The organism is Variovorax monticola (assembly GCF_051216855.1).
Taxonomy (GTDB): Bacteria; Pseudomonadota; Gammaproteobacteria; order Burkholderiales; family Burkholderiaceae_C; genus Variovorax.
On sequence record NZ_JBPJZP010000003.1, the window covers coordinates 387,318 to 444,988 of the forward strand.

Annotated in this window: 32 protein-coding genes (1 of these 32 only partly in view); 13 read left to right on the forward strand and 19 right to left on the reverse strand. The window is 70.2% G+C overall.

The features are described 5' to 3' along the window. A protein-coding gene (locus ACSFA5_RS13055; RefSeq protein ID WP_435444463.1) for a TetR/AcrR family transcriptional regulator crosses the window boundary here: on the forward strand, positions 1-352 show its 3' portion. The gene continues 284 nt to the left of window position 1, outside the view; only the last 352 of its 636 coding nucleotides appear in the window; its start codon lies off the left edge, out of view; the stop codon is at positions 350-352. A gap of 128 nt (positions 353-480) precedes the next feature. After that, positions 481-1,185, forward strand: coding sequence for a glutathione S-transferase N-terminal domain-containing protein (locus ACSFA5_RS13060; protein ID WP_435444464.1), 705 nt, complete (start codon positions 481-483; stop codon positions 1,183-1,185). A 35-nt stretch (positions 1,186-1,220) separates the two neighbouring features. Here the strand turns inward: ACSFA5_RS13060 and ACSFA5_RS13065 are convergent, their stop codons facing one another. Beyond that, on the reverse strand, positions 1,221-2,504 hold the full coding sequence (locus ACSFA5_RS13065; protein WP_435444465.1) for a glutamate carboxypeptidase: 1,284 nt from the start codon (positions 2,502-2,504) through the stop codon (positions 1,221-1,223). Between the two features lie 275 nt (positions 2,505-2,779). Between ACSFA5_RS13065 and ACSFA5_RS13070 the strand changes: the two genes are divergently transcribed. Next, positions 2,780-3,400 (forward strand): RNA polymerase sigma factor, encoded by a 621-nt coding sequence (locus ACSFA5_RS13070; RefSeq protein WP_435444466.1) that lies wholly within the window; start codon positions 2,780-2,782, stop codon positions 3,398-3,400. Between the two features lie 5 nt (positions 3,401-3,405). Further along, positions 3,406-4,452 (forward strand): FecR family protein, encoded by a 1,047-nt coding sequence (locus tag ACSFA5_RS13075; RefSeq protein ID WP_435444757.1) that lies wholly within the window; start codon positions 3,406-3,408, stop codon positions 4,450-4,452. A gap of 21 nt (positions 4,453-4,473) precedes the next feature. On the opposite strand, the gene ACSFA5_RS13080 is transcribed toward ACSFA5_RS13075, so the two are convergent. The 7 genes from ACSFA5_RS13080 to ACSFA5_RS13110 all read right to left on the reverse strand — a co-directional run bounded on the left by ACSFA5_RS13080 (position 4,474) and on the right by ACSFA5_RS13110 (position 11,981). Next, positions 4,474-4,749 (reverse strand): hypothetical protein, encoded by a 276-nt coding sequence (locus tag ACSFA5_RS13080; protein ID WP_435444467.1) that lies wholly within the window; start codon positions 4,747-4,749, stop codon positions 4,474-4,476. After that, complete coding sequence (locus ACSFA5_RS13085) at positions 4,746-4,925, reverse strand: hypothetical protein (protein WP_435444468.1); 180 nt, start codon at positions 4,923-4,925, stop codon at positions 4,746-4,748. The genes ACSFA5_RS13080 and ACSFA5_RS13085 overlap by 4 nt, the downstream gene beginning before the upstream one ends. 171 nt (positions 4,926-5,096) lie before the next feature. Continuing rightward, positions 5,097-6,512 (reverse strand): efflux transporter outer membrane subunit, encoded by a 1,416-nt coding sequence (locus tag ACSFA5_RS13090; RefSeq protein WP_435444469.1) that lies wholly within the window; start codon positions 6,510-6,512, stop codon positions 5,097-5,099. 23 nt (positions 6,513-6,535) lie between these two features. Continuing rightward, positions 6,536-8,524: an ABC transporter permease gene (locus ACSFA5_RS13095; protein WP_435444470.1), complete on the reverse strand. Its 1,989-nt coding sequence runs from the start codon at positions 8,522-8,524 to the stop codon at positions 6,536-6,538. Beyond that, positions 8,521-9,696: an efflux RND transporter periplasmic adaptor subunit gene (locus tag ACSFA5_RS13100; RefSeq protein WP_435444471.1), complete on the reverse strand. Its 1,176-nt coding sequence runs from the start codon at positions 9,694-9,696 to the stop codon at positions 8,521-8,523. The genes ACSFA5_RS13095 and ACSFA5_RS13100 overlap by 4 nt, the downstream gene beginning before the upstream one ends. A gap of 12 nt (positions 9,697-9,708) precedes the next feature. Beyond that, positions 9,709-10,293: a Fur family transcriptional regulator gene (locus ACSFA5_RS13105; RefSeq protein WP_435444472.1), complete on the reverse strand. Its 585-nt coding sequence runs from the start codon at positions 10,291-10,293 to the stop codon at positions 9,709-9,711. Continuing rightward, positions 10,290-11,981 (reverse strand): cyclic peptide export ABC transporter, encoded by a 1,692-nt coding sequence (locus ACSFA5_RS13110; RefSeq protein WP_435444473.1) that lies wholly within the window; start codon positions 11,979-11,981, stop codon positions 10,290-10,292. Before ACSFA5_RS13110 ends, ACSFA5_RS13105 begins: the two co-directional genes overlap by 4 nt. A 241-nt stretch (positions 11,982-12,222) precedes the next feature. On the opposite strand from ACSFA5_RS13110, the gene fhuF reads away from it, so the two are divergent. From fhuF to ACSFA5_RS13130, 4 genes are all read left to right on the forward strand, one after another. Beyond that, positions 12,223-13,005, forward strand: coding sequence for a siderophore-iron reductase FhuF (fhuF, locus tag ACSFA5_RS13115; protein ID WP_435444474.1), 783 nt, complete (start codon positions 12,223-12,225; stop codon positions 13,003-13,005). Positions 13,006-13,055: 50 nt separating this feature from the next. After that, positions 13,056-13,901 carry a N(5)-hydroxyornithine transformylase PvdF gene (locus tag ACSFA5_RS13120; RefSeq protein ID WP_435444475.1) on the forward strand — a complete coding sequence of 282 codons (846 nt, stop codon included), beginning with the start codon at positions 13,056-13,058 and terminating at the stop codon, positions 13,899-13,901. A 91-nt stretch (positions 13,902-13,992) separates the two neighbouring features. Then, positions 13,993-15,294, forward strand: coding sequence for a lysine N(6)-hydroxylase/L-ornithine N(5)-oxygenase family protein (locus tag ACSFA5_RS13125; protein WP_435444476.1), 1,302 nt, complete (start codon positions 13,993-13,995; stop codon positions 15,292-15,294). 177 nt (positions 15,295-15,471) lie between these two features. Continuing rightward, positions 15,472-17,853, forward strand: coding sequence for a TonB-dependent siderophore receptor (locus ACSFA5_RS13130; protein ID WP_435444477.1), 2,382 nt, complete (start codon positions 15,472-15,474; stop codon positions 17,851-17,853). 91 nt (positions 17,854-17,944) lie between these two features. On the opposite strand, the gene ACSFA5_RS13135 is transcribed toward ACSFA5_RS13130, so the two are convergent. The 10 genes from ACSFA5_RS13135 to ACSFA5_RS13180 all read right to left on the reverse strand — a co-directional run bounded on the left by ACSFA5_RS13135 (position 17,945) and on the right by ACSFA5_RS13180 (position 53,457). Then, entirely contained in the window at positions 17,945-22,075 is a 4,131-nt protein-coding gene (locus tag ACSFA5_RS13135; protein WP_435444478.1) for an amino acid adenylation domain-containing protein, read from the reverse strand. An 81-nt stretch (positions 22,076-22,156) separates the two neighbouring features. Beyond that, positions 22,157-25,474 carry a non-ribosomal peptide synthetase gene (locus tag ACSFA5_RS13140; protein ID WP_435444479.1) on the reverse strand — a complete coding sequence of 1,106 codons (3,318 nt, stop codon included), beginning with the start codon at positions 25,472-25,474 and terminating at the stop codon, positions 22,157-22,159. Positions 25,475-25,478: 4 nt separating this feature from the next. Beyond that, the gene (locus ACSFA5_RS13145; RefSeq protein ID WP_435444480.1) at positions 25,479-34,526 is read right to left on the reverse strand and encodes a non-ribosomal peptide synthetase; all 9,048 of its coding nucleotides are present in this window, start codon (positions 34,524-34,526) and stop codon (positions 25,479-25,481) included. Continuing rightward, positions 34,526-41,047 carry an amino acid adenylation domain-containing protein gene (locus ACSFA5_RS13150; RefSeq protein WP_435444481.1) on the reverse strand — a complete coding sequence of 2,174 codons (6,522 nt, stop codon included), beginning with the start codon at positions 41,045-41,047 and terminating at the stop codon, positions 34,526-34,528. Before ACSFA5_RS13150 ends, ACSFA5_RS13145 begins: the two co-directional genes overlap by 1 nt. A gap of 11 nt (positions 41,048-41,058) precedes the next feature. Then, positions 41,059-45,726 (reverse strand): type I polyketide synthase, encoded by a 4,668-nt coding sequence (locus ACSFA5_RS13155; protein WP_435444482.1) that lies wholly within the window; start codon positions 45,724-45,726, stop codon positions 41,059-41,061. Further along, entirely contained in the window at positions 45,726-51,011 is a 5,286-nt protein-coding gene (locus ACSFA5_RS13160) for an amino acid adenylation domain-containing protein (RefSeq protein ID WP_435444483.1), read from the reverse strand. The genes ACSFA5_RS13155 and ACSFA5_RS13160 overlap by 1 nt, the downstream gene beginning before the upstream one ends. A gap of 58 nt (positions 51,012-51,069) precedes the next feature. Then, a complete protein-coding gene (locus ACSFA5_RS13165) occupies positions 51,070-51,756 on the reverse strand; it encodes a 4'-phosphopantetheinyl transferase family protein (protein ID WP_435444484.1) in 687 nt (228 codons plus the stop codon). Continuing rightward, positions 51,734-52,483, reverse strand: coding sequence for a thioesterase II family protein (locus ACSFA5_RS13170; protein WP_435444758.1), 750 nt, complete (start codon positions 52,481-52,483; stop codon positions 51,734-51,736). Before ACSFA5_RS13170 ends, ACSFA5_RS13165 begins: the two co-directional genes overlap by 23 nt. Positions 52,484-52,485: 2 nt before the next feature. Further along, the gene (locus ACSFA5_RS13175) at positions 52,486-52,764 is read right to left on the reverse strand and encodes an MbtH family protein (protein ID WP_435444485.1); all 279 of its coding nucleotides are present in this window, start codon (positions 52,762-52,764) and stop codon (positions 52,486-52,488) included. Between the two features lie 171 nt (positions 52,765-52,935). After that, the gene (locus ACSFA5_RS13180; protein WP_435444486.1) at positions 52,936-53,457 is read right to left on the reverse strand and encodes a sigma-70 family RNA polymerase sigma factor; all 522 of its coding nucleotides are present in this window, start codon (positions 53,455-53,457) and stop codon (positions 52,936-52,938) included. Positions 53,458-53,700: 243 nt separating this feature from the next. On the opposite strand from ACSFA5_RS13180, the gene ACSFA5_RS13185 reads away from it, so the two are divergent. Next, a complete protein-coding gene (locus tag ACSFA5_RS13185) occupies positions 53,701-54,531 on the forward strand; it encodes a plasmid replication/partition related protein (protein WP_435444487.1) in 831 nt (276 codons plus the stop codon). Positions 54,532-54,573: 42 nt separating this feature from the next. On the opposite strand, the gene ACSFA5_RS13190 is transcribed toward ACSFA5_RS13185, so the two are convergent. Beyond that, positions 54,574-55,158, reverse strand: a complete 585-nt coding sequence (locus ACSFA5_RS13190) for a BPSL1445 family SYLF domain-containing lipoprotein (protein WP_435444488.1) — start codon at positions 55,156-55,158, stop codon at positions 54,574-54,576. Between the two features lie 327 nt (positions 55,159-55,485). On the opposite strand from ACSFA5_RS13190, the gene ACSFA5_RS13195 reads away from it, so the two are divergent. The 4 genes from ACSFA5_RS13195 to ACSFA5_RS13210 all read left to right on the forward strand — a co-directional run bounded on the left by ACSFA5_RS13195 (position 55,486) and on the right by ACSFA5_RS13210 (position 57,663). Continuing rightward, positions 55,486-56,283: a hypothetical protein gene (locus ACSFA5_RS13195; protein WP_435444489.1), complete on the forward strand. Its 798-nt coding sequence runs from the start codon at positions 55,486-55,488 to the stop codon at positions 56,281-56,283. Continuing rightward, positions 56,280-56,804 carry a GTP-binding protein gene (locus tag ACSFA5_RS13200; protein ID WP_435444490.1) on the forward strand — a complete coding sequence of 175 codons (525 nt, stop codon included), beginning with the start codon at positions 56,280-56,282 and terminating at the stop codon, positions 56,802-56,804. Before ACSFA5_RS13195 ends, ACSFA5_RS13200 begins: the two co-directional genes overlap by 4 nt. Positions 56,805-56,831: 27 nt before the next feature. Continuing rightward, positions 56,832-57,215, forward strand: coding sequence for a roadblock/LC7 domain-containing protein (locus tag ACSFA5_RS13205; protein ID WP_435444491.1), 384 nt, complete (start codon positions 56,832-56,834; stop codon positions 57,213-57,215). 88 nt (positions 57,216-57,303) lie between these two features. After that, positions 57,304-57,663 (forward strand): hypothetical protein, encoded by a 360-nt coding sequence (locus tag ACSFA5_RS13210; RefSeq protein WP_435444492.1) that lies wholly within the window; start codon positions 57,304-57,306, stop codon positions 57,661-57,663. The last annotated feature ends 8 nt before the right edge of the window (positions 57,664-57,671 follow it).

Here is a 57,671-nt window from a genome sequence, read left to right on the forward strand (position 1 = left end):
GGGCGACACGTTGCAGGGCGAAGGCCACGTGCACCGCCTCTGGTACGACCTGCGTTCGCAGGCGCTGTTCGAAGAGGCCTTCCGCGCCGACGTGGTGCAGATCGACAAGAGCCTGGAAGACATGATCTGGCGCATCGTGAGCCGCTTCGCCGAACTCTCCGGCGCACCGTGCGGCTTGCCGCCGTCGGCCGCCTATGCGCTGTTCGACGGGCTGTTCCAGCAGGCGCTGCTGAAGCACCTGTCGGGCGATGCGAAGGCCATCGACCTCATGCAGGCCGATGTGCGCCAAGCCATCACCCACCTGTTCTCCGTTCCCGCAAAAGCCGCCCCCGCTGCCCGCAAGCGCGCCTGACGCGCAACGCCGAGGGCGCCGGGCCTGATGACGCCCGCCTCGCACGGCGACGCTTTCGCGCACGCCGGCAGGCTGGGCCGGGCAGAATCCGGCGCTTGGCAAAACCCGAGCTTCATCAAGGACGACACATGACCGATCTCTCGAGCTTCCCCATCACCAGGAAGTGGCCCGCGCAGCATCCCGAGCGGCTGCAGCTCTACTCGCTGCCCACGCCCAACGGCGTGAAGGTGTCGATCATGCTGGAGGAAACCGGCCTGCCCTACGAAGTGCATCTGGTGAGCTTCGAGACGCAGGACCAGATGTCGCCCGAGTTCCTGTCGCTGAACCCGAACAACAAGATCCCGGCCATCCTCGACCCGAACGGGCCCGACGGCAAGCCGCTGCCGTTGTTCGAGTCGGGCGCCATCCTGGTGTACCTGGCTTCGAAGACCGGCAAGTTCATCCCGCAGGACACCGCCGGGCGCTACGAAGCGCTGCAGTGGCTGATGTTCCAGATGGGCGGCATCGGACCGATGTTCGGCCAGCTCGGCTTCTTCAACAAGTTCGCCGGCAAGGACTACGAAGACAAGCGCCCGCGCGACCGCTACGTGGCCGAATCGAAGCGCCTGCTGGGCGTGCTAGACAAGCACCTGGCCGGCCGCCAATGGATCCTGGGCGACGACTACAGCATTGCCGACATCGCCACCTTCCCGTGGATCCGCAACCTGGTCGGCTTCTACGAAGCGGGCGACCTGGTGGGCTTCAAGGACTTCAGGAACGTGGCGCGCGTGCTCGAGGCCTTCGTGGCGCGCCCCGCGGTGGCCAAGGGGCTGAACATTCCGAAGCGCGGCTGACACGTTCAGGGGCACCGCGAAGCCTGGGCGCGTGCCTAGTTCGCCGACAGGTCCATCAGCATGCGCGAGAGCAGGTACAGGCGCGGCACCACGCTCTCGACCTCCGCGTATTCCTCCGGCGTGTGGATGCCGCCGCCCACGATGCCGAAGCCGTCGAGCACCGGAATGCCGACCCCCGCCACCAGGCTAGCATCGGCCGCGCCGCCGCTGCTCTCGATGGTGAGCTTCCTGCCGATCTCCGCGTAGATGCCCTCGGCCATCTTCACCAGCTTGTCCGACGAAGGCAGGCGCGGCATGGGCGGCAGGCCGCGGCTCAGGCGCACGCGCACCTCGGTCTCGGGAATGAGCTTGTTCTGCGCGATGCGCACCATGTCTTTTTCGACGCGGTCGAACTCGTCGGGCGTGGCCACCCGCACGTCGGCCTTGGCGCTGGCGGCGGCTGGAATCACGTTGGTCGGCCCGTTGGCCGTGAGCACGGTGAAGTTGACGGTGGTCTTCTTCGCGGCGTCGGCCGTCTTGGACAGCTGCAGCACCTGGTGCGCCAGTTCCATGGCGGCGTTGCGCCCGGCCTCCGGCGCCACACCCGCATGCGCGGCAACGCCCTTCACTTCGAGCAGCGCGGTGGCCGAGCCCTTGCGTTCGACCACCAGGCCGTCGGCCGGGCGGCCCGGCTCCAGGTTGAGCGCCACGTCGTGCTGCTTCGCGACGCGCTCGATCAGCGCGCTGGTGCCGACCGAACCCACCTCCTCGTTGGTGTCGAGCAGGAAGGTGATCTGCCCGTAGTCCTTGAAACCGATCTGCTGCAGGATCTTCAGCGCGTACAGGCCGGCCACCACGCCGCCCTTGTCGTCCATCACGCCGGGGCCGTAGGCGCGGCCGTCCTTGATGTAGAAGGGCTTGGCCGCGGCCGTGCCTTCCTTGAACACGGTGTCCATGTGCGCCAGGATCAGGATCTTCTTCTTGCCCTGGCCGGTCAGCGTGGCAACCACGTTGGTGCCCGGGTGCGGGTCGGCCGGAAAGGTCTCGATGCGCGCGCCCAGCCTGCGCAGCTCTTCCACCGCCATCTCGCGCACCTTGTCCAGGCCTTCGGTGCTGGCCGAGCCCGAGTCGATGTTGACCATGCGCTCGAGCAGCTTCAGCGCCTCGTCCTTGCTTTGCGTGGCCGCGTCCAGCGCGCCCTGGTGCGGCTTCTGGGCCATCGCATGGCCGGCCAGCAGTGCGCAGGCCAGCACCGCGCCATGGCAGGCGGTGCGCGCCCAGCGGCGGACGTGAGCTTGAGTGGTGAATGCAGGGCCGCTGCGGCGCGTGTAAATCTTCATGGTTGTTAATTCTTTCTGGGCTGCCGGAAGGGCCGCGGCAGGCTATCACCCGCGCTTCGAGCGGGTCAAGCCGCCGGCCTCTGGGAGCGCCGCGGCCTGCGCTGCCGGGACGTCTCCGACGCAACACGGACATGCATTTCGCTAACAATTCGGTGATACACTCTAATAAGAATAGTTCTTATTCACTCCTCTCAAGGCCATGGAGAACCGGCGCGCACCGTGCCCGGACGAAAGACCTTGGGGTCCATCGTCGATGCTTGCGAGAAGGCGGCCGGATGCGCGACCTCGTTCAGGAACTGGTAGCTCACTATGCGGACCTGCGCAGGCAGCTGACCCGCGACCTGCGAGACCCGCACTACGCGGCCGACATCGCGCAGTCCAGCTTCGAGCGGGTCTACACCGCGGCGCTCAAGGCACGCGGCGGCGCGCGCGGCGATGCCCTGCCCGAGGGCCACGAGGCCGCCGGCGGCGCCATCGAATCGCCGCGCGCCCTGCTGTTTCGCGTGGCGCGCAACCTCTGCATCGACGACGCACGGCGGCGCAAGGTGGCCCAGGAATGGGCCGGCGCGCACGACGGCGTCGGCACCCACCAGACCGCGCAGTCCAGCGAATACATCGTCGCCCAGCAGCGCGTGCTGGCGCGCGTGGTCGAGACCATGGAAAAGCTGCCGCCGCGCCGGCGCGAGGTGTTCCTGCTGTTCCGCGCCTACGGCCACACGCGCGCCGAGATCGCGCAGCGGCTCGGCATCACCGAGATGGCCGTGGCCAAGCACCTGCTGCGCGCCACCATCGACTGCTCCCGCGTGTTCGCGCAACTGCGAGCCGAACTGATCGAGCCGCAGGTCCTGCTGAACCGCCCCGGCTTCGACGCTGCACTGGCCGAAGACTTCTCGTGAACGGCATGGCCATGGGCGCGCCGCGCGAACGGCTGGTCGAACGCGCGCTGGCGCTGATCGTCGCAGGCGAGATGGCGCCCGGCGACGCCGCGCGCCAGGCCCGCACGGTGCTCGACCAGTGGCGCGGGAAGTCGGCCGAGCACGCGGCGGCCGTGCAGGAAGCGCGACAGCGCTGGGACGCCCTGGGCGGCATGGCGAACGACCTGCGTGCGCACTTCGACGAGCCCGAGGGCGCGCTCATGGCCCAGGCGGCGGCCGCATCCGCGTCGTCGGCGCACCGGCAACAGCGCCGAAAGATGCTGTTCTCCGTCGCGGCCCTGCTGGGCACCGGACTGGTCGCGGGCCGCGGGGTGCAGTGGTATTGGCAGCAGCCGGTGTTCCGCTCGGCCTACGAAACCCGCACCGCCCAGATGCTGAAGGTGAGGCTGACCGACGGCCTCGGCGGCGAGGCGGGCAGCCAGCTCGACCTGGCCCCGCTCAGCGCGATCGACGTGACGCTGTACCGCCAGCGCCGCTTCGTGGACATGGCGCGCGGCGAAGTGCGCTTCGAGGTGGCACCCGACGCACAGCGCCCCTTCGAGGTTCGCACGCGCGGCGCCACCATCGAAGTGGTGGGCACCGCGTTCACCGTGCGCGACCGCGGCGGCCCGATCACCGTGGGCGTCGAGCACGGGCATGTGCGTGTGCGGGTGGCACCGCGCCTGCGGTCGCTGAGCACCGAGGCGGAAGTGATCGACTTGCGCAAGGGCGACCTGCTCGAAATCCGGGACGGCCATGCCGCACCCGTGCGCCGGACCGACACCGCCGCGCTGTCCGCATGGCGCAGCGGCTGGCTGGTGTTCGAGAACACGCCGCTGGGCGACGCGCTGGCGGCCGTCAACAGCTACCGCGCGCAGCCGATCCTCACCACCAACACGCGCATCGACGCCATGCGGCTGTCGGGGCGTTTTCGCACCAACGATTCCGAAGGCCTCGTGGCTGCGCTGCCGACGATCCTGCCGCTGACAGCGGTGCACCGCCCGGACGGCAGCGTGACATTGCTGACGCGCTGACGGCGCAAGCCGAAGCGCGGCTCAGGCGCCGACCGACCCGCCTCGTGCACGGTCCGTCTGGGCCACATCACCCGCTTTGCCCGCATCGCCCGCAGGGTGCCCCGATTGCATCAGCCCCCATTCGGTCAGCGCGATGTCGAGCGCCCGCACATGCACCGGGCCCTCGCCCAGCCACTGCGCAAGCCGTTCGGCGTTTTCCGTGGTCGGTGCCGCGTGCATCCGCGCGAACAGCGAAGCGGCCGCTCGAACGCGCGCATCGGATGCCAAGGCATGGCCGGCAGCGGCGATGCGCCTCATTCGAGGCCACCGCTGGGCGGATGGAAATTCCTGCGGCGGCTGACGACCAGCGCGGCGCCGGCCAGCGCCCACAGGCGCAGTGCGCGCTCGAACGCGCGCGAGTGCGCCGGCTCTTCGCGCAGCCAGTGCGTCAGCTTCAACGCCACCGTGCGGCACGGGTTCTCTCTGAGTTCCATGTAGAGACGCCATGCGGTCTCCTCGGCGGACGGCACCTCCGTGCGGTTCTGCGGGGCCACTGCTGCTCCAGGCGCTGTGTTGATTCGGGTGGATGCCCTTGGGGCGCCAGGCGCCAGCGGTTGCGCGTGCGCGGCGCCTCATGGAAAGAGACGATCCACCGCACGGAATGTTCAGCCGGGTGCGCGCTCGCCTTGCGCCATCGCAGAGGCACCGGCGCCCTGGTGCCAACCGCCGCCCATGGCACGGTAGAGCGCGACCCTGGCCTGCAGGCGTGCCATGCGCAACTGGACCGACAGGTCTTGCGCCCCGTACAGCGTGCGCTGCGCGTCGAGCAAGGTCAGCAGCGTCTCCGCGCCCGCGCGGTAACGCGCTTCGGACAGCTGCGCCGCCCGGCGCGCCTCGGCCAGCTCGCTGGCCTGCGCCTCCGCCTGCGCGTCGATGGCCGAGACACCGCCGAGCGCGGTCCGGGCATCGCCGAAGGCCGCGACGATCGCACCCCGGTAGTCCGCGAGCAGTTCCTCCCGCCGGGCCTCGGCCAGCTCTTGCGCGCCCGCCAGCCGGCCACCGTCGAAGATCGGCGCGGCCAGCCCCGCCGCCAGGCTGTAGATGGGGTTGTCGAAGATCTGGCTGTAGCGGCCCTGTCCGGTGCCCAGCGTCGCGCTCAGCGTGACGGCGGGCAGCAACGCCGCGCGCGCCGCCAGAACGTCGGCATCGGCGGCGGCCAGTTGCGCCTCGGCACGGGCGATGTCGGGGCGCCGCGCCAGCAAATCGGAAGGCGCGCTTGCGGCATCGATGGGAGGAACCTGAAGCGCATCGAGCCGCAGCCCGCGCGACTCTCCTGAAAGCATCGACGTGCCCAGCAGCACCGCCAACGCGGTTTCGGCGTCCGCAGCCTGCTGGCGCAACGCAGCGAGCGATCGCTGCTGCTGCGCCACCAGGCCGCGTTGCTGTGCCAGGTCCAGCGGAGATACCGCACCGGCACGGCTGCGGGACGCCACCAGCAGGAGCACACGGCGGGCATTTTCAAAGTTGCGCTCGGCGATCGAGGCGCGCTCATGCAGCGCCAGCGCCAGCAGCCATGTGGACGCCGCCCGCGCGGTGAGGCCGAGCCGCACCGTGTCGCGGTCGAACGCGCTGGCACGCACGCCCTGCACGGCCTGCTCGCGCAATGCGGCGGCGCGGCCCCACACGTCGAGTTCGTAGCGGGCGACGAAACCCGCGGCATAGGTGCTGCCGTCGACTTCGGCGTGGCCCCCCAGCCGCCCTTCCCGGCCGACGTCGATCGCGCCGGACCCTTGCACACGCTGCGCCGCGCCCGCGATGACGGCCTGCGCGTCGGCCTGCCGCACCCTGGCCCCGGCGGCGGCCAGGTCGAGGCTCTGCGCCTGCGCACGCGCGACCAGGGCGTCGAGCTCCGCGCTGCCGAAGCCGCGCCACCACTGCGCGTCGACTGTTCCGGCGCCGGCCGGTGGCGCGGCAGCCTCGTGCCATGCCGACGGCACCTGCACCGCGCGGTCGGCGCGGTCGTGCGGCACGGCACAGGCGCACAGCAGCGCCATGCAAGACAGGAAAAAGGCCGGGCGCATGCCAAGGCGAAGAAGCTGCACGCTCACTCCCCCGCCAGCGCCACGACGGGATCGAGCCGGGCGGCATTGCGCGCCGGCATGAACCCGAACACAAGGCCCGTCAGCACCGCGCAGCCGAACGCGCCGACACTCGCCGGCAGCGAGAACCGCACGGGCACGCCGCCCAGCATCAGCGCCACCACGATGCCCAGCCCCGCGGCCACGCCGACCGTGCCGCCGACAGAGGTCACGAGCATTGCTTCCGTCATGAACTGGCGCAGGATGTCGCGCTGGCGAGCGCCCGTCGCCATGCGAATGCCGATTTCGCGTGTTCGCTCGCGCACCGTCATCAGCATCACGTTCATCACGCCGATGCCGCCCACCACCAGCGACACGACCGCAATCAGGCCCAGCATCATCGTCATCGCCCGCGCGGTCTCGGTCTGCACCCGCAGCGCCTCGACGCGGTTCCATATCAGCACGCTGCGCCCCGCCTGTTGCCGCTGGAGCTGCGCCTCGATGGCAGCCGCCGTCTCCTGCGCCTTGTCGATGTCGCGCACCTGCACCGCGATCCATGTCGGGTTGGGATGGCCATAGACGCGCGTGGCGGCCGAGGACAGCGGCACCACCACCCGGTCGTCCTGGTCCTCGCCGTTGGTGGCGCCCTTGGAAGCCAGCACGCCGACGACCTGGAACGGCACCTTGTCCACCAGGATGTCCTGGCCGAGCGGGTCCTGCCCGTCGGGAAACAGGCGCTTGCGCACCGTCTCGCCGATGACCGCGACCTTGGCGATGCGCCGCTCGTCCTCGGCGTCGAACATCACGCCCCGGCTCACGCCCCAGCCGAGCACGCTCGAGAAATCGACCGTGGCGCCGCCACCCTCGGTGAGGTGGTCGATGTTGCCGCGGCGCACGACCACCTTGTCCTCGATGTAGGGCGCAACGCCTTCGACATTGGGCAACGCCCGGATGGCCAGCGCGTCGTCCAGCGTGAGCGGTGCCATCGGGTTGCGCAGGCTGGCGACCTGCGTGGCGACGAACATGGTGCGGGTGCCGAAGGTCTCGAACTGCGCCAGCACCTTCTGCTGCGAGCCACCGCCGACCGCCAGCATCACGATGACCGAGGCCACGCCGATCACGATGCCCAGCAGCGTGAGCCCGGTGCGAAACCGGTTGCTCCACATCACGCGCCAGGCGGCCCGTGTCGCCTCGCGAACCTCGGCTGGCAACGATGCGCCGGCGGTGGCGCTCGGGCGAGCGAAGACCGGCGCGGGCGCGGCGGCAGCCCCCGCGCCCGCGCCGGTGTGCTCGCCCGAGTCCGCCACGATGCGCCCGTCGCGGATCTCGACGACGCGCCGTGCCTGCGCGGCCACCGCGCGGTCGTGCGTGATGAGGATGATGGTGTGGCCCGCGTCCGCCAGTTCGTGCAGCAGCGCCATCACTTCGGCGCCGCTCCTGGAGTCGAGTGCGCCGGTGGGCTCGTCGGCCAGGATGATGCGCCCGCCGTTCATCAGCGCCCGCGCGATCGCCACGCGCTGCTGCTGCCCGCCCGACAGCTGGTGCGGGCGGTGGTCGAGCCGCGCGCCCATGTCCAGCCGCTCGAGCAGCGCGGTGGCGCGCGCGCGCCGTTCGGCCTCGGGCATGCCCGCGTAGAGCGCCGGAATTTCGGTGTTCTCGCGTGCCGACTCGCTGGGCACCAGGTGGTAGCCCTGGAACACGAAGCCGAAGGCCTCTCGGCGCAGCCAGGCGAGGGCATCGGCATCGAAGCCGGCCACGTCCTGGCCATCGAACAGGTAGCGCCCGGCGCTCGGCCGGTCGAGGCAACCCAGGATGTGCATCAGCGTCGACTTGCCCGAGCCCGAGGCACCGACGATGGCCACGAACTCGCCCGCGTACAGGCGCAACGAGATGCCATGCAGCACGGTCGTGGCCGGGCTGCCTGCCTGGGCCTCCTTGCCGCCAAGGTCCCGGCGCCCGCCGTACGACTTGCGAATGTCCTGCAGCTCGATCAGCGGCCGCGGCGCGCCCGTCATGGCTTCGCGGCCCTGGCCCTGGCGATGACGATGCGCTCGCCTGCCTGCGCGCCTTCCAGCACCTGCGCGTACAGCCGGTTGCGCACGCCGATGCGCAGTTGCCGTGCCTCGACCTTGCCGTCGGGGCGCAGCACGCGCGCGGTGAAAAGGTCGGTGCTGCCGGCTACCGGCACCAGCGCGGCGAGCGGCACCGAAAGCACGTCCTGCGCAGCGTGTTCCACGAAGGCCACCTTGGCCGTCATCTGCGGCATGAGCTCGCCGTCGGCGTTGTCGACGTCGAACAGCGCCGTGTAGACCACCACCTTGCTCGCCGCACCGGAGGGCCTGGCGCCGCTGTCGCCGCCCGTCTTGTTCTCGGGCACCGGCGGCGCGGGCAGCAGCTGCCGCACACGGCCCTGCCAGCGGCGCTGGCTCTCGCCGAGCGTGGTGAAGTACACCGGCATGCCGGTCCCGATGCGCCGCACGTCGGCCTCGGACACTTCAGACCACACCGTCATCGACGAGAGGTCCGCCACGCGCAGCACGTTCGGCGTCTGGTAGGTCGCGTTCAGCGTCTGGCCCTCGCGCGCCTCCACCGACACCACGGTACCTGCCATCGGCGCATAGATGCGCGTGTAGCCGAGGCGGGCTTCGTCGGCCTTCAGCGTGGCCTGCGTCTGCGCAATCTGCGCCTCGACGTGTCGCACGCGCGCGCCGGCCGACGCCAGCGCGGCTTGCGCCGCCTGAACGTCCTCGTCGCGCGTGGCGCCGTCCGCCGCCATCTGGCGCTGCCTCGCATGCTGTTGCTGCGCCAGCAGGTGCTGGGCCTGCAGGTCGTCGCGCTGCGCGCGCAGCCCCGCGAGCGAAGCGCGGCCCGCATCGACCGTAGCCTGCTGCACGCTGGGGTCGATTTCCACCAGCAGCTGTCCCCGCTTGACGACGTCGCCCGGCTGCACGTGCAACCGAAGAATCTGTCCCGAAACCTGCGCACCCACATCCACATAGTGGCGCGGCTGCAGCACGCCCAGTGCCGTGACGCTCGACTCGATGCTGCCCCGCGACACCGGCACGGAATCGACGTCCGCGGGCTCGCCACGCCCCCAGAGCAGCCCCGCGCCGGCCGCTGCGCAAAGGCACGCCAGGAGCACCGCAACCACCGGGCGGCGCCAGCCGCCTCGACGCACATCACTCATGCCTGCTCCTCCTCAAGCGGCCAGACGGTGCGTGCGCGGACGCGCCCGAAAGCCCGCCAGCGGCAGCAGGCTGCCGTGTTCGCGCGACAACCGGTCCTCGCCCGGTGACGCCTCCACGCGCCGGTGCTGGCAGGACGAACAGGCCCCGTGGATCTGCACGTCGAAAGTGCCCGCCGGCGGCAGGCCGTTGCTCAGGGCCACGCGCATCAGCGCGTCCTGGAGTTCGCGGTCCTGCACCTCGGTGAAACTGCCGCATCCGCTGCAGCGCATGCGCACGCTCGTGGCGTCGGCATGGGCGCCGGGCGCCGCGTAGCGGAACACCGCCAGCGCCCCGCCGCGGCTGCGCGCCCACTCGCGCTCGACAAGCCCGGAATGCTCGAACTCCTTGAGGATGCGATAGACCGTGGTCAGGCTGGCCGAGGTGCCGCGCAGCAGCATGCGGCGAAACACCTCTTCGCCGCGTTGCCATTCGCGGCCCGCGTCCGCCAGCGTCTGGAGCACGCACAGCCGTACCACCGACGGCCGGATCCGCGCCGCGCGCAACTGCGACATGAACACCGGGCGGTGCGTCTCGTGGGTTTGCAGGCCGTCGCTCATGCGGCAAGGCTCTCCAGGTGGCCGCGCGGCCGGTCGTGCGCGATGCGCCCGGCGTGCATGGTGATGACGCGGTCGGCCAGGTGGAAGTAGCGGTCGTCGTGCGAGATCACGACCAGCAGGTGCCCCTTGGCGCGCAGCTCGGGCAGCAGCTCGGTATAGAACAGGTGGCGGAAGGTCGGGTCCTGGTCGGCGGCCCATTCGTCGAACACCAGCACCGGGCGCCCCTCGAGGTAGGCGTGCACCAGGGCCAGGCGCTTGCGCTGGCCGGTGGACAGGTCGGTGGTGGTGAAGGCGCCGTTCTTCAGGCTCACCTTGTGGGCAATTTCCAGCCGCTCCAGGTAGGGCAAGGCGCGTTGCGGCAGCACCTGCATGCTGGCCTCGCCCTGTGCCTCGTCCGGGCCGGCGGCAAGGTCCTCGAACAGGTAGAAGTCGGAAAACACCGTGGTGAAGAGCTGTCGGTAGTCGTCGCGGCGCTCGGGGCCCACGCCGGCGCCGTCGATCGCCACCTCGCCTTCGTGCGGCGCGTACAGGCCCAGCAGCAGCTTGACGAGCGTGGTCTTGCCGGAGCCGTTGTCGCCCACCACGAACACCATCTCGCCGCGGCGCAGCCGCAGGTCGATGGGCCCCAGCGCAAAGGCCTCGCCGCCCTCGGGCGCATCGAAGGCGTAGCGCACGCCGCGCAAGGCGATCTCGTGCTCGAACTTCAGCTCGCTGCCGGCATGGCCCACGTGCAGGTGCGGCTCCGGCGTGGCAAAGCGCGCCGACAGGTCGGCAATGCGCCGGAAAGCGACCCGCGCCCGGCCCACCGCCGGCAGCGCGCCCGCGATCTGGTCCATCGGCCCCTTCAGGAACAGCAGCACCAGCACGAAGCCGCTGAGCACCGCGGGCTCGGTCGGGCGGAACGAGGCCCAGCCCAGGATCAGCGCGATCAGCAGGAAGAACAGGCCCGAGCCGAATGCCGTGGCCATGACGAAGGTATTGATCGCGCGCCCGTTGACCTTGCGGATGTTGTCGACGATGCGCTCGACCTGGCCGCCGAACATGCGCTGGCGGCGCACGCGGTGCATGCGCAGCTCCTTGGCGCCTTCGCTGATCGCGCGGTAGGCCTTGTGCAGCTGGTCTTCGTGCTCGCGTGCCTTCCAGAAACCGTTCACGCCGCGGATCTGCGCCAGGGCCTGCACGGTCGCGCCAATGGCCAGCGCCGCCACCAGCACGCCGAACAGCGGCAGCGACAGGTACGCCAGGTAGCCCAGGCAGCCGAGCGCGGTGACGCAGGCGATCAGCGTGGCGGCCAGCGCGAACGCCACGTCGCTGACCATGTCCACGTCCTGGGACAGCACGGGCATCAGCCGGTGCGTGCGGTAGCGCTCCAGCGCGTCGATCGGCGCCGACAGGATCTTCTGCGCCAGGCTCTTGCGAACCTGCGCGACCACCCGCTGGCCGACGTAGTTGGTGGAGACATCGGACACCATGCGCCCGAACAGCGCCACGGCGCACAGCGCGATGAAGGTCAGCAGCAGGCCGCCGGACAGGCCGCCCTGCCGGTTGAGCACCTGGTTGATGGTGCTCAGCAGCGCGACCGTGGCCGCGCCCGCACCGATGCCCGTGACCGCCGAGAGCAGGATCCACGGCAGGAACGGCTTGAGCAGGCGTGCGAACTCGCCGTCGGGAGCGGGGGCAGTGGTCATGCAAGAACTCTTTCCGCCCGCGGGCGACTGGGGTCCGGTGGCGCGGGCAAGCCTGCCGCCGGAGCAAAACGGAGGGAGGCGGCAACGGGCCGCCTGTACCCCACTAGACGGGTGGCCGCCGCAAATGTTCATGCCGTGTTCGGAGCACGCCGGCATGAACACCGGCGCGGCCCAACCGTCCTAGCTTCATGCCTCCTGCAAATCGCCGCGCCGCCCGCGCGCTCCTTCGCCCCACGGCGCCATGATCGCCCTGCTGGAGCCCTTGTTCCGGGGCGACCTGGCGCCGCACGGCGAGGCCTTGCAGTGCGCGCCGCAACCACCTGCTGACGCGCTGCGCGTGGCCGACCTGGTGCGCTCGCCCGAGTTGCTGGGCCGCGTGCTGCGCCTGCATGCGTCGCACCTGGGTGTGGAAGGCAAGGACCTGCGCGCCGTGGCTTCGGCCTGGAGCCTGGGCTACCTCGGCCTGCTGCTGCCCCCGGTCGCGGCCGCCGCCAGCGTGCTGCAACACGGATTTCCCATGGCCGCCCACCAGGTGTGGGTGCGGCTGGGCCCGCACGCCCATCCGCTGAGCTTTCACATCCGAGAGCTGGGCCGGCCGCAACCCGGCGAGACCACCGGGGCGCGCTACGCGGCGCTGCTGCGGCACCACCTGGCGCCGCTGTTCTCGGCGCTGTGCAGCCTGGCGGGCGTGCCGGTGAAGATTTTGTGGGGCAATGCGGCGCGCAGCCTGGAGCCGGTGCTCGACCAGGCGCTGGCGCTGACCGGCGGCGCGACTCCCATCGCTGAAGACAGGCGCCAGTTGCTGCACACCGCCGCCTGGCCGGCCGGCACCCCGCAGGGCGAAGCCGCATGGACCAACCCGCTGCCGGGCCCGCAGCGCGAAATTCGCGTGGGCGGCGAAGGCAGCGAGAGCGACAAGGACCGTGAACGCACCGTGAAGCTGCACCGCCAATGCTGCCTCTTCCACCTGCTGCCGCGCGAAGGCTACTGCGGCGCCTGCCCGCTGTCGCCGGCGCACCGCTGACTCCGCCAACCGGCCCCGACCCTCTTCCCCCCACCACCAGGCGCATCTCCATGTCCACCGTACCCAAGGCAAAACTCGTCTACATCATGTCCCTGAGGAACGCGGCGGCCGACAAGGCCGGCCAGCACATCGACTACAAGGGCGGCCAGCGCTACATGAAATCGCCGCTGGAGTACCTGGCTGAAGCGCTCGACCGCACGCCGCTGGGCGACGCCTGCGCATTGGAGGCGGTGCTGTTCGACGACGACGAGGGCTCGCCGCGCGACCGCAAGGCCCTGCAGGACTACGGCTTCGGCTTCGACCCCTCGCGCCAGTGGATCTTTCCCGCCGGGCTCCAGGTGCAGGGCCGCCGCGTCAACGACATCTTCCACGGCGTGCCCTCGACCTACCGGCGGCTGCCGCTGGACGCGGCGACCGAGCGCGCCGCCGGCAAGAAGGAGTTCGAGCAGCGCCTGCTCAACCGGCTCCACGCACTGGAGGCCGACATCGTCGTGCTCGACGGCCTGCTGGTGATCCTGGACAAGCTGGCACGGCCCGAGAGCCCCTTCTTCCGCCGCATCGCCAACATCCATCCCGGCATCACGCGGCTGGGGTCGCCCTTCGAGCGGCGCGGCGCCTGGGCCACGCTCGACGCGCTGTACGGCGCCAGGGGCCAGCGGGTGGTCGACTGGCGCACGCGCGAGACGGTCGCGGTCGAGCCGGTGCTCAAGACCGGCGCCTCCTTCCACTACGTGGACACCGGCATCGATTCCGGCGAGGTGATCTTCGACGTGCTGGGCACCGACATCGACCCCGCGGACACCATCCTCGAGCTGCGCTGGAACAACTTCAACCGCAGCCTGTTCCCCGCGCTCCACCAGGGCCTGGCCCTGATGGCCGAGACCGTGCCCGCGTGAACATCCGGCGCCGCCGGGCGTCTTCTTACACACGGCCCAGGGCAGGCCGCCGCACGCGGCGAGCCGCCCCCCATCACAGGAGTTGATTTCCATGCCACACGTCCATGATCTGGTCGGGATCGGGTTCGGCCCGTCCAACATCGCCCTGGCCATCGCGCTCGAGGAAAAGCGCCCCGCCGCCCGGCCGCTCGATGCGATGTTCATCGAGAGGCAGCCGAGCTTCGCCTGGCACCCGCACATGCTGCTGGACCATGCGCACATGCAGATCTCCTTCATGAAGGACCTTGCCACGCTGCGCAACCCGACCAGCCGCTTCACCTTCATCAACTACCTGCATGAAAAAGGCCGGCTGACCGATTTCGTCAACCTGAAGAGCTTCTTCCCCAGCCGGCACGAGTTCAACGACTACCTGTCGTGGGCGGCCGAGCAGTTCGAGCACGCCTGCGCCTACGGCGAGGAGGTGTTCGAGGTGCTGCCCGAGGACAGGGGCGGCGAGGTGGCGCTGCTGCGCGTGCGCTCGCGCAACCCTGCGGGCAAGCTGGTCGAGCGGCTCACGCGCAACCTGGTGGTCGGCATCGGCGGCACGGCCAACATTCCCGACGGCTTTCGCACCCTGCGCAACGACCCGCGCGTCTTTCATTCGAGCAGCTACCTGCAGGACATCGCACAGTTGCCGCACGCGCGCCGCATCGCCGTGGTGGGCGCGGGGCAGAGCGCGGCCGAGATCTTCATGGACCTGCAGGGCCGCCCCGGCGCGCCGCAGGTCGACCTCGTCACGCGCGCACGCTCGATCCGCCCTGCCGACGACAGCCCCTTCGTCAACGAGATCTTCAACGCCGAGTTCACCGACTACACCTTCAGCCGCTCCGACGAAGAGCGCGCCGCGCTGCTCGACGAGTTCTGGCACACCAACTACGCGGTGGCCGACCTGGCGCTGATCCAGCAGATCTACGCGGCCTTCTACCAGCAGCGCGTGACCGGCGGCAACCGCCTGCGCCTGCTGCGCCGGCACGACATCCGCAACGTCACGGCCGACGGCCAGGGCGTGCACCTGGCGCTGTGGGACCGGAACGCGCTGCGCGAGCACACCGTGCGCTACGACGCCGTGGTGCTCGCCACCGGCTACGCGCGGGAGCACCACAAGGCGCTGCTCGCGCCGCTGGCGGGCTACCTGGGCGACTACGAGGTCGACCGGCACTACCGCGTGCTGGCCGCGCCAGGCTTCCAGCCGGCCATCTACCTGCAGGGCGCCTGCGAGGATTCGCACGGGCTGAGCGACACGCTGCTGTCCGTCACGTCGCTCAGGACGGGCGAAATCGGCAGCGCCCTGCTGGCCACGCCGGCCGGTGCGGCGCCGCAGCCGAGGCCGCAGCCCGAAGCGCTCCAGACCTGACAACCCCGTCGCGGGCGGCCGCGCCTGAAAAAAGTTGGCGCGGGGGTGTCTCTGTTTGATGAGTTCGAACGTCTTACTCATAGATGCGCCAGCGACCGGACCAGGACCGAAAACCAGGCCGGCATCCGCACCTGAATGTGAATACGTCGTAATTCGAAAAACTGGAGTTGTTCTTCTATGCGTCCCCTGCCTCGTCAACATCTGCTGAACGCCGCGCTCGCTGCGGCGTTCGGTTCCGTTCTCACCGCCTGGGCACCCCCGGCTTCCGCGCAGGCGTCCGGCCAGGCCGTGGCGCAGGTGTTCGACGTGCAAGTGCCGTCGCAGGCCCTCGGCGCCGCGCTGAACGAGTTTTCGCGCCAGACCGGCGTGCAGGTGTTCGCCGCGGGCGACGTGGTCGCCGGCACCAGTTCGCGCGCCGTGGCAGGCAGGCTGACGGTGGAGCAGGCCCTGCGCCAGATGCTCGCCGGCTCCTCGCTGGAAGCCACGCGCACCGCCAACGGCGGCTTCGCCGTGCGCCGCGCCGCCGACATTTCCGGCGCCCCGAACACGCTGCCCGCCGTGCAGGTGGTGGCCAACGCCGACGAATCGCCTACCGGCCCCTTCCCCGGCTATGCAGCGCGCCGCACCGCCACGGCCACCAAGACCGACACCCCGGTGCTCGAGGTGCCGCAGTCGATCTCCGTCATCGGCCGCGAGGAAATGGACGCGCGCGGCGCGCAGGACGTCATGGAGGCCATTCGCTACACGCCCGGCGTCACCACCGGCATGTACGGCCCCGACAACCGCGGCTGGGAGTACATCCTGCTGCGCGGCTTCGCCACCACCTACGGCGTCTTCAGGGACGGCCTCGCCCAGCCGCCGTTCGGCCCCACCTACTACCTGACCGAGCCCTATGGGCTGGAGCGCGTGGAGGTCTTGCGCGGCCCGGCATCGATGGTGTTCGGCCAGGGCGACGCGGGCGGCATCGTCAACCGCGTGAGCAAGCTGGCCAACGGCGAGCGCATCCGCGAGATCGAGCTCCAGTACGGCAGCTTCCAGCGCAAGCAACTGGCATTCGACCTGGGTGACCAGATCGGCAACAACACCGACCTGAGCTATCGCCTGGTCGGCGTGAGCCTGGACAGCAACGACCAGGACCGCTACCCCGACGGCCGCAAGCTGAACCACACGCGCAGCTACATCGCGCCTTCCGTGCGCTGGCAGCCCAATGCCACCACCTCGCTGACCGTCTTCGGCGAATTCCTCAGGAACAACACGGGCGAGGACCCCTACTACCTCACCCAGAACTACCGTCTCTACCCGATCAAGGTGGGCGACTACAGCTTCGGCCAGCTCAAGCAGACGTCGAGCGCCATCGGCTACCGCTTCGAAACGGCACTGAACGACAGCTGGACCCTGCGCCAGAACTTCCGCTACAGCCAGATCGACCTGAGCCGGCGCGTGGTCTGGGCCGACTCCATCGGCAAAGACCAGCACACGCTGGCGCGCATCGCCAGGACCTGGAACGACCCCGTGGACCTGGCCGCGCTGGACACCAACGTCCAGGGCAAGCTGCGCTACGGCTCGGTCGAGCACACGGTGCTGCTGGGTGTGGACTACAGCGACCAGAAGGGCAAGCAGCGGCGCTTCATCGGCGCGGCCCCCGACCTCGACCTGTTCGCCCCGGTCTACGGCCAGGCCGTGACGCTGCCCACCGAGCCGCTGAGCAACCTGTCCCAGTCGACGCGCCAGACCGGCTTCTACGCCCAGGACCAGATCAAGTTCGGCGAGAACTGGGTCGTCACCCTCGGCGGGCGCCAGGACCACGTGCGCCAGATCACCGACAACCACCTGGACTTCACCCACACCCGCAAATCGGACAGCGCGTTCAGCGGCCGCGCGGGGCTGACCTACCTGCTGGGCAACGGCTGGGCGCCCTACGTCAGCTATGTCACGTCCTTCCTGCCCAACAGCGGCGTGGACATCAACAGCGAACCCTTCAAGCCCAGCCGCGGCAAGCAGGTCGAGGTGGGTGTCAAGTTCCAGCCCGTGGGCACGCGCACCCTGTTCACCGCCGCGGCCTTCGACCTGCGCAAGACCAACGTGGTCACCGCCGACCCGGCGACCTCCGAGGAACGCCAGACCGGCAAGCAGCGCTCGCGCGGCATCGAGCTGGAGGCCAAGGGCGAAATTGCGCCGGGCCTGAACATTGCCGCCGCCTACACCTGGCTGGACATGAAGGTGCTCGCCAGCCTGGACCCCGACGAGGTCGGCAAGATCCCGCCGCTGGTGCCCAAGCAGTCCGCCTCGGTGTGGCTCGACTACACCCTGGGCAACGGCCTGGGGTTCGGCGGCGGCGTGCGCTACATCGGCAAGCGCCAGAACGACGAGCAGAACACAACGTTCGAACGCGGCGTGACGCTCATCGATGCGTCCGCGCACTACGAACGCGGCCCGTGGCGCTTCGCGCTCAACGTCTCCAACCTGGCGGACAAGAAGTACAACGCGATCTGCTACCACGGCGAGTGCTACCAGGGCACACGCCGCGCGGCAACCCTGACGGCGCGCTACAAGTTCTGACCTGACGGCAGCCCGCCGCATTCGTCATGCGGCAGGTCTGCCGCATTCGTCATGCAGCAGGTCTGCCGCCGGACGAATGCGGCGGCCCCCGTCAACCCGCGGCCATTGCAGCACCCCTGAGCTGCGCATCGCACAGGGCCGCATCCAGCTGGCCCAGCAGCGCCGGGTTGCGCACGATGCCCTGGTGGTCGGCGTCCACCTCGAGCGAGGCACGCGCCTCGCCCCCGAACTGCGACAGCAGCGCGGTCTTCTCCGCGGCAGCTCTTCCTTTCTTCCACCAGAAATGCGGCGCCACGTTCAAGCGCGGGAACGCGCCGATCTTTTGCGTGATCGCGTTCATGCGCCGGGTGGCCACGATCCCCTGGACGATGTCGGCCGGCCGCATGCCCATGCCGGCCGCCGCCACGATGTGCGCGACGGCGTCGCGCACGGTCTCATCGGAGCCTGAGCGAACGGGCTCGAAGCGGTCGAGCATCGCGTCGACGGCTTCGCGGCCCATGCGGGCGTCGGCCGTGTCCTGCACGAAATCGCGAAAGTCGAGGTACCAGCCGTGCGGATCGAAGCGCTCGTCCAGCAGGAAGCTGTCGATCATGCCGAGGAAGGCCACGTCGACGCCCTCCTGCTCCAGCAGGCTGGCGACATGCACCGCGACCACCGCGCCCAGCGACCAGCCGACGATGCCGACCGCCCCTTGCGGCCGCGTCCTGCGGATGGCGTCGGCATAGAACCGCGCCATCTGCTCGATGGAATCCAGCGCGTCGATGTCGTCGGTGTAGCTCAGGCCGTAGACGGCGCGCGTGCCTTCCAGGTGGCGCGCCATCGGCCGATAGTCGATCGGGTGGCGCAGCGCGGGCGGCACGCAAAAGAGCGGCATCGCCTGCGCCGGCCCGGCATGCGCGTTGAGCAACTGCACGGGCTGCGGCGGCGCGCCGATGTCCAGCTGCGCGACCAGCCTGGCGATCGTCTGTTTCTCGAGCAGGTCCTGCAGCGACATCTGCACGCTCAGCACACGCGACTTGTTGATTCTGGCCAGCAGCCTGAGCGCCACGAGGGAATCGCCGCCCAGCTCGAAGAAGTTGTCGTGGCGCCCCACGCGCGGCACGCGCAACACCTGTGCCCAGATGGCGGCCAGCGCGGCCTCCAATGCGCCCTGCGCGCCCTCCTGCGGCGGTTCCACGGGCGCCTGCGCCACCCCGAACTCCGGCGCCGGGAGCGCCTTGCGGTCCACCTTGCCGTTCGCGTTCAGCGGCAACGCCGCCAGCGCCACCAGCGCCGCGGGCACCATGTAGTCGGGCAGCAGCTCGCCGAGCCTGAGGCGCAGCGGCGCGGTGTCGAGGCCGTGCCCCGACACATAGCCCACCAGCCGCGCACCCGAAGGGCTTTCGCTGGCCACCACCACCGCCTCGCGCACGCCGGGCTGCGCCAGCAGGCTGGCCTCGATCTCGCCCAGCTCGACCCGGAAACCGCGGATCTTCACCTGGTGGTCGATGCGCCCGAGGTACTCCAGCTGGCCGTGCGCGTTCCATCGCACCAGGTCGCCCGTGCGATAGAGCCGGCCGCCGGCGTCGTCGAACGGGTCCGCCACGAAGCGTTGCGCGCTCAGGCCCGCACGCCCCAGGTACCCGCGCGCCAGCAGCGCGCCGCCGATGCACAGCTCGCCCGCCGCGCCTTGGGGCACCGGGCCGAAATCGGCGCCCACCACGCGCAGCGCGCGCCCGGCCAGCGGCACGCCGATGGGCATGCGCTGCGGCAGTTCGTGGCCGGCCTCCAGGTACGGCGCGCAGTCCAGCACCGACGCGGTGACCGTGGCCTCGGTCGGCCCGTAGGTGTTGAGCAGCGTGACCCCGCCCAGGCCCGCCGTGCGCCAGGCGTTGAGCCCTTCGCTCGGCATGGCTTCGCCGCCCGCATGAACCTGCCGCAGCGCGCCATAGGAGCGCACGCCGTGCCGCGCGAAATCCTGCGCGAGCAGCAGCCAGTAGGCGGTGGTGAGATCGGCCACGCTGATCTGCTTGTCGATGAGCTCGCGGTAGAAGGTGTCGCTGTCCCACAGCAGCGGCCCGCGCAGCACGATCGCGGCGCCCGCGACGAGCGGCGCGAAGGTCTGCTCGATGAAGCCGTCGAAGTTCAGCGTCGAGAACTGCAGCATGCGGTCCGCCGGCGTCAGGCCGAAGAAGCGCACGGACTCCTGGGCGTGCCGCACCAGCGCCCCGTGCGCGATGCCGACGCCCTTGGGCTTGCCGGTGGAGCCCGAGGTGTAGATCAGGTAGGCCAGGCTCTCGCCATGCAGCGCGACCTGCGGGTTGTGCGCGGGCCACGCGGGCTGGCCCGAGTTGTCGAGCGCTGGCGCATCGCAGTCCGCCGTGTCCAGCGCCAGCATCGCCAGCGCCCGGCCGAAGGGCAGGCGCGCCGCCACGCCCGACTGCGTCAGCAGCAGCGCGATGGCGCTGTCCTCGGCCATGTAGGCCAGCCGGTCCGCCGGATAGCCCGGGTCCAGCGGCACGTAGGCGCCGCCCGCTTTCAGGATCGCGAGGATGCCCACCATCATGTCGATGGAGCGCTCCACCGCGATGCCCACCCTGGCCTCGGGCTTCACGCCCAGCGCCATCAGGCGGTGCGCCAGGCGGTTGGCCCTTGCGTTGAGTTCGCCGTAGCTCAGCGTGCGCTCGCCGAACACCAGCGCGGGCGCCAGCGGGCTTTGCGCGGCATGGCGCTCGAACAGGCGGTGCACGGGCTGCGCATCGTCGTGGCGCCGCGCGTTCACGCCCCAGGCCGACAGCTGCGCGCGCTCGGCCGGGCTCGACAGGTCGATGTCCGAGAAGACCCGGTCCGGATCGAGCGTCAACGCGCCGAGCAGGCGAACGTACCAGCCCGCCAGCCGCGCCACGCTCGCCTCGCCGAACAGGTCGGTGTTGTATTCGATCTGCGCGTGCGCCTTCGTCGGCTCGATGAAGAAATCCAGCGACAGGTCGAACTTGGCGCTCGCGTTGTCGGCGCCGATCTGCTGCGTGCGCGCCTCGCCGAACGCGAGCTCGGCCGCGCTGTCGCTCATCTGCACGCCGAACATCACCTGGAACAGCGGGTTGCGCGACGCGTCGCGCTTCTCGTGGCGGCTGGCCAGCAGCGCCTGCAGCGGAAGGTCCGCATGCGCCAGTGCGCCGAGCGCATCGCGACGCACCCCGCGGCAGATGTCGCGCAACGTGGCGCGCGGCGCAAGGCGCGCCCTGAACACCTGCGTCGTGATGAAGAACCCGACCAGGTCGCGCACCTCCTCGCGATGCCGCCCGGCGTTGGCCACGCCGACCGCAAAGTCGTTCTGCCCGCTGTACCGGCCCAGCAGCATCTGCCACGTCGCGAGCAAGACCATGAAGGGCGTGCACTTCTCGGCGCGGCAGAACTTCTGCAACGCCGCCGCCAGCGCGGGCTCCAGCGCAAAGCGATGCACGGCGCCGTTGAAGGTCTGCCGCGACGCACGCGCGCCCTCGAGCGGCAACTCCAGCGGCGGCACGTCGGCGCCCAGGTGGGCGTTCCAGTAGTTCAACTGCGTGGCCAGGCCATCGCCCTGCAGGCGCTCGCGCTGCCACAGCGCGTAGTCGGCGTACTGCACCGGCAAGGCCGGCAGCCGCACGGCCGCGCCCGACGCCGATGCCAGCCGGTAGGCCGACGCAAGGTCCGCCGACAGAAGGGGGTTGGACCAGGCGTCCGACACGATGTGGTGCAGGCAGACCGCCAGCACATGCGCGTGGTCGGACAGCCTGATCAGGCGCGCCACCAGCGCGGGGGCGGCCTCCAGGTCGAACACGTGCAGCGCCGTCTCGCCCGCGAGCGCGTCGGCGCGCGCCTGCCGCCCGGCCTCGGCCTGCCCCGACAGGTCGACGCGCTGCAGCACGAATGCCGCGTTGCGCAGCATCTGCTGCATGGGCACGCCGTCTTTCTCGAAGAAGCGGGTGCGCAGGATGCCGTGGCGATCGATCAGGGCCTGGAACGCACGCTCCAGCGCGTCCGCGTCCAGCGGGCCGTGCAGGTTGAACCTGCGCGGCAGGTTGTACGCCGTCAGCCCCGGCGCCAGGCGCTGCAGGAACCAGAGCTGCTCCTGCGCGGGCGACAACGGCACCTCGTCGCCGTCGGACACGCGGTGGCGGATGCCGTCGTCGTCCTCCCACCCGTCGTTCTCCGCCCCGTCGTTGCTTGCCGAAATCCGCTGCGCCGCGTGGGTGCCGTTCATCGCTGTTCCATCCTGCATGTCAAACCGATCCTGTGCATGTGCATGTGCATGTGCATGTGCATGCGCTGTGCAACCCGCCGCTCATGCGGCGGGCGCATCCATGCGCCGGGCCTCTTCGTGAGTGCGCGCCCATGTTTCCATTCGCTCGGTGTCCGCGCCCTCCATCGCCCGAAGCGCCGCCGCCAGCGTGGCGACCGAGGGATGGTCGAACACCAGCCCCGGCGCCACATCGACGCGCAGCAGCTTGCGCAGGCGCGCCACCAGCTTGATCACCAGCAGCGAATGCCCGCCCAGTTCGAAGAAGTCGTCGTCCACGCCGATGGCGTCGCGCCGGACCAGCGTGGCCATGCACTCGGCCAGCACCGATTCAAGGGCGTCGCGCGGCGGCGTCACCACCGCCGCAGCCGCCGTGCCCGCCATGCCCGCGCCCCGCTCGTCGGCACCTGCCGCGGCCCGCAACGACTGCCGGTCGATTTTTCCGTTCGGCAGCCGCGCGAACTCCGCGACGAAGGTGCAACGCGCGGGCACCATGTGCGCCGGCAACAGCGTGGCCAGCTGCCCCGTCAGCGCCGCACGGCCGGCCTCGGATGCGAGCGCTGCGTCGGCCACGACGAAGGCCCGGAGCTCGGCGTCGGCACCGCCGCCGGCCGGCGCCAGAACCAGAACCACGGCCTGCCGCACGCCGGGCTGCGACAGCAACACCGCCTCCACCTCGGCCGGCTCCACCCGAAAGCCCCGCACCTTGACCTGGTCGTCGGCGCGTCCCGCCAGGCGCAGCCCCCCTTCGGGCAGCACGCACGCCAGGTCGCCCGTGCGGTAGAGCCTTTGCCCGGGCAGGAACGGATCGGCCACGAAGGCGCCCTCCACCTCCCGGTTCAGGTAGCCGCGGCACAGCTGCGCGCCGCCGACGTACACCGCCCCGAGCGCGCCGGCAGGCACCGGTTGCAAGGCCTCGTCCAGCACGTGGACACGGTTGTTCGCCAGCACGCGAGACAGCGGCAAGACCGAAGCCGCGCCCGAGAGCGCGGACGCGGCCGCCGCCCCGCCTGCGGACACCCGGTGCACCATCACACCCACCGTCGTTTCCGTGGGGCCGTAGTGGTTGTAGACCACGGTCTGCGGTGCAAGCCGGGCGATGCGCTCGATGAGCGAGCGCGGTGCGGCCTCGCCGCCCAGCACCAGCGTGGCGGGCAGCTGCGGCGCCTCGTCTTCCAGCAGGGCCTCCAGGTGGGAGGGCACCATCTTGAGTGCGTCGACGCGGCGCTCGCGCATGAAGTTCGCGAAGGCGTGCGCGTCCTTCACGTCGCCCGGTCCTGCCACGACGAGGCAGGCGCCGTTGTGGAACGCGCTGAAGAGCGCCGTGTTGCCCAGGTCCGCGACGACCGAGCTGGTGAGCGCCCAGCGGCGGCACCGGCCCAGGTCCATGGCCGACGACACCGCGGCCACGTAGTTGAGCAGCTGGCCCTGCTCGATCACCACGCCCTTGGGCGTGCCGGTCGAGCCCGAGGTGTAGAGCACATAGGCCAGGTCGTGCAGGGCGGGCCGGTGTGCCGGCACGCTGTCGGCCGCGCCGCCGAGGTCCTTGTCGTCCATGGCGTCCATGGCGTCCAGCGAAACCTGTCGCCACGGCACGGGGCCGGCCGGCAACGGCACGGCGGCATGGAGCACGAGCGACGGCCTGGCATCTTCCAACACGGCCTGGCGGCGGGCGGCGGGCCACTCGGGGTCCAACGGCAGGTAGCCCGCTCCGATTCGCCAACTCGCGAGCATCGCCACCAGCAGGTCGGCCGAGCGCGGCAGGTCGAGCGCCACCAGCGTGCCTGCCACGGCCCCCCGGGCCCGCAGGCCGCGCGCCATGCGGTCGATTCGCGCATCGAATTCGCGGTAGCTCAGCCGCACATCGCCAGCCTCCAGCGCGGGCGCGTCCGGCGTCGCGCGCGCCCAGCCGGCGACCTGCTCGCCCAGCGTGAGGGTTCCGAAGTCGGCCACCGCGCCATGGGCCGCGCGCAGCAGCAGTTCGCGCTCGCGCTCGCCGACCAGCGCAAGACCGCCGACCGGCGCATGCGGCTGCGCCAGGGCACTCGCCAGCAAGGTGGCGTACTGCCACAGCAGCCGCTCCAGCGACTGCGGCGAGTGGCGCGCTGCATCGGCATGCACGCGCAGGGAGACCCCCTGCCCGGGCTGTCCGGCCTGCCCGATCTGCCCGACCTGCAGCGCCAGCTCGAAGCAGGGCGACGGCCCGGGCGCGGCCTCCACGCGCCAAGCCATGCCGCCCTGCAGCCGCACCGGCGCCTCGTCGAACGTGAACCCCACGTCGAGGTGCGCGGACATCGGCGGCGCATCGATCGCCCAGTACTCCTGCGCCTCGGTGTGCGCCTCGAGCGTTGCGCCCAGGCGCGCGAGCCAGTCCGTAAAACGCGTTTCGGGCGCGATGTCCACCACCATCGGCAGGATCTTCTCGAACACACCCACGGCGCCCTGCATCACTTCGTAGTCGCGCCGGCAATCGTTCTGCCAGCCGGCAACGAACGGCCGGTGGCCCGCCAGCCGCGCCAGCAGCAGCCACCACACGGCCTGCATCAGCAGCGCCGTGTCGCATCCGTTCTGCCCGGCCACTTCCTGCGCGCGGGCAGCGAGCGTCGCGTCAAGAGGCAGCGTGTGGCGGATGCGTGCGCGCACGCCCGCCGGCGTGGCCTCGCGCTCCCCGTCCATGCGGGTGTTCAGCCGTGGCGCCTGCAGCGCGTCGGCACCTTCGATGCAGGCACGCCAATAGGCGCGCCCTTCGACCGCTTCGTCGGCGCCGTCGAGGTCCTGGCGCCATTCGACGAACTGCGCGTACTGAAAGACCTCGTCCGCATCGACGGCCTGCCCCGTCAGGCAGGCCGTGGCCACCTGGTCCAGCAAGCCGTGCAGGCTGCCCTTGTCCGCGGCGAACACGCTGGCCACCAGCAGCAGCTTGTGCCGCGTTTCGCCGACCCGGGCGATGCCGACGCGCAGCATCGCGCCGCTTGCAACGTCCAGCGGCGCTTGCGTGCAGGCGGCGCTCCAGTCGGCCAGCGCGGCCGCGCAGTCGGCGCGGTCGGCGCCACCGCGAAGGTCGATCCTGTGCCATTGCAGCGGCGGCGCCGCATCGCCCGCCTGCTGCCGCAAGCCACGGAAACCCGGCACCTGCAACACCGCCGCGTGCAAGGCGCCATGGGCTCGCACCACCGATTGCACCGCGGCCTCCAGGCGCGCCGCATCGAGCTCGCCTTCGATGTCGGCCAGCAGCACGAGCTTGGGCGCGCCGATCGCGGCCTGCTCGCCGTGCTGGGCCCAGACGGCACGCTGCTCGGGGCTGAGCGGCAAGGACGAAGAAGACGAAGAGGAAGAAGAATGGTGCTCGAACATCGCAGCCATGGCTTCAGCCCTCCGACACCACGGGCCGCCCTGCGGCGGCGGGCGACCTGTCGCCTGCGCCGGCCGCTTGCGCGAGCATGGCGCGGTCGCACATCGCGCCCATCGCGACCACGATCTTGCGCGGCCCCTCGTACGGGTCGCGCGCGTGCGCCGCGAGCATGTTGTCGAGCATCACCACGTCGCCCTGGCGCCAGTCGAAGCGCACGGCGCAGGCTTCATACGCACGGCCGACGACGGCCATGGTCTGGTCGTCGATCGGCGTGCCGTCGCCATAGGTCACGTGGCGCGGCAGCCGGTCCAGGCCGCCGGCCACGGCCAGCAGGTCTTCGCGCGCGTCCGCCTCCAGGCAGCTCGCGTGGTGCAGCTGGACCTGGTTGAAGAACACGCGCTCTCCCGTGACCGGGTGCGTGATCACCGCGGGACAGCGGGTGCGCGTCTGCAGCGTCTGGTCGTCCAGCCAGCGCCAGGCCGTGCCGGCCAGCGCAAGGCGGTGCTCGACCTGCGCCTTGCTGTCGGTCTTGAAGAAGTGCTGCCAGCTCACGTCCAGCCGGGGCATGAAGGTGCGCACGTACAGCAGCTCCTTGCGCTCGAACTCGGCCACCATGTCGGGCGGCAGGTGGCGCAGCATCTCCCGGCAATCGACGATGGGCGTGGCGCCGCCCACGGGCGAAGGCTGCTCGCAGAAGAACCACTGCTTGCGCGGCCAGCGCTCGAGATGCGAGCTCTCGTTGTGATACAGGATCATTTGGCGCTCGGGGTACGGCGTCGAGCGGTAGGTGTTGCGCCCGCCCTCCTTCTTCGGCAGATCGCCGTAGCCGCCGTAGAGCTCGGGCTCGATCACTTCCGCGAAGGCCTCGAACTCCTGCGGCGTGCGCAGGCCGAAGTTGCGCAGCAGGATGCCGCCATGCGTGCACAGGCTGGCCTCGATGTAGTCGCGCTGTTCGCGGGCCCACGCCACCGCGTCGATGTCGCCGCTCGCGGCCTCGATGACCAGCGGGAACGCCCGCTGCGCTGAAAGGAAGGAGGTGCGCACGGGCGGGCGCGGCGCCGCCGGGGCACCACGCTCCTTGTCCGCGAATTTCCTGAGCTTGTGCAACTTGCCCAGCGCGGGCGAACTGGATGACATGGTTTTTCTTTCCGGGTTGGCTTGAATGACGAAATGCTCCAGCAGCCCCTCGGGTGCGGCGACCACCTGCTGCAACAGGTCGCGCCATGCGAGCGATGCGCGCTCGATGGTTTCGCGCCGGTACAGGCCGGAGGCGAAGGTCCACTCGGCGCGCAGGCCGCGCGCGCTCTCGCTCACGAAGACCGCGAGATCGAACTTCGAGGTGGTCACGGGTTTCGCGATGGGCTCGACGACGACGCCCGGGATCTCGAAGCGCCCTTCGGGCGTGTTCTGCATGACGAACAGCACCTGCACCAGCGGGCTGTGTTCACGGGTGCGGGGCACGCCGGCCAGCTCGACGATCTGCTCGAACGGCACGTCCTGGTGCTCGAAGGCCGACAGCACGCTCTCCTTGACCTTCGCGAGCCACTGCACGAACGCCAGCGCGGGCGTGAGCCGGGAGCGCAGCGGCACCACGCCGACGAAGAAGCCGATCAGGTCCTCGAGCGCCGGGTGGTCGCGCCCGGCAACGTCGGTGCCGACCACCAGGTCGTCGGCGGCCGCCTGCCGGTGCAGCATCAGCAGGAAGGCTGACAGCAGCACCACGTACAGCGAGGTCTTCTGCGCCCTGGCCAGGCCGTGCAACGCCTGCGCGAGCGCGTGCCCCACGTCGATGCCGACCGTGTCGCCCTCCGCCGACGCCACGCGGGGGCGCGCGCGGTCGGGGCCCAGCGTGGACACGGCGGGGGCGCCTTGCAGGTAGTCGCGCCAGAACGCGGCGTCGCGCTCAAAGTGCTGCGCGATCTTGCGGTGATGCCAGTCGGCGTAGTCCGCGTACTGGATGGCGAGGGGCGCGAGCGGCGAAGCCCGCCCGGCCCGCAGCGCCGCGTACAGGGCCATGAAGTCCTGCACGAAGACCGCTTCCGACCAGCCGTCGAACACGATGTGGTGCACGCACAGCAGCAGCACATGCACCTCGGGCTGCAGGCGCAGCACGGCGGCCGCGAAGGCCGGGCGGGCGCCCAGGTCGAACGCGGTGGCCGCGTGCGCGGCGAGCGCGGCGTGCATCGCGCTCGCCTGGCCTTCGCCCGAGAGGCCCGAGAGGTCCGAGAGGTCCGCCAGCGGAACGACAAGGCCACCGCCCGGCGCGATGCGCGCCACGGGATCGCCGTCGTCGTTCTCGGGGAACCAGGTGCGCAGCACTTCGTGCCGCTGCACGAGCGCATCGAGCGTGGCCCGGACCAGATCGACGTCGAGCGCGCCCGACAGACGCAGCGCCGCGGAGATGTTGTAGGCCGCGTGCCGGCCGGCCGATGCATCGGCCAGCCGGTTCACCAGCCACAGGCGCTGTTGCGCGGGCGAGAGCTTCATCTCGGCCGCGCGGCCGATCGGTTGCAGCACCGGCACCTGGCCGGCCGGCGGGGCCTCGTGCATCGCCTGGCGGGCCACGCCTGCAAGATCGAGGAGCACCGGGTGCTCGAAGATCTGGCGCAGCGGCAGCTCGAAGCCGCCTTCGACGCGGGCCCTCGACGCCAGCTGCGCAGCCAGCAGCGAATGCCCGCCGAGCTCGAAGAAATTGTCGTGCCGCCCCACGCGCGCCACGCCCAGCACCTGGGCCCAGAGGGCGGCCAGCTGCGCTTCCACCGCGTCGGCGGGTGCCTCGTAGGCCCGCTCGCTCGCGAACTGCGCCGCGGGCAGTGCCTTGCGATCGACCTTGCCGTTGCCGTTCAGGGGCAGGCGCTCGAGCACGACGACGGCGGCCGGAACCATGTAGTCGGGCAACGCCGCCGCGAGCCGCGTTCGCAGCACGGCGGTGTCCATCGCCTGCCCGGCCTGCAGGGCGATGTAGCCGACCAGCGACGCACCACCGGTGCCACCCGCACCATTCGCACTTTCGTGCGCCACCACCACGGCTTCCCGCACCTCGGGCTGCGCCAGCAGCTGCGCCTCGATCTCTCCCAGCTCGATGCGAAAGCCGCGCACCTTCACCTGGTGGTCGATGCGCCCCAGGTACGCCAGCTGCCCTTCGGCGTCCCAGCGCACCAGGTCGCCCGTGCGGTACAGCCGCTCCCCGTTCGCCGCCGCCACGAAACGCTCCGACGTGAGGCCGGCGCGCTGGAAGTAGCCGCGCGCCAGGCCGATGCCGCCCAGCAACAGCTCGCCCTGCACGCCCACGGGCGCCGGGTTCAGGAACCCGTCCAGCACATGGAGCGTCGTCGCCGCGATCGGCCCGCCGATGCGCGGCGTGCCGCGAACCCGCGCGGCCGTGGACCAGATCGTCGTTTCGGTGGGACCGTACATGTTCCACAGCTCGACACCGAGCGCCGCCAGATCGTCGGCAAGGTCCTGCTGCAGCGCTTCTCCGCCGCACAGGCCCTTGAAGTTCGCGCGCCGGCTGCCGTTCCACCCGGTGGCCCGCAACAGCCGCCAGCCCGCGGGCGTCGACTGCAGCACCGTGGCACCGCAGGCATGCAGAAGCTCGCCGAGCGCGCCGCCGCTTCGCACGGCATCCCTGGACGCCAGCACGATGCGCGCGCCGCTCAGCAGCGGCAGGTACAGCTCCAGGGCCGCGATATCGAACGACAGCGAGGTGACCGCCACCAGCACGTCGTCCGGTGCCATGCCCGGCGCGTCTTTCATGCTGTGCATGAAGTGGCTGAGCGACCGGTGCCGCACCATCACGCCCTTCGGCTTCCCGGTGGAGCCGGAGGTGTAGATGACGTAGGCCAGGTTCTCGCCGTCCAGCGCGACCTGCGGGTTTGCATCGGCGTAGCCGCCGGTGTCCAGCGTGTCCAGCGCCAGCACCCGAAGCGCCCCGGCGCGCGGCCACAGGGCGCCCAGCCGGCTCTGCGTGAGCAGCCATCCGATGCCGCTCTCGGCCACCATGTAGGCCAGCCGGTCCGCCGGGTGTTCCGGGTCGAGCGGCACATAGGCACCGCCGGCCTTCAGGACCGCCAGCACGGCCACCACCATGTCGATGGAGCGCTCCACCGCGATGCCCACCCTGGCCTCCGGCTTCACGCCCAGCGCGATCAGGCAATGGGCCAGGCGATTGGCCCGTGCGTTGAGTTCCGCGTAGCTCAGGGCCTGGTCGCCGAAGACCAGCGCGACCGCCTGCGGATGGCGCGCGACCTGGCGCTCGATCAGCCGGTGCACCGGCAGGTCGGCGTCGTAGCGCACGGTGTTTTCGCCCCACGCGGCGAGCTGGCGCTGCTCGTCGCCGGACATCACCTCGAGTTCGCAGACCCGCCGCTCGGGCTGCTGCGACAGGGCCTGCACGATGGCCTGGACGGCGGCGATCATCAGGCCGCACACGCGCCCGGCGTCCACCGATTCATGAATCTGCGCGGCCAGCGCAAAGCCTTCGCCCAGGTCGTCCACCGCCATCTCGACCGGGTAGTTGGTGCGCTCCCTGCTGCCCAGGATCTGCATGCCCTGCCACGGCTGGCCCGCTTCGACAGTGTTTGCCGGCTTGCCCTGCCGCGCGCCGTAGCGGTAGTTCAGCAGCGCCGTGAACAGCGGCATGCGCTGCGGCAGTCCGCTGCAGCGCTGCGCCAGCGACAGGCTGGCGTATTCGTGGTGCATCAGCTCGATCAGCGCCGCATGCGTGTGCCGAACGCAGGCCTGCACGCCTTGCGTTCCCAGCCGGATGCGCACGGGCAGCGTGTTGATGAACATGCCCAGGGCGCGGTCCACGTTCGCACCGCCCTGCATGCGCCCGAACAGCACGGTGCCGAACACCACGTCGTCCCGGCCCGCGGTCTTGCCCAGCACCATCGCCCAGGCCGTGTGGAACAGCGCGGCGGCGCTCACGCCGTGCGCCTGCGCCTGGCGCCTGACCTGCGCCGCGAGCCCGGTGTCCAGCACCACCGAGGCCTCCCGCACCCGGGTGCCGTCGCCCTGCACATCGAGCAGGCCGAAGGGTGCCGTCGTCTCGTCCACGTCGGCCAGCATCTGGCTGAAGAAGGCCTGGTGCCCGGCCTGGTCGCCGTCCAGCCGGGCCTGGCCGACGAAGCGCCGGAACGGCACGGGCGCCGGCAGTTCGGCCCGCCGCCCTTGCTGGATCAGCGCGATTTCCTCGACCACCAGTTCCAGCGTGGTGTGGTCCACCACCAGGTGATGGCTGGACAGCTGGAGCAGCCAGCGGGCGTTGGCCGCGTCATGCGTTGCGACGGCCGCGAGCATCGGCGCCTTGCGCACGTCGATGCGCAGGCCGGCCGGCGCTGCATCGGCGAGCCACTGGAGCGCGAGCGCGGCCTGGCGATGCACCACCTGCACCGGTTCGGGGAGTTCTTCCCACATGACGGCGGTTCGCAGGATGTCGTGGCGCGCGATCACCTCGTTGAAGCTGGCGACGAAGCGCAGCAGCCCTTCGCGACTGTCGAAGCTCAGGCTGTTCAGCGTGACGTAGGCGTCCGCCTCGGCATGCAGGCGGTGATGAAAAAGCATGCCCTCCTGCATGGGCACCAGGGGATAGATGTCCTGGATGTTGGCGGCCCCGCCCGGCACGGCCGCCTCGATGCGCGCGATCTGCCGCGCGTCCAGCGCCACCAGCGTCAGCATCCCCGGCCCGATGGCCCGGCACTCCGCCGGAATGCCGTTGGCAGGAACCACCACCTCGGCCCGCGCCGGCGCCTGCGCCGACGCCTGCGCGAAGGCGCCGAGCCGGGGCTGCTGGAACAGCGTGCGCACCTGCGCGGCCAGGCCTTGGGCGCGCATGCGCTCCAGCAGCCGCAGCGCCAGCAGCGAATGGCCGCCCAGCTCGAAGAAGCTGTCCTCGCGGCCCACGCGTTCCACGCCGAGCACGTCGGCCCAGATGGCCGCGAGCTTCTGCTCGTGCGCGCCCACGGGCGCCTCGTACGCCCGCTCGCTCGTGAACGCCACCGCCGGCAACGCCTGCCGGTTGACCTTTCCGTTCGCGTTCAACGGCAGCCCGTCTAGCACCATGACCACGGCGGGAACCATGTAGTCGGGCAAGGCTTCGCCCAGCCGCGACTTCAGCTGCGCAACGTCGGCCACATGGCCCGCGTGCGCCGACACATAGCCCACCAGGCGCGTGACGGCGGGGCCTTCGTCGGCCACCACCACGGCTTCCCGCACCTCGGGCTGCGCCAGCAGCTGCGCCTCGATCTCTCCCAGCTCGATGCGAAAGCCACGCACCTTCACCTGGTGGTCGATGCGCCCCAGGTACGCCAGCTGCCCTTCGGCGTCCCAGCGCACCAGGTCGCCCGTGCGGTACAGCCGCTCTCCGTTCGCCGCCGCCACGAAGCGCTCCGACGTGAGGCCGGCCCTGTGCAGGTAGCCGCGCGCCAGGCCGGCACCCGACACGTGCAGCTCGCCGGGCACGCCCACCGGCACCAGGTTCAGCTGCGCATCGAGCACCCGCAGCCCGAGGTCCGGAATCGCCAGGCCGACCGGGCTGCGCTGCCGGTCCAGGTCCGCCGCGGTGACTCGGCGACAGGTCACGTGCACCGTCGTCTCGGTGATGCCGTACATGTTGACCAGCTGCGGGCTGTGGTCGCCGTGGTGCGCGATCCACTGGCGCAGCCGCTGCGGGTCCAGCGCCTCGCCGCCGAAGATCACCACGCGCAGCGACAGGCGGTCCTGGTCGCCCTCGCCGTCCCGGCCGTCACGGTCGTCCCGGTGGTCCAGGTAGGCCTGCGGCAGGCTGGCCAGCTGGCCGAACGCCGACGGCGTCTGGTTGAGCACCGTCACCTTGCGCGAGCGCAGCAGTTGCAGGAAGTCCTCCGGCGAGCGGCTGACCCAGAACGGCACGATGACCAGCGTGCCGCCGGTACACAGCGCCCCGAAGATTTCCCAGACGGAGAAATCGAAGGCATAGGAATGGAACAGGGTCCAGGTGTCTTGCGGTCCGAACCCGAACCAGGCGTCGGTCGCGTCCAGCAGCCGCGTCACGTTGCCATGGCACATCTGCGCGCCCTTGGGCCTGCCGGTGGAGCCCGAGGTGTAGATCACGTAGGCCAGGTTCTGGCCGTGCACCGCGACCTGCGGGTTGCCCTGCGGCTGCGCGTGCAGGTCCAGCGTGTCCAGCGCCAGCACGCGCAGCGCCTCGGCGCCCGGCACCAGCGACTGCAGGTGGCTTTGCGTCAGCAGCAGCGCCACGCCGCTGTCGCGCACCATGTAGGCGAGCCGCTCGGGCGGGTACGCCGGGTCCAGCGGCACATAGGCGCCGCCGGCCTTCAGGATGCCCAGCAGGCCCACCACCATCTCCATGGAGCGTTCCACCGCAATGCCCACCCGGGTCTCCGCCTTCACGCCCAAACCGATCAGGTGATGGGCGAGGCGGTTGGCCCTGGCATTGAGTTCGCCGTAGCTCATCGTCCGGTCGCCGAGCGCCAGCGCCGTGGCGTCGGGATGCGCCGCGGCCTGCCGTTCGACCAGGCGGTGCACCGGCGTCGACTGGTCGAAGCCTTGCGCCTTCGCGCACCAGGCCTCCAGCTGCACGCTTTCGGCCTCGCTCAACAGCGCCACCTCGCCCACGGTCTGCTCGGGGCGCTGCGCCAGGGCCTGCAGCACCGCCAGGTAGTGGCCCGCCATGCGCTCGATGGTCGAGGCATCGAACAGCTCCGGCGCATAGCTGAACTTCGCATGCAGCCGGCCGTCGGGGCTTTCGTCGGTGACCAGCATCAGCTCGAACTGCGCGGCCTGGGTGCCCAGGTCCCACGGCGCCAGCGTGAGCCCCGGCAGCCCTTCCAGGGCCGAGAAGTCCGCGCGCTGGTGATTGAACAGCACCTGGAACAGCGGCTGCACGCCCGGAATGCGCTCGGGCTGCAGGGCCTCGACCAGTTGCTCGAACGGCAGGTCCTGGTGCATCTGCGCGCCCAGCGCCGCCTCCTGCGTGCGCGCCAGCACCTGCAGCAGGCTGCTGCGGCTGTCCACCGCCGCGCGCAGCACCTGCGTGTTGACGAAGAAGCCGACGACGCCCTCGGTCTCCATGCGGTGGCGGTTCGCGATCGGCACGCCCACGCGAATGTCTTCCTGGCCGCTGCAACGCCCGAGCAGCACCTGGAAGCCGGCCAGCAGCACCATGAACACCGTGCCCCCCTGGCTGCGGGCCCGCTTCTGCAGCCCGTCGACCAGCGACGCCGGCAGTTCGACCCGATGGCTGGCTGCGCCGTAGCGGGCATCGGGCCTTCGGGCGCGGTCCAGCGGCAGCTGAAGCACCGGCTGCGCGTCGCCGAGCTGCGCCTTCCAGTAGGCCAGCTGGCGCTCCTGCTCGCCGGCTTCCAGCCAATGCCGCTGCCACACCGCGTAGTCGGCGTACTGGACCGGCATTGGCTGCAACGCCACCGCTTCGTGCCGCACGCAGGCGCGGTACTGCGCCACGAACTCGTCCACGACGATCTGCAGCGATCCGCCGTCGGACACGATGTGGTGCATCACCAGCACCAGCAGGTGCGTGTCAGGCGCCAGGCGAACCAGCGCCACCCGCATCAGCGGTCCTTGCGTCAGGTCGAAGGGCGTGTGGCAGATGCGCCGCACCGCGTCGCGGGCCATGGCTTCGCGCGCGCCGGCATCGGCATCGCCCAGGTCCAGCAGCGTGAAGTCGAGCTCGCCGCTGTCGCGAATCAGCTGCTCGGCCAGTCCGTCGGCGTCGGCGCGAAACACCGTGCGCAGCGATTCGTGTCGTGCCACCAAGGCCTTGAAGCTCGCGTGCACCGCGTCGGCGTCCAGCGGCCCCGTGAGCTTGAGCGCATCGCTGATGTGGTACGCCGTGCTCTGCGGATCGAGCTGCCACAGGAACCACTGGCGCAGCTGCGCGTAGGAGACGGGGCAGCGGTGCCGCGCCGCGTCCTCGCGCGGCAGGATGGGGAACTGCCCGAGCGTCAGGCCCCGGGCACGGATTCCCTCGTACACCACGCGGCGCTGCTCGCTCGACAGGCGCGAGAAGCGCTCGGCGATGCGACGGGTTGCTGCGGTTTCCATCAGACGGTCTCCATGCTGTCCAGCAGCGAATCGATTTCTGAAAGGGCCTGGGCCGCGGGACTGTCCCGAAGGGCGGCGGCCATCCGTTCGGCCATGGCGGCCAGGGTCGGGTACTGGAAGACGTCGCGCACCGTGAGCCCGCCCGGCATGGCCGCGTGCAGGCGCGCCACCAGCCGCGTGGAAAGCAGCGAGTGCCCGCCCAGCTCGAAGAAGTTGTCGTCGCGGCCCACGCGCTCCACGCCCAGCACCTCGGCCCAGACGGCGGCCAGCTTTTCTTCGGCCTCCCCCCGGGGCGCTTCGTACGCATTGCCGGGCAGGAACTCCGGCGCCGGCAGCGCCTTGCGGTCCACCTTGCCGTTCGGGGTCAGCGGCAGCGCGCCGAGCACCACCAGCACCGACGGGACCATGTGCTCGGGCAACAGCTCGCCCAGGCGCTCGCGCAGCGCGGCCGCGTCGATCGCCCGGTCCCCCTGCGGGGCCACGTAGCCCACCAGCCGCGTGCCCCCCGGGCCCTCGCTGGCGAGTGCCACCGCGTCGCGAACCTCCGGCTGCGCCAGCAGGGCGGCCTCGATGTCCCCCAGCTCGATGCGAAAGCCCCGCACCTTCACCTGGTGGTCGATGCGCCCCAGGTACGCCAGCTGGCCCTCCTGGTTCCACTTCACCAGGTCACCGGTGCGGTACAGGCGAGCGCCGTCTTCCGCCGCGATGAAGCGCTCGGCCGTCAGGCCTGCGCGGTTCAGGTAGCCGCGCGCCAGCCCGGCGCCCGACACGTACAGCTCGCCCGCGGCGCCCAGCGGCATCGGGTTGAGCTGCCCGTCGAGCACGCGCAGCCCCAGGTCGGGGATCGCGATGCCCACGGGGCTGCGCGCCTGCACCAGGTCGGCGGCGGTGATGCGCCTGCAGGTCACGTGCACCGTGGTCTCGGTGATGCCGTACATGTTGAACAGCCGGGGGCTGTCGTCGCCGTGCCGCTCGATCCAGCCGCGCAGGCGTTGCGGGTCCAGCGCCTCGCCGCCGAAGATCACCGTGCGAAGCGCCAGGCCGACTTGGTGCGACGGCGGCAGGCCGGCCAGTTGCCCGAAGGCCGAAGGCGTCTGGTTGAGCACGGTCACGCGCTGCGTGCGCAGCAGCTGCAAGAAATCCTCCGGCGAGCGGCTGACCCAGAACGGCACGATCACCAGCTTGCCGCCGGTGCACAGCGCCCCGAAGATTTCCCACACGGAAAAGTCGAAGGCGTAGGAGTGGAACAGCGTCCAGACGTCGTCGGGGCCGAAGCCGAACCACGCGTCGGTGGCGCCGAGCAGGCGGCTCACGTTGCGATGGCAAAGCTGCGCGCCCTTGGGCCGGCCCGTGGAGCCGGAGGTGTAGATGACGTAGGCGAGGCTGTCGGCGTGCAGCCCGACCTCGGGGTTGGTGACGGGCTCGGCGGACAGGTCGAGCGTGTCCAGCGGCAGCACCTGCAGCCCTCCGATGGCGGGCGCCTGCAGGTGGGCCTGCGTGAGCAGCAGCGCGATGCCGCTGTCGGCCACCATGAAGGCCAGCCGGTCCGCGGGGTAGTCGGGGTCCAGCGGCACGTAGGCGCCGCCGGCCTTCAGGATGGCCAGGATGCCCACCACCATCTCGAGCGAACGCTCCACCGCGAGGCCCACCCGGGTCTCGGGCCTTACACCGAGCGCGATCAACCGGTGTGCAAGGCGGTTGGCCTGCGCATTGAGTTCGCCGTAGCCCAGCGTCTGCGCGCCGAAGACCAGCGCCACCGCATCGGGGCGCGCCTGCGCCTGGCGTTCGATCAGGCGGTGGATGGGTTCCGCCGTTTCGGGCGTTCCAGCCGCTGCAGTCGCTTCGGCTGCTTGCGTGGGTGCGCCCCATGCAGCGAGCTGGGCGCGCTCGGCTTGCGGCAAGAGCACCACGTCGCCCACCGCCTGCCCGGGGCAGTCGGCCAGCGCCGCCAGCACCGCGAGGTAGTGGCCCGCCATGCGCGCGATGGTCTGCGGCGCGAACAGTTCCGCCGCGTAGCGCCAGCTCGCCGTCACGCGGCCGTCGTCGCCTTCGCTGGTCTCCAGCGTCAGCTCGAACTGCGCCGCCTGCGCGTCCAGGTCGCACGCGGTCAGTGTGAGCCCGGGCAGCCGATGCAGCGCCTGCAGGCCGCCCCGCTGGTGATTGAACATGACTTGGAACAGCGGGCTGGCGCCCAGGCTGCGCTCGGGCTGCAACGCTTCGACCAGTTGCTCGAACGGCAGGTCCTGGTGCGCCTGCGCGCCCAACGCCGCGTCTTTCGCGCGGGCCAGCACGCGCGCCAGGCTCTCGCGCCCGTCGAGCACGTTGCGCAGCACCTGCGTGTTGACGAAGAAGCCGATGACGCCTTCGGTCTCGGCACGGTGGCGGTTGGCCACGGGCACGCCCACGCGGATGTCGGGCTCGCCGGTGTAGCGGCTCAGCAGCACCTGGAAGCCCGCCAGCAGCCCCATGAACAGCGTGGCGCCCTGGCCCTGCAGGCGCCGTTGCAAACGCTGCACCAGATCGCCCGGCAGTTCGAAGCCGTGCCGCACGGCGCTATAGCGGCCGTCGGCCTTTCTGGCGTGGTCGGTGGGCAGTTGCAGCACGGGTTGTTCGGTGCCGATGTGGTGGGTCCAGTACGCCAGCTGGCGATCGCGTTCGCCGGCTTCGAGCCAGTCGCGCTGCCACGCGGCGTAGTCGGTGTACTGGATCGGCAACGGCGGCAGCACGACCGCGGCGCCCTGCACACGGGCGCGGTAGTGCGCCACGAATTCGTCGACGAGCACCTGCATCGACCAGCCGTCGGACACGATGTGGTGCATCACCACGACGAGCAGGTGTTGGTCCGCTGCGAGGCGGATCAGCCCGACGCGCAGCAGCGGGCCCGCGGCCAGGTCGAAGGGCGTGTGGCTCAGGCGCAGCGCCTCTTCGCGGCTGCGCACTTCGCGTTCGGCCTCGGTGCGCCACGCGGCCAGGTCGAGCGTTGCCAGTTCGAGCGGGACGGCTTCCTGGACGACCTGCTCGGCCAGGCCCTGTGCGTCGGCGCGGAACACGGTGCGCAGCGATGCGTGGCGCTGCACCAGCGCGTCGAAGCTCGCACGCACGGCCGACTCATCGAGCGGGCCCACGAGCTTCAGCGCGCCGCTGATGTGGTACGCGGTGCTCGACGGATCGAGCTGCCACAGGAACCACTGGCGCAGCTGTGCGTGCGACAAGGCCAGTTTGCCGGCGCGCTGCGCCGCACCCAGCACGGGAATCGCCTGCGTCTCCGCGGGGCGGCCGGCCTGGAGCGCATGCGCGATGCGCGCCACGCTCTGGTGTTCGAACATCTGGCGAGGCGTGAGGTGCACGCCGACCCGTGCCGCGCGCGCGGCGACCTTGAGGCTGAGGATGGAGTCGCCGCCGAGTTCGAAGAAATTGTCGGTGCGGCCCACAAGGGGTACGGCGAGTACTTCGGCCCAGATCGCTGCGAGGGCTTTCTCGACTTTCCCCTCGGGGGCTTCGTACGCTCGGTCGCTGGTGAACTCCGGGGCCGGCAGTGCCTTGCGGTCTACCTTGCCGTTGGCGTTCAGCGGCAATGCGTCCAGCACCATGATCACGCTCGGCACCATGTAGTCGGGCAATGCTTCAGCGAGGCGTTCCCTGAGTGTTGGCGTGTCGATGTCGTTGCCGGAGACGTAGGCCACCAGCCTTGCACCGGACGGGCCTTCGTTGGCGACCACAACGGCTTCTCGCACTTCGGGCTGCGCCTGCAGCTGCGCTTCGATCTCGCCGAGCTCGATTCGGAAGCCCCGCACCTTCACCTGGTGGTCGATGCGGCCCAGGTACTCCAGTTGGCCTTCGTTGTTCCAGCGCACCAGGTCGCCTGTGCGGTACAGGCGGCTTCCGTCGTTGGCAGCAATGAATCGTTCGGCAGTCAGGCCGGCCCGTTTCAGGTAACCGCGTGCGAGGTTGATGCCGCCCAGGTACAGCTCGCCAGCGACACCGGCAGGGACTTCGTTCAGGCTCTCGTCCAGCACATGCGCCTGTGTCTCGCTGATCGGCCGGCCGATCGGCACTTGGGTGCTTCCGTCGTCCCGGCACGTCCATTGAGTGACGTGGATCGTCGTCTCCGTCGGCCCGTACAGGTTCTGCAAGGTTGCGCCGCTCAGGCGTTGCAATGCTTCCTTCTGCGTGGCGGCAGGCATCGCCTCTCCGCCGCAGATGATGTGCTTGAGCTTGGTCGTCGCTTCGATGCCTTCGTAGGCAAGGAAGGCTTGCAGCATCGAGGGCACGAAGTTCAGCGTCGTGATCTGGTGCTTCTGGATCAACTCGACCAGGCGCACCGGGTCGCGGTGATCTCCGGGGTTGGCAATGACCAGCCTTGCTCCCGCAGTCAACGGCCAGAACATCTCCCACACGGACACGTCGAAGCCGAAGGGGGCCTTGTGCAAGACCGTGTCTGCGCTTTCGAGCGTGTAGAACTCCTGCATCCAGGCCATGCAGCTGAACAGGGCCTGATGGCGGATGGCTGCGCCTTTGGGGCGGCCTGTGGAGCCGGAGGTGTAGATGACGTAGGCGAGGTGCTCGCCATGCAGGTTGACTTGGGGATCAGCTTCTGACTCGGACAACGTATCGAGCGTGTCGAGCTCCAGCACCTGAAGGGCGTCCACGCCAGGAATCAGCGAGCGCAAGCTGCTCTGGGTCAACAGCAGCGAGATGCCGCTGTCCTCGACCATGTAGGCCAGCCGGTCCGCCGGGTAGTCGGGATCGAGCGGAACGTACGCCCCACCAGCCTTCAAGACAGCAATGATGCCCACCATCATCTCTGTGGAGCGCTCCACGCAGAGGCCAACCAGCACATCGGGTCCTACGCCCAAAGCGATCAAGCGATGCGCAAGACGGTTCGCACGTGCATTGAGCTCCGAGTAGCTCAGCGCTTCTTCACCAAAGACCAATGCAGGCGCAGAAGGCTGCAACCTCGCATGCGCCTCGATCTGCCGATGCACCGGCTGCGCGCCTTCATGGCGCCGCGTGTTCTCGCCCCACGCCGCAAGCTTTGAACGCTCGGCGGCACCGATCAAAGCGACATCCCCCACCGCCAGCTCGGGCTGCACAGCCAACGCCTCAAGCACCGCCACGTAGTGCCCCGCCATCCTCTCGACCGTCTCCCTGTCGAACAGCTCAGCCGCATACAGGAAGCTCGCCTCGACCCGCCCGTCCTCGAACTCCAGCGTCTGCAGCGTGAGCTCGAACTGCGCGTCTTCTTCCTCGAAGTCCAGCCGCTCCACCGACACGCCCGGCCAGTCGGCCAGCGAGCGGTGGTCACGCCGCACGTGGTTGAACATCACCTGGAACAGCGGGTTCGCGCTCAGGCTGCGCTCGGGCCGCAGCGCGCCGACCAACTGCTCGAACGGCAGGTCCTGGTGGGTCTGCGCGCCGATGGCGGTGTCGCGTGTCTGCACGAGCAGCTCGGCCAGCGTGGTGCGCGCCCCCATCCGCGAACGCAGCACCTGCGTGTTGACGAAAAAGCCCACCACGCCCACCGTCTCCGCGCGGTTGCGGTTGGCAATGGGCACCCCCACGCGCGCATCGGTCTGCCCGGTGTGCCGGAACAGCAGCGCATTGAAGCCCGCGAGCAACGCCATGAACAAGGTGGCGCCCTGCCCCTGGGCCCGCTGGCGCAGCCGTGTCACAGTGCCTGCCGGCAAGGCGAGGGTGACGCGCGCCGAGCCGTAGCGGCCGTCGGCGTTGCGCGGCCGGTCGGTGTGCAGCGAGATCACCGGCTGCTCCGTGCCCAGGTGGTCGCGCCACCAGGCCAGCTGGCGTTCGCCCTCGCCGCCGTCCAGCCACTGGTTCTGCCACACGGCGTAGTCGGCGTACTGGACCGGCAGCGCCGCGAGTGCCAATCCGGATGTCGGGCCCTGCACGCGCGCGGCGTACTGCGCGGCGAGTTCGTCGAGCGAGAGCTGCACGGACCATCCGTCGGACACGATGTGGTGCATCACCACCAGCAGCTGGTGCGTCTGCGCACCGGTCTTCAGCAGCACGGCGCGCATCAGCGGGCCGCGCGTGAGATCGAAAGGCTCGGTGCGAATGCGCCGCACCTCGGCGTGCACCGCCTGTTCGCGCGCCGCGGTGTCCAGCTCGCTCAAGTCGATGCGGGGCAGCTCGACAGTCACGCCCTGCTGAATGACCTGCTCGGCGCCGCCGTCGGCTTCCTCGCGGAAGACGGTGCGCAGCGACTCGTGGCGGTCCACCAGCGCCTGCAGGCTCGCGCGCAGCGCGTCGGTGTCCAGCGGGCCGGTCAGCACCAGCCCGCCGCTCAGGTGGTAGGCCGTGCGCGCCGGGTCCAGCTTCCACAGGAACCACTGGCGGCGCTGCGCGAAGGACAGCGGTGCGCGCTCGCGCTCGGGGCGCGGGGGGATGGCGCTCCCGGCCTGGCGCGCGGCGGTGCTCGCGCCGCGCAGCCGCTGCTGCAGGCGGGCGCGCTGTTCCGCGCTGAGGTTGGCGCGGCGTGCGGAGATATCCTGGATGTCGGGCATTGGGGGCTTCTTCAGACGGTGGCGGACAGGCGGTCCGGTGCGGCTTCGGTGGGGTCGACGGCGTCGGCGGGATCGGCGGGATGGCCGCCCTCGATCTCTTCGATCAGCCGCGTCTCGACCAGCAAGGCCAGGTCGGCGACGGTGGGCGCCTTGAAAAATGCGGCGGGGTGCAGTTCGATCTCGTAGGCCTTGCGCACGCGCGCCAGGATCTGGATGGCCAGCAGCGAGTCGCCGCCCAGCTCGAACAGGTTGTCGTGCACGCCGACGGCGGCAATGCCCAGCATGTCCTGCCACACCTCGGCCAGGCGGGCTTCCAGCTCGCCTTCGGGGGCGACGTAGGGCGTGTCGAGCGCGGGGCGCGGATGGTGGCGGCGCGAGTCGCGCGACAGGCGCGCGGCGTGGGCCAGCGGGCCGTTCTCGATCAGTTCGAGCATGCCGCTGTCGAGCTCGCCCAGGCGCTGCGCGAGGTCGGTGGTCGAGATCAGCACCTGCGCGTGCGCCGGCCCGTTGACGATGCGTTCCAGCGCCAGCGCGCCCTCGGGGCCGCTCATGCCCACGCCTTCGGGCAGCACCATGCCGGCGGCCATGCCCAGGTCGCGCCAGGCGTCCCAGTTGACCGAGATGACGGGGTATCCGGCGCTGCGCTGCGCCTGCGCGGCCAGGGCGTCGAGGTAGGCGTTGGCGGCGGCGTAGTCGCTCTTGCCCAGGCCGCCGGCCATGCTGGAGATGGACGAACACAGGAGCACGAAATCGAGTGCGTCGTCGCGCACGGCCGCCAGCAGCGCCTGCGTGCCGCGCAGCTTGGGCTCGAACACGGCGTCGACCAGGGCGCGCGTGCGCTGGCCGATCATGCCGCTGCTGGCATGGCCCGCCGCATGAATCACGCCGTGGATGGCGCCGAAGCGCGCGCGGGCTTGCGCGGCGGCGGCCTGCATCTGCGCGGCATCGGCCACGTCGGCGGAAAGCGCGAGCACTTCGCCGCCCAGCGCTTCGAGCTCGATCAGCTGCAGCAGCTTCTGGCGCAAGGCCGCGGGCTGCTCGGGCGCGGCGGCCAGCGCCTCCCACGCGCCGCGCTCTGGCAGCGGCGTGCGACCGAGCAGCACCAGCTTCGCCTGCCACGCCTGGGCCAGATGGCGCGCCACCGACAGGCCCACGCCGCCGAGGCCGCCGGTGACCAGGTACACGCCCTGCGTGCGAAAGCGCTGGTGCGGTTCTTCGCCGCGCGCCGGCAGGGCCAGCGGCTCGTAGGCCTTCGCCCAGCGGTGCGGCCCGCGGTACGCCACCAGCGGCTCGCTGCCACGCGGCGGCGGGTCGGCCGCCAGTTGCCGCACCAGCCACGCCTCGGCGTCGCTGCCGGCCGCGGGCAGCACCACGTCGACGACGCGGCAGTCGATGTGCGGGTACTCCTGCCCGATCACCTTGGCCAGGCTGAACAGCGTGGCCTTTTCGGGGCAAAGGGGTTCCAGGCCCGTGACGTCTTCCATCTGCGTGGTAACGACCTGCAGGGCCAGCTTGCGCTCGCTGCCAGCAGCGGTGCTGTCCAGCGCCTGCGCCAAGGCCAGCAGGCTGAAGAAGCCGCGCTCCAGCACGTCGGCGGACTGCGAAGGCGGCGCCAGTTCGTCGTCCACGCCCCACAGGTGAAAGGCCCTGGAGACGGGGCCCAGCCCGGCCTGCACCTTGCGCAGCACCTGCGCATGGTCGGCGCGCTCGCCGGGGCGCACGGCGTAGTGGCGCGGGCCGATCTCGACGAAGGCCGGGCCCTGCTCCACCCACACCACGGGGTGCGCGTCGGCGCCCTGGTGCAGATGGGAAATCAGCCGGTCGGTGAGGCCGCGCGTTTCGCCGAAGACCAGCGTGCAGGTGCCTGCTGGCACCGGGCTGCGCTGCGCGCGCAGCGGCTCGGTGCGCTTCCAGGTCGGCACGTGGAAGGCGTTGGCCGCCGCGCCTTCGGTCAATGGCGCGGCGCGTTCGAAGCTGCCCGCCTCCACCCAGTACGACTGCCGCTGGAACGGGTAGCTCGGCAGGGGCACCTGCCGGCGCGGCTGGCCTGCGCGGCAGGCGGCCCAGTCGATGTCGACGCCGGCGCACCAGAGCGCGCCGGTCACGCTGGCCAGTTGCCGCGCATTGCGCGCCTCCTGCTGCGGATGCGCCTGGCTCGCCCAGATGCCCGCGGCGGACGCGGCCAGCGGATGCTGGCGCGCCAGGCCGGCCAGCGTTTCGCCGGGGCCGACCTCGAGCAGCACGCGCCCGGCCGTGCCGAGCAGCGCGGACAGCCCATCGGCGAAGCGCACCGTGCTGCGCAGGTGCAGGCCCCAGTACACCGGGTCCACTACCTGCTCCGCCGTGATCGGCAAGCCCGTGACGTTGGAGATGAACGGAATGCGAGGCGCGTGGCGCGGCACAGACGCCACCACCTGCTGCAGCTCGGCCACGATCGCCTCGGTCATCGCCGAGTGCGACGCGATGGCGACGTGCAGGCGGCGCGGCATGAGGCCGCGCGCGAACAGCCGCTGCTCGGCCGCCTCGATGGCTTGCAGCGGACCCGCGAGCACGCACAGCTGTTCGCCGTTGATGGCTGCGATGTCGCAGCCGGCTGCGAGGAAGGGCGCGAGTTCGGCTTCGGCCAGCGCGACGGCCGTCATGGCACCCGCCGGCAGCGACTGCATGAGGCGGCCCCGCGCGGTGACGATGCGCAGCGCGTCCTCCAGGCTGAACACGCCGGCCAGGCAGGCGGCCACGTATTCGCCGAGGCTGTGGCCCAGCATCACGGCGGGCTGCACGCCGCGCGCCATCCATGCGCGGGCCATCGCGTACTCGACGATGAACAGCGCCGGCTGCGTGTATTCGATGCACGACAGCTGCCGGTCGGCCGCTGCTTCGGCGCCGGCCGCGGGGTACAGCAGCTGGCGCAGATCCATGCCCACCGTGTCGCTCAGCAGCGCGCAGCAGCGGTCGACCTCGCCGCGGAACACCGCGTCGTCGCGGTACAGCGCGGCGCCCATGTTCGCGTGCTGCGTGCCGCCGCCGGGGAACAAAAAGGCGACCTCGGGCGCGCTGGCCGGCGCGCGAAGCAACTGCTCGAAACCGCCCTCGGGCGACAGCAGCGCCTGCGCGGCCATCGCATGGCTGTCGGCGACCACCGCGGCGCGCAGCGGCATCGGACGGCGGCCGCTTTGCAGCGTGTGCGCGATGTCGGCCAGCGGCTGGTCGGCCGAGGCTTCGAGGTGGCGGCCCAGGCGCTGCCCGGCCTCCTGCAGCGCGGCGGCGTTGCGCGCCGACAGGGGCAGCACCTGCCAGCCGGACGGCTGCGCGGCGGCGGGCCTGGCTGCCGGCGCCTCTTCGAGCACCACGTGCACATTGGTGCCGCCGATGCCGAAGGAGCTGACACCGGCGCGGCGCGGCATGGCACCGGCGGGCCAGGGCTTGGTCGCGGCGTTGACGTAGAACGGACCGCCCGCGAAATCGATCTGCGGGTTGGACCGCTCGAAGTGCAGGCTGGCCGGCAGTGTCTTGTGCTTGAGCGCCATCACCGTCTTGATGAGCCCGGTGACGCCAGCCGCCGCGTCGAGGTGGCCGATGTTGGTTTTCACCGAGCCGATGGCGCAGTGCTTCGTGCCCCCGGAGGCAGACTGGAAAGCCTGCGTGAGCGCAGCCAGCTCGATGGGGTCGCCCAGCACCGTGCCCGTGCCGTGCGCCTCGATGTAGCCGATGGACTCGGCGCTCACACCGGCAATCAGCTGGGCCGCGCGAATCACCTCGGCCTGCCCGTTCACGCTGGGCGCGGTGAAGCCGACCTTGTCGGCGCCGTCGTTGTTGGCCGCGCTTCCCTTGATGACGGCATGGATGGTGTCGCCGTCGCGCAGCGCGTCGTCCAGGCGCTTGAGCACCACCAGGCCTGCGCCGCTGCCGATGACGGTGCCCGCGGCCTTTTCGTCGAAGGCGCGGCAGTGGCCGTCGGGCGACAGGATGGCGCCCTGCTGGTACAGGTAGCCGCCGTCCTGCAGCAGGTTGAGCCACACGCCGCCGGCCAGCGCCATGTCGCAGTCGTAACCCAGCAGCGCCTGGCAGGCGGTGTGCACCGCGGCGAGCGAGGTCGAGCAGGCGGTCTGCACCGTCACTGCCGGGCCGCGCAGGTTCAGCTTGTAGGCCACGCGGGTGCAGAGCGAGCCGCCGGAGTTGCCGCTCATGAGGCCCAGCAGGTCGGCAATGCCGCGCCCGTCGCCCAGGCCGAAGGCGGGCAGCAGGTGGCGCATGAGGTACAGGTTGGGGCCCTCGCCCGCGTACACGCCGACCTTGCCCGCCCAGGCATGCGCGTCGCAGCCCGCGTGCTCCAGCGCGGCCCAGGCGCACTCCAGGAAGATGCGTTGCTGCGGGTCGAGGTACTCGGCCTCGCGCGGCGAATAGCCGAAGAAGCCGGCGTCGAACTGGTCGAAGCCCTTGAACTGCGTGCCGGCCTTCACGTAGGCGGGGTCGTCGAGCAGCGCCTGCGACACGCCCTGCGCGCGCAGTTGCGCGTCGGTGAAGCGGGTCACGGACTCCACGCCATCGCGGACGTTGCGCCACAGCGCGTCCACATCGTCGGCGCCCGGGAAGCGGCCGGCCATGCCGACGATGGCGATCTCGATGCCGGAGGCGGCGCTGGTGGTGGACGGTTCAGTGGGGGCGTCGAGGGTGTGCATCAGTTGACTCTTTCCGCGGCTTTGCGGCGTTGAAGCAGGGCGGCGCGCTGGCGCAGCGCGCGGTCGTCGCCGGCCGCGCTGGCCACGGCGGGTGCGGTGGCGCCACGCGCCATCCACTGGGTGAGCGAACCGACCGTGGGGTACTTGAAAAGCTGCACCAGCGGCAGCGTGGTGCGCAGCCTGTCTTCGAGCAGGCGGTGCACGCGGACCACCAGCAGCGAGTGGCCGCCGAGGTCGAAGAAGTTGTCGTGGATACCGACCTTGTCCATCTGCAGGACCTCGGCCCAGATGGCGGCGACGGTTTCTGCGATGTGGCCTTGGGGGGCTTCGTAGGGCTTGTCGCTGGCGACGGTGGCGGCCGGCAGCGCCTTGCGGTCTACCTTGCCGTTGGCGTTGAGCGGCAATGCATCCAGCACCATGATCACGCTGGGGACCATGTAGTCGGGCAATGCTTCAGCGAGGCGTTCTCTGAGTGTTGGCGTGTCGATGTCGTTGCCCGAGACGTAGGCCACCAGCCTTGCACCGGACGGGCCTTCGCTCGCTACGACGACTGCTTCGCGCACTTCGGGCTGGGACTGCAGTTGCGCTTCGATCTCGCCGAGTTCGATGCGGAAGCCCCGCACCTTCACCTGGTGGTCGATGCGGCCCAGGTACTCCAGTTGGCCTTCGTTGTTCCAGCGCACGAGGTCGCCTGTGCGGTACAGGCGGCTTCCGTCGTTGGCTGCAATGAATCGTTCGGCTGTCAGGCCGGCCCGCTTCAGGTAGCCCCGTGCGAGGTTGATGCCGCCCAGGTACAGCTCGCCAGCGACACCGGCAGGGACTTCGTTCAGGCTCTCGTCCAGCACATGCGCCTGTGTCTCGCTGATCGGTCTTCCGATCGGCACTTGGGTGCTGCCGTCGTCCCGGCACGTCCACTGCGTGACGTGAATCGTCGTCTCCGTCGGCCCGTACAGGTTCTGCAAGGTTGCGCCGCTCAGGCGTTGCAATGCTTCCTTCTGCGTGGCTGCAGGCATGGCTTCCCCGCCGCAGATGATGTGCTTGAGCTTGGTCGTGGCTTCGATGCCTTCGTACGCCAGGAAGGCTTGCAGCATCGAAGGCACGAAGTTCAGCGTCGTGATCTGGTGCTGCTGGATCAACTCGACCAGGCGCACCGGGTCGCGGTGATCTCCGGGGTTGGCAATGACCAGCCTTGCTCCGGAAGTCAGCGGCCAGAACATCTCCCACACGGACACGTCGAAGCCGAAGGGGGCCTTGTGCAAGACCGTGTCCGCGCCTTCCAGCTTGTAGAACGCCTGCATCCAGGCCATGCAGCTGAAGAGCGCCTGATGGCGGATCGCTGCGCCCTTGGGGCGGCCTGTGGAGCCTGAGGTGTAGATGACGTAGGCGAGGTGCTCGCCATGCAACAGCACTTGCGGATCTGCATCGGATTCGGCGGATGTATCGAGCGTGTCGAGCTCCAGCACTTCAAGTGCTTCGACACCGGGAATCAGCGAGCGCAAGCTGCTCTGGGTCAACAGCAGCGAGATGCCGCTGTCTTCGACCATGTAGGCCAGCCGGTCCGCCGGGTAGTCGGGATCGAGCGGAACGTACGCCCCACCAGCCTTCAAGACAGCAAGGATGCCCACCATCATCTCCGTGGAGCGCTCCACGCAGAGGCCGACCAGCACATCGGGTGCTACGCCCAAAGCGATCAAGCGATGCGAAAGACGGTTCGCCCGCGCATTGAGCTCCGAGTAGCTCAGCGCTTCTTCACCAAAGACAAATGCAGGCGCAAAAGGCTTCAACCTCGCATGCGCCTCGATCTGCCGATGCACCGGCTGCGCGCCTTCATGGCGACGTGTGTTCTCGCCCCACGCCGCCAGCTGCTCGCGCTCGGCGGCACCAATCAAAGCGACATCCCCCACCGCCAGCTCGGGCTCGACAGCCAACGCCTCCAGCACCGCCAGGTAATGCCCCGCCATCCGCTCGATCGTCTCCCTGTCGAACAGCTCCGCCGCATAGACGAAGCCCACTGTCAGTCGCCCCTCGGGCGTCTCGCGCGCTTCCAGCACCAACTCGAACTGCGCCTCGCCATCGGGCAATGCGTGATGCGCCACCTCGAGCCCCGGCAGTTGCGCCAGCGCCCGGTAGTCCTCGACCAGGTGGTTGAACATCACCTGGAACAACGGGCTCTGGCCCAGGCTGCGCTGCGGCTGCAGGGCCTCGACCAGTTGGTCGAACGGCAGGTCCTGGTGGGTCTGCGCGCCGAGCACGGCTTCTCTCGCCTGCTTCACGACGTCCGACAGGCGCATGCGCGCGCCGAGCCGGTTGCGCAGCACCAGCGTGTTGACGAAAAAGCCGATGACGCTTTCCGCTTCGATCCGGCTGCGATTCGCGACCGGCGCGCCGACGCGAATGTCCTGCTGCCCCGTGTAGCGATGCAGCAGCGCCTGGAAGCCGGCCAGCAACACCATGAACAGCGTTGCACTCTCGTTCGCGGCCGACCGGCGCAAGCCGCCCAGCAATGCCGCGGGCACCTCGACGCTGTGCCGTGCCGCGCGGTAGCCGATGCGGGCGGTGCGCGGGTGGTCGGTCGCCAACGCCAGCACGGGATGGTCTTCACCGAGTTGCGCGCGCCACCACGCCAGCTGCCGCTCGCCCTCGCCGCCAGCCAGCCAGGCGCGCTGCCAGGCCGCGTGGTCGACGTACTGGATGCGCGCGCCCGCATGGCGCCGCATGTCGCCCCGCAGCCGCGCGGCGTAGCCGGCCGCGAGCTCGTCGAGCAGCAGTTGCATCGACGCACTGTCCGACACGATGTGGTGCATCACCACCACCAGCAGGTGCTCGGTGTCCGACAGGCGCAGCAACGCCACGCGCGACAGCGGGCCCTGCGTCAGGTCGAAGGGTGTGGCGTGCAGGCGCTGCACTTCTTCTTCGGCGCGCGCTTCGCGTTCTTGCGCAGCGAGGCGGCGCAGGTCGACGAGGTTCAGCAGCGGCGCCCACGTCGGGCTGACCAGCTGCGCGGCCGTGCCGTCGGCGCCGGCCAGGAACACCGTGCGCAGCGACTCGTGGCGCGCGGCCAGGTCTTCGAAGGCCGCATGCATCGCGGCGGCATCGAGCGCGCCCGACAGGCGCAGCGCGCCGCTCATGTGGTACGCGGTGCTGCGCGGCGCGAGCTTCCACAGGAACCACTGGCGCTCCTGTGCGTGCGACAGCGGCAGGGGCCGCAGCCGATGCTCGGCCGACAGCGGCTCGATGGGCGCCACCGCGAGCACCTGGCGCGGATGGTTCTTGCGGCTGCGCACGATGTCGGCGCAGGCGCTCAGCCGGGGCTGCTCGAAGAGGTCGCGCAGGTCGAACGCGATGTTCCAGCGCCGCGCGATGCGCGCACACGCCTGAACGCCGGCCAGCGAATTTCCGCCCGAGGTGAAGAAGTGCGCGTCGTGCGGCAGCGCACGTTCTTCGGGCCACTTGAGCACTTGCTTCCAGATGCCGGCGACCGATTGCGCGACCTCGTCGAGCACCGGCGCTTGCGACAGAACCGAAGCGCTGCCGCCGAGCGTGAAGCTGCCGTGCTCGTGAATGGCATAGGCGTCCAGGCTGCGCGCCGCGAGGCCCGCACGGCAGGCCTGGCGCTGCAGCTTGCCGCTGGAGGTCTTGGGCAGCGCGCCCGGGTTCAGCAGCACGATGGCGGCGGGCGCCTCTCCGAACACCTCGCTCACCGCAGCACCCAGCGCGTCGACGAGCACGTGCGGCGGCACCAGCTTCTGCATGCTGCGCGACACCTCGGCCGCCACGCCGATGCCTTCGCCCTGCGGCCCCGCCACCGCGAACGCGGCCACGCGGCCCTTGCGCACGGCATCGACCTCGGCCTCGACGGTGCGCTCGATGTCCTGCGGATAGATGTTGTGGCCGCGCACGATGATCAGGTCCTTGATGCGGCCCGTGACGTAGAGCTGCCCCGCATGCTGGAAGCCCAGGTCGCCGGTGCGCAGCCAGCGGCGGCCTTCATGCGCGACGAAGGTCTGCTGCGTTTCCTCGGGCTTGCCCCAGTAGCCGGCGCAGATGCTCGGTCCGCCGGCCCAGATTTCGCCGACGCTGCCGTCGTCCAGCGCGCAGAGCGAAGCGGGGTCGGTGATGCGCACCGCGTGCCCGGCGGGCGCCGCGCCGCAGCCCACCAGTTGCGTGCCTTCCGTGCTTTCCACCCCCTGCCCCCTGGCCAGCGCATCGGCGGAGAAAGCAGGCGCGACCAGCCCGCCGCCGCGCCGTCCGCCGGTGACGAACAGCGTCGCTTCGGCCAGGCCGTAGCAGGGGTACACGGCGCCGGGGTCGAAGCCTGCGGGCGCGAAGCGTTCGATGAACTCGGCTTCGGTGTCCGCGCGCACGGGCTCGGCGCCGGTGTAGGCCACGCGCCACGACGACAGGTCGAGCCCCGCGAGCCGCGTGCCCTTCACGCGGTCCAGGCACAGGCGGTAGGCGAAGTCGGGCCCGCCGCTGAGCGTGGCGCGGTGGCGCGAGATGAGCTCGAGCCAGCGCACCGGGCTTTCGAGGAAGTAGCGCGGCGACGCCAGCACCAGCGCAATGCCGCTGTACAGCGGCTGCAGGAGGCCGCCGATCAGGCCCATGTCGTGGTACAGCGGCGCCCAGGAAACGAACTTGTCGTCGGGCCCGATGCCCATGCCGTCGCGGATGGCGCGCTCGTTGGCCATGAGGTTGCCGTGCGTCACGATCACGCCCTTGGGCGCGGAGGTGGAGCCCGAGGTGTATTGCAGGAACGCAGGGTCGTCGCAGGCGGGAGAGAACGGCGTCCATGACGTGGCATGCGCGATGTCCACGGTGTCGACCGCGACCATCGACGCCTGCGCGAACGACGCCGAGGCGTCCGCCATCGCGGCGAGCATCGACGCGGAGCTGAGCACGCAGCGGGCCTGCGAGTCGAGCGCAATGCCTGCCAGGCGCGCCAGGTGCTGGGGCCGCATGGATTCGGGCGGAAACACGGGCACCGCGATCACGCCGGCATGGAAGCACGCGAGCATGCTCACGGCGTAGTGGTCGTCGTTGTCCAGCATGACGAGGGCGCGGTCGCCCTTGGCGAACTGCTGCTGCAGCCGCGCCGCCAGCGCGCGCACACGCGACGCGAAGACGGCATAGGTGAACTGCTTCTCGACATAGGCGTCGTTCACCTCGCCCGCCACGGTGAGCCAGACGTCGTCGGGCCGCGCCTGCGCCAGGGCCTGCAGGTGTTCCACGAAGTTCGCGGATTCGGGGTGCCCCCGGTCCGGCGTCGTTGTCGGCGTACGTGCCATTTCGCTCACTCCATGTCTATAGAAAAGGCGCAGCCGGCGTCGGCCCGGCCGCGTTCGCTCAACCCACCGACCTGGCGCGCCACGCCAGGGCAGCGGCATAGCCTGCAGGTGCCGTCAGCGCCATGGCCGCGAAACCCGCCCATGCGGACACGGTGGACGCGACCGCCAGCCCGCCGCCTGCCAGCGGGTGGATGCCCACGCACAGCAGGTGCTCGGGCACGCCGACGCCCACGGCCTTCAGCAAGGCCTCCTTGCCCACCCAGCGCTGATAGAGGGCGTGCAGCGGGTCGTGTGCGGCGCGCACTTCGCGCGACTCCTGCGCAGTGAAGGCCATCTCCAGAATGGCGTCGGTGTCGACGTCGTCGCGGCAGTGCTCGATGTCGATGCCCACGTCGCCCATCTTTCGCGCGTCGGCCACGACGATCAGCGCGTGGGCGCCCGAATGCGACACGTTGAACAGCGGCACGTCGCCGGCCGCATCGACGAAGGGCTTGCCATGCACGCCGGGCGACAGCGGCACCTCGGCGGCGGCGCACCCCATGCGACGGGCCAGCAACTTGCGCGTGGCGGCGCGGGTGGTGGCGAAGCGCACGCGGTCGGCGCGCCGGGCGAACCGGCAGGCGCGCTCGCGCTCGGCGGTTGTCAGCACGGCCCACTCGCCGGGGCCTTCGCGCGTCAGGTCGAAATCCAGGCGATGAACCTCGATGCCCGCCGGCAGCGCGTCATGCAACGGCATGAGGCGCATGCCGCCCTCCGGCCGCGGCAACCGCCTGAGGCTGCGCCAGGCGCCGCGCCAATGCATCGAGGAACGCGGCCTCATGCTGGCGCAGGAAGAAGTGGCCGCCGTCGAACCAGTCGAGCGTGAACGCGCCGGCCGCATGCGCCGACCAGGCCTCGATGCGCTGCGCGTCGATGTCGTCCTGGCGGCCCGCGAAGACGTGCAAGGGCATCGGCAAGGGCGCTTCGGCCGTGTACGTGAAACTCTCGCAGACGCGGTAGTCGACGCCCAGCGTGTCGAGGGTGATGCGCATCAGCTCGGCGCTGGCAAACACCTCGTCGGGCGTGCCGCCCTGCTTGCGCAGGTCGGCGGTGAGCGCGGCGTCGTCATGCGTGTTCGGCAGGCGGCCAGGGTCTCGCCGCGACGGCGCCGAGCTGCCCGAGGCGAGCAGCGCGCGCGGCAACGCCCGGCCCAGCGTGCGCAACCGCTGCGCGACACCGTAGGCCAGCAAGGCGCCCATGCTGTGGCCGAACAGCACGAAGCTGCCCTGCATGGCGTGCGCCTGCTCTGCGCAGATGCGCGCCACCTGCGCGTCGAAGTTGTCGACGAAGGGCTCGGCCATGCGCGCGCCCCGGCCCGGCAGCTCGACCGGCACGACCTCGGCCCAACGCGGCAGCAGACGCCGCCAGCGCAGGTACATCGATGCGCTGGCGCCCGCGCACGGCAGGCACAGCAGAGAGACCTTCGCCGGCACGTTCATCGGAGCGCGGCGGTGTCTGCAAGAGGCGCTGCGGTGTCTGCGCGGAGCGCCGCCTCTTCCTGCGCCGCCATCCAGTCGCGCAGCGACTTGGGGCGCATGTCGGTCCAGTTCTTTTCCACGTGGTCGAGCGCGGTCTTCTTGTCGCCCTTGACGCCGTCGACGGCCTTCCAGCCGCTGGGCACGGCCTTCCAGTGGGGCCAGATGGAGTATTGGTCTTCGTGGTTGACCAGGACGATGAAGGTTTCGTCTTCGCGGTCGAAGCAGCTGGTAGACATGGTGCGTGTCCTTGTGCGGTTGATCGGGGAAGCGCTCGCGCCACGGGCCGGCGGCCGGTGGCAGCGTTTGCTGCGCTTCTGATCAACATGACGGTTCAGGGGCGAATCTGTTCACTCCGGCACGCCGCATGCGGGAGGCGCACGACGTTGCAGGCGTTGGTGCGATGCAGATCAATCTGCCATCAGGTAGCGCACGGTGCCGATGGCTTCGTCGGCCTCTGCGATCAGCCGGTTCACCAGGCCGAGCGCACAGCCGAGCTGCACCGCGATGTCTCGCTGCGTGAGGCCCTCGAGGCGGTAGAGCTGGAACGCCAGGCGCGTTCGTTCCGGAAGCCGCGACAGCACCTGGTCGATCAGCCTGACGACCTGGCGGTCGCGCATCAGGCGGTCCGGCGAGGGCGGGCCGGGCACGTCCAGCGTCTCGATGTCCACGTCGAAGGTGCGGTAGGTGGCCTCGAGCGACTGTCGCCGGCAATGGTCGAGCGCAAGGTTGCGCACCACCTGGCAGCAGTAGCCCATGGGCTTGTCGACCTTGCGGTCGCAGGCGCCGTCGGCAATGCGCAGGTAGGCGTCCTGCACGACGTCGTCGGCCAGGTCTGCGGTGCGCACGATCCTGCGGGCCACGTGCATGAGCTGGGCCCGGTTGGCAACGAAGACATCGCCCAGCGACGACTCGGACAAAAGTGACAGCATCTTTGAACAACTCCAGATGAGGGGCGGGCAGAGACGAACTCATACATTCGGCTTTTCTGTCCGAATATTTAAATAAGAATCATTACTATTTGAAGACGGAGCACGTCGCAGATTTCCGATATGCCCTTATCCACATAGACGTTTGGCCGCACCAAACAGAGACACGCGAACCGGCATACCGGGGCCGCCCGGCCCACCCCTCTAGAATCTCGCCCCTTTGCCCGCTGCGCTCCCCGCCTCCTCATGAACATCGTCGTCAACGAAGAACTCAAAGCCTATATCGCCCCCCTGACGCCGGAGGAATACGAATCGCTGGAACGCAGCATCCTGGCCGAAGGCTGCCGCGATGCGCTGGTGCTGTGGGGCGACGTGCTGGTGGACGGCCACAACCGCTACGGCATCTGCCAGAAGCACGGGCTGCCGTTCCAGACGGTGCAGAACACGCGCTTCAGGTCGATCGACGACGTGCACCTCTGGATGATCGACCAGCACCTGGGCCGGCGCAGCATCTCGGACTTCCTGCGTGGCGTGCTCGCGCTGCGAAAGAAGGACATCGTCGACCAGCAGCGCTCTCGCACCGCAGCCGAACCGGTTGCTTCCAGCGACCCGAACGACCCTCCGTTCGACGTCGATACGCCCGCCGAAGACGCCGCCCCGGCCATGCCCCCGCCCGCGCCGCTGAGCAGCCGCGAAGCCATTGCGCGCGCGGCCGGCCTGAGCAGCAACCAGGTCGGCATGATCGAAAAGATCCAGAAGCAGGCCGCGCCAGAGCTGGTGGCGGCGGTGAAGTCGGGCGTGATCTCGATCAACACCGCGGCCGCGGTGGCCTCGCTGCCGGCCGACGAGCAGGTGTCGGCCGCGAACGCCGGCAAGGACGAACTGAAGCAGGCCGCCAAGCGCGTGCGGGATTCGAAGAAGAAGCCGCGCGAAGCGTCGACCGATGCAGGCCCCGACGAAGCGCAGGCCAAGCCCGACACCGTCTTGGCGCTCGAGCAGCGCGTGGCCGACCTCACGGCCGAAAACGCGACCCTGCGCGCAAAAGTGGCCGACCTGCAAGCGCAACTCGGCCACTGAAAACGCACTGCCCGCGCCGCGGCACGGGCAGGTGTTTGCCTCTTAAAGCTGGATTTCGCTGATCTTCGCGCCCGACAGCGACACGCCGGCCTCCAGGCCCACGTTGGTCATCACGAAGCCCACCACCGGCTGGCGCAGCGTGTTGGTGTCGATGCTGCCGTTGGCACCCAGGGTCGCGAGCGCCACCGTGGCGTCGGCACCGGCCGTCCAGCCCTTGCTGTTGCGAAACTTGTCCAGCGCCGCCTGCGTGGTGAACAGGTAGACCACCGCCTTCGACTGCGCACCTGCCTGGAACCCCACCGACCCTGCCGTGGTGCTGTAGTAGGACTGCGTGCGCCCGTTCACGCGCAAGGCACCACGGCCGTATTCCGCACCCACACCCAGGCTGCCGCCGATCACGGCTGGAAACACCAGCACGCCGCTCGAACGGGCAACCAGTTCGCGCGAACCCTTCACGGACTCGTACAGCTTCGACAGCGCGGCATCGGTCTGGGCGTCGATCGAGGCGCGGGACGACACGCTGCTGGACTGGTCCCCCGGGCGCGTGGTGGTGCAGCCCACAAAAGCCAAGCTGCAGGCCACCATGGCGGACGAAAGCGCAAACGTGCGGAGATTGATGGTTTTCATGGCGGAATCCTTTAGTAAAAACATAAATTGACGATGAAAAATCGATCTTTGTCTGCTTTCTTCAGCAGGTGCGTTCCATCGTAATTCCGCCGAAGCAGTGCTTTCGGGGCTTTGGGCATCGGCCTACGCGAAGTGGCGGCGTTGGCGAAAACGCGCTGCTGCCCGCGTTGGGGCGCTGCAAATTCGTCTGTAATCTAGTGTTTTTAATTGCAACAGATGTTATATTTTTACGTTACAAACAGTAATAAACCCTTGGTACTCACTTGATGCGCGCTTGGCGCTGACGAGTGAAAAACCAAAGCCACGGGAGCCTCAGTTGCAATCACGATGGCATTTGCGCCCCCTCTGCCTGCGTCGGGTTTCACGCGACACCGCTTGCCGCAGACCGCCGCACCGGGCATGACCACCGCCGTCCACCCCGTCGCGAAGGGTCAGCGCGCCCTGCTGAGCTTCAGTGTCGAGGGGCTGCCGCCCCGCGAAGAGCTGCTGTTCAAGTCGCTGGTTCGCCTGCTGGACCACCGAACCCATCAGCACTGGGCCTGGCGGGTCGACCAGGCCGATCTGCGGGTGGTAGGCCAGGACGCCCACACCGACCCCGACGCCCCGCTCCGCGCCGTGCCGGTGCTGGCCGTCGGCCAGGCCGATGCGCCGCGCAGCGGCCATTTCCTGGCGCTGCCGCTGCATGCCGAAGAGCTGGAAAAAACGCTCAACCGCCTGGGTGCCATGGTCGTTCACGCCCGCGGACTCGGCCTGGCCGCGGCCGAGGCAGAGCCCGCGGACGACGACGAATTCCGCCTGCTGCGCTGGCCACCGGCCGCCTTGCTCGAAACGCCCCACCGCGTCCGCCTGGCCACGCTCATGACCGGCCGACCGACGTCGCTGGGCGTGCTGCGCCAGCGCTCGGGCCTCGCGGCGCAAGACTGCCTCGCGTTCATCGCCGACCTGCGTCGCAGCGGCCTGCTCGAGAACGTCCGCGAGGCGGCACGGGCTGTTCAGCACGCTGCCGATGGCCCGCAGCCCGAGGCCACGGCGCCCGCCGCCCCGCCGGTGCGGGACCCCGTTCAACCCGGCCTGCTGGCCCGCATCCGCAGCCGGCTCGGCCTGCTGCCGGCAGGGCACCGATGACCGTCGAACACAAGATCCTCTTCACCGGCACCATGGGCGCCGGCAAGACCACCGCCATCGGTGCGGTGAGCGAGATACCGCCGGTCAGCACCGATGTGCGCAACACCGACACCTCGGTCGCAAAGGCCACCACGACCGTGGGCCTGGACTACGGCGAACTCACGCTCGACAACGGCGAAAAACTGCGCCTGTACGGCACGCCCGGACAAATGCGTTTCGACTTCATGTGGCGCATCCTGGCGCGCGGCGCGCTCGGCGTGGTGGTGCTGATCGACAACAGCCGCCCCGACCCGCTGGCCGACCTGGACGTCTACCTCGACGGCTTTGCCGAACTCATCGCGCAGACCGCCTGCGTGGTGGCGGTCGGGCGCATGGAGGCGCATCCGCAGCCGGACATCGACGCCTACGCCCGGCGCATGCAGGCCAAGGGCATGGTCTGCCCGGTGCTCGCGGCCAACGTGACGGACCCGCGGCAAGTCGTTCAGTTGCTGGAACTGCTGCTGCTCCAGCTCGAGGCCTGAACCCCTCCCCTTTCAATCCAGGCAGCCATGAACATCTCTCCCCAAGTCAAGCTCGCCGCCGAATCCGCCATCGACACGCTGATGCGCGAGATCAAGGGCGTGAAGGCGGTGGTCATCTCGACCGAAGACGGCCTGGAGCTGGCCGCGCGCGTCGAGAACACGGCCCAGGTCTCGCGGCTCTCGGCCATTGCCAGTTCGCTCGCCGCGCTGGGCGCTGTGGCCGGCGAGGAAAGCGACCTGGGCCACTGCGACAACGTGACCATCGAGGCCACCCACGGCCACATCCTGATGCTGCAGGCGCGCCACCCCGAGGTGACGCTGATCGTGAGCGTGGTCGCGAGCAAGGAAGCCATCATCGGCCAGGTCCTCTACTTCGCGAAGCAGGCCACGCTGTCGCTGCAGCAGGCCTGAGACGGCGCACGGTTCGACACCGGCACCCGCCCACCCTTCGCCCGGGTGGCTGCCGACTTTCAGGGGCGAGGAACTACGAAAGGTTTCGATGGCAAACATCAAGCAAGCGATGGACGACCTGATGACCTGCGACGGCGCCATGTGCGCCGCGCTGGTCGACTCGGGCAGCGGCATGATCCTGGGCCAGATAGGCTCGGGCGTGGACCTCGAGGTGGCGGCCGCGGGCAACACCGAGGTGGTGCGCGCCAAGATGCGCACCATGCGCGACCTGGGCCTGAACGACGTCATCGAAGACATCCTCATCACGCTGGGCAAGCAGTACCACATCATCCGCCCGATGCACAAGAAGGAAGGCCTGTTCGTCTACCTCGTGCTGGACAAGGCCAAGTCGAACCTGGCCATGGCGCGCCGAAAGGCGATGGACGTCGAGCAGAACCTGGCGGTCTGACAGGTACC

What these genes read in the sequence shown, in the direction of transcription:
- ACSFA5_RS13060 (WP_435444464.1), top strand. Translation starts at nt 481, where the DNA reads ATGACCGATCTCTCGAGCTTCCCCATCACCAGGAAGTGGCCCGCGCAG.
- ACSFA5_RS13065 (WP_435444465.1), bottom strand. Translation starts at nt 2,504, where the DNA reads ATGAAGATTTACACGCGCCGCAGCGGCCCTGCATTCACCACTCAAGCT.
- ACSFA5_RS13070 (WP_435444466.1), top strand. Translation starts at nt 2,780, where the DNA reads ATGCGCGACCTCGTTCAGGAACTGGTAGCTCACTATGCGGACCTGCGC.
- ACSFA5_RS13075 (WP_435444757.1), top strand. Translation starts at nt 3,406, where the DNA reads ATGGCCATGGGCGCGCCGCGCGAACGGCTGGTCGAACGCGCGCTGGCG.
- ACSFA5_RS13080 (WP_435444467.1), bottom strand. Translation starts at nt 4,749, where the DNA reads ATGAGGCGCATCGCCGCTGCCGGCCATGCCTTGGCATCCGATGCGCGC.
- ACSFA5_RS13085 (WP_435444468.1), bottom strand. Translation starts at nt 4,925, where the DNA reads ATGGAACTCAGAGAGAACCCGTGCCGCACGGTGGCGTTGAAGCTGACG.
- ACSFA5_RS13090 (WP_435444469.1), bottom strand. Translation starts at nt 6,512, where the DNA reads ATGCGCCCGGCCTTTTTCCTGTCTTGCATGGCGCTGCTGTGCGCCTGT.
- ACSFA5_RS13095 (WP_435444470.1), bottom strand. Translation starts at nt 8,524, where the DNA reads ATGACGGGCGCGCCGCGGCCGCTGATCGAGCTGCAGGACATTCGCAAG.
- ACSFA5_RS13100 (WP_435444471.1), bottom strand. Translation starts at nt 9,696, where the DNA reads ATGAGTGATGTGCGTCGAGGCGGCTGGCGCCGCCCGGTGGTTGCGGTG.
- ACSFA5_RS13105 (WP_435444472.1), bottom strand. Translation starts at nt 10,293, where the DNA reads ATGAGCGACGGCCTGCAAACCCACGAGACGCACCGCCCGGTGTTCATG.
- ACSFA5_RS13110 (WP_435444473.1), bottom strand. Translation starts at nt 11,981, where the DNA reads ATGACCACTGCCCCCGCTCCCGACGGCGAGTTCGCACGCCTGCTCAAG.
- fhuF (WP_435444474.1), top strand. Translation starts at nt 12,223, where the DNA reads ATGATCGCCCTGCTGGAGCCCTTGTTCCGGGGCGACCTGGCGCCGCAC.
- ACSFA5_RS13120 (WP_435444475.1), top strand. Translation starts at nt 13,056, where the DNA reads ATGTCCACCGTACCCAAGGCAAAACTCGTCTACATCATGTCCCTGAGG.
- ACSFA5_RS13125 (WP_435444476.1), top strand. Translation starts at nt 13,993, where the DNA reads ATGCCACACGTCCATGATCTGGTCGGGATCGGGTTCGGCCCGTCCAAC.
- ACSFA5_RS13130 (WP_435444477.1), top strand. Translation starts at nt 15,472, where the DNA reads ATGCGTCCCCTGCCTCGTCAACATCTGCTGAACGCCGCGCTCGCTGCG.
- ACSFA5_RS13135 (WP_435444478.1), bottom strand. Translation starts at nt 22,075, where the DNA reads ATGAACGGCACCCACGCGGCGCAGCGGATTTCGGCAAGCAACGACGGG.
- ACSFA5_RS13140 (WP_435444479.1), bottom strand. Translation starts at nt 25,474, where the DNA reads ATGGCTGCGATGTTCGAGCACCATTCTTCTTCCTCTTCGTCTTCTTCG.
- ACSFA5_RS13145 (WP_435444480.1), bottom strand. Translation starts at nt 34,526, where the DNA reads ATGGAAACCGCAGCAACCCGTCGCATCGCCGAGCGCTTCTCGCGCCTG.
- ACSFA5_RS13150 (WP_435444481.1), bottom strand. Translation starts at nt 41,047, where the DNA reads ATGCCCGACATCCAGGATATCTCCGCACGCCGCGCCAACCTCAGCGCG.
- ACSFA5_RS13155 (WP_435444482.1), bottom strand. Translation starts at nt 45,726, where the DNA reads ATGCACACCCTCGACGCCCCCACTGAACCGTCCACCACCAGCGCCGCC.
- ACSFA5_RS13160 (WP_435444483.1), bottom strand. Translation starts at nt 51,011, where the DNA reads ATGGCACGTACGCCGACAACGACGCCGGACCGGGGGCACCCCGAATCC.
- ACSFA5_RS13165 (WP_435444484.1), bottom strand. Translation starts at nt 51,756, where the DNA reads ATGCGCCTCATGCCGTTGCATGACGCGCTGCCGGCGGGCATCGAGGTT.
- ACSFA5_RS13175 (WP_435444485.1), bottom strand. Translation starts at nt 52,764, where the DNA reads ATGTCTACCAGCTGCTTCGACCGCGAAGACGAAACCTTCATCGTCCTG.
- ACSFA5_RS13180 (WP_435444486.1), bottom strand. Translation starts at nt 53,457, where the DNA reads ATGCTGTCACTTTTGTCCGAGTCGTCGCTGGGCGATGTCTTCGTTGCC.
- ACSFA5_RS13185 (WP_435444487.1), top strand. Translation starts at nt 53,701, where the DNA reads ATGAACATCGTCGTCAACGAAGAACTCAAAGCCTATATCGCCCCCCTG.
- ACSFA5_RS13190 (WP_435444488.1), bottom strand. Translation starts at nt 55,158, where the DNA reads ATGAAAACCATCAATCTCCGCACGTTTGCGCTTTCGTCCGCCATGGTG.
- ACSFA5_RS13195 (WP_435444489.1), top strand. Translation starts at nt 55,486, where the DNA reads ATGGCATTTGCGCCCCCTCTGCCTGCGTCGGGTTTCACGCGACACCGC.
- ACSFA5_RS13200 (WP_435444490.1), top strand. Translation starts at nt 56,280, where the DNA reads ATGACCGTCGAACACAAGATCCTCTTCACCGGCACCATGGGCGCCGGC.
- ACSFA5_RS13205 (WP_435444491.1), top strand. Translation starts at nt 56,832, where the DNA reads ATGAACATCTCTCCCCAAGTCAAGCTCGCCGCCGAATCCGCCATCGAC.
- ACSFA5_RS13210 (WP_435444492.1), top strand. Translation starts at nt 57,304, where the DNA reads ATGGCAAACATCAAGCAAGCGATGGACGACCTGATGACCTGCGACGGC.